Raw genomic sequence first — 57,671 nt, 5'->3', positions numbered from 1 at the left:
TCATCAGCTCAGCCGCATCAGTAGAACTGGTGCTGCCTGTGGCGTACATCATAGTGAACTGCAGCTTCTGGTTTCCTTTGGTCATCACACCGTTGACTTCTTTCCAACCATGGGATTCGAGAAGTTGCTTGCCTTTATTGATATTGAATGGATATGGATTCTGAAGATTTGGATCCAAAAACTGCGTCTTCGGCACGGGTGGAATTGGGCCAAACAGTGGGACAGCGTATCCTTTATAGATATCTTGCGCCGCCGACTGGTTATCGAGGCCCATCTGCAATGCCTGTCGAACGTATAACTGGTCAAAAATGCTCTTCGTTGGCGAGCCCGGCCACATATTCATCTCTGTCCAGAAAATCCCGAAAGGATATCCTGGTGTAATTTTGTCCCCCTGGGATGTCAATGATCCTTTTTCACCGAGCTGAGACTGATCGAGATATCCAACATTCAGGGATCCCGATTTCAGCGCGGCAAGTTCTGAAGCAGTTGAGCCTTCATAGGTAAATACAATCTGATTCACAACACTCTTATGACCAGCGTAACTTGGATTCGGCTTGATCACCCAAGATTGGGATGATGTTGCACTGACGGGTTCAAAAGGTCCGTCGACCACTTTATCAAACATAAGGTTTGTCGCGTTGGCACCGAGGTATTTAATTTCACTCGTAATGTTTGATTTAACATCCCAAGCGTGCGCGGGCATCGGTGTGAGCTGAATGATACCGTTGTAGATGAACCACTGTTGGTTGGCTGGCTTTTTCAGCGTAATAGTGACCTCAGTCGGGCTGGTTGGCACAACGCTCTGAATGCCGTTCGGGATGTCACCTGTTCCTGCGCCGACAAACGGCCACGGCGAAGGTGCATTCTGTGCGGAAGCCGCTTTAATGACGTTCCAGGTAAATAACACGTCTTTCGATGTGACTGGCTGTCCATCTGACCACTTCCATTTGGGATTAAGGAAGACGTGATAGACCGTGCCAGCCTTGTTATACGTGATCTTGTTTGCAATCGAAGACTGCCAGTTGATGGTGTAGTCGTTGTTGACCCAGATGAGCGGCTTATACAGCTGGTCGACAATCTGTGAATTGTAGACGCTGTCAGATGCGGCGTTCATCAAGGGCAAGAACCAGTTGAGATTCGTCTGCGGAGGCAACGCAAGGTTGATGGTACCTCCTGGTGTCGGCGCTTGAGAGCTCTGGTTACCGGTCGAGTTGCTCGTTGTGTTGCTTGAGGTGTTTCCTGTGCTGTTGTTGGCAGGGGCTGCCGAACCACAGCCTGCCACTAGCATCGTTGTGCCTGCAGCCATTGCTATCGCAGTTAGTGCTGATTTTTTTAACTTCATGACATTAACCCCCTCCTTTTTCCCTTGAATTCAGTTTAAATAACAAGCAAATTCAGTGAAACATTGATGTGCCAGTATCCCATGTTTGAACGCTGTTGCTGCGAGGTATCAAATGGGTCTGCGATGCCTTGCAGCATTTGTGACAGCCTGACTAGGGACATCCCCCCTTTCACCGCTCCTGTAAGGCAGAGACGGTATCACTGAGGTCATGCCGCTTATCTCCTGCCGAGCGGCAACGAGTTCGTCTCTACATCGACATCCTCCGCGAAGTGACACGCTACGAAATGCTCGCGTCGAAGCTCCCGCCACTCTGGCACCTGCTGACGACATACGTCTTTAGCGATGGGACACCTTGTGTGAAAGACGCATCCAGACGGCGGATTGACAGGGCTTGGAATATCACCTGACAGGATGATCCGTTCGCGTTTGACTCTCGGATTTGGGATGGGTACCGCGGACAGCAATGCCCGTGTATAGGGATGGAGCGGCCGGAAAAACAGGTCATCAGATGAAGCAAGTTCCGCCATCTTTCCGAGATACATGACAAGTACTCGGTTACTGATGTGTTTGACGACCGACAAGTCGTGTGCGACAAAGATGTAAGTCAGTCCGAAATCGGCCTGAAGGTCTTCGAGCAGATTGATGACCTGTGATTGAACCGAGACATCCAAAGCGGCAACAGGCTCGTCGAGAATAATTAACTTGGGATTCAACACTAACGCCCTGGCAATACCGATCCGCTGCCGCTGCCCGCCGGAAAACTCGTGTGGAAACCGACTAGCGTAACTCGGATCGAGTCCGACACGTTCCAGAATCGACTGGACCCGTTGTTTGCGTGAAGCATGGTTGTACAATTGATGGATTTCCATCGGTTCCATCAGCGTTTGAGAAATAGTGTAGCGAGGATTCAGCGAAGCGTAGGGATCTTGGAAAACGATTTGCATTTCTTTCCGCATGTCCCGCATCGCCGATTTACGGAGCTTAAGGATGTCAGTACCATGGAAGGTGACACGACCGCTTGTCGGCTCTATGAGTCGCAGAATACTCCGACCGAGCGTCGACTTTCCGCATCCTGATTCACCCACGATCCCGAGAGTCTCCCCTTCGTAGACCTTGAGTGAAATACCGTCGACAGCCCTGACAGAGCCTGTGCTGCGCTCCAGAAAACCGCCTCCGGACGGGAAGTATTTCTTGAGTTCTTCAACTTCCAGTAAGACTGAAGCCATTGCCTACGCCTCCCCCTCAACGCTTAACCAGCAACGTGACTGATGCCCGTTCTCGACCTCAAACAGGTCAGGATGCTGTTCTACACACTGCTTCATCACATGGGGACAACGAGGTGCAAATCGACAACCTTTCGGCATTCGCGCAATGGATGGGACATTTCCCTCAATCGGCTGCAGCCGTTCTTTTGATGTGGCGTCAAATTTTGGAATCGCATTCATAAGCCCGACGGTATAAGGGTGCTTCGCGTTGAAGAAAACCTCATCAACCGATCCCTGCTCCACAATTTCGCCAGCATACATGACAGCGACACGGTTGCACATCTCAGCCACCACACCGAGATCGTGCGTAATCAGCAAGAGCGATGTGCCGAAGTCTCGAGTAATCCCTTTCATCAGCTCGAGTATCTGAGCTTGGATGGTGACGTCGAGGGCAGTCGTGGGCTCATCAGCGATCAAAAGCCTAGGGTTGCATGCCATAGCGATTGCAATCATCACACGTTGCCGCATCCCGCCGGACAATTGATGCGGGTATTGATGCATAATTTGCTCTGGCCGTGAAATACCGACTTTTTTCAACATCTCGAGAGACTGCGAAAAAGCCTGCCTCGGACTGATATTCTGATGCAGCAACAGCGTCTCTGAAATTTGGCTTCCAATCTTATAGACCGGATTGAGTGAAGTCATTGGCTCCTGAAAAATCATACTGATCTCGTTACCGCGAATGTCTTGCATATCTTTATCCCGAACCGTCAACAATTCGCGTTCACGAACGTTTCTCGCCGAAACCTCTTCTGGGCCTGATGACGGTACAGGATTCCGTTGTGCAGGGTCTGGCCCTGAAAACAAGACTTTGCCATTCACACGCGCCGTTTTTGATAGCAGGCGAGTTATCGCAAGAGAAGTCACGCTCTTTCCACAACCAGACTCCCCTACCAAACCGAGCGTTTCTCCTTGTTCAATGGTTAGTGAAACGTTGGTTACAGCTGGAAGGTAGCGACCATTTACTTGGAACTCCACAGATAAGGACTGTACATCGAGTACGCTCGCCAACCTTCGAACCCCCTCTCCCTCTAGCCATGATGTTTACTGCAATTTTCATCCATACCAATTGGTGTGGAACGGGGCTCTACGTTTTCTGAGTTACTCCATAAACAAAACTCAAAGAAAGGTCCATAAATTCCTACAACAACTAACTTAACAAATAGATTGGTGATCATTCAAATTTTTAAGCAAATTCTAATCTATCCCGAGAATGTAAACAATAGCTTGGTGATAAAGTCTCTGAAAAAACCATGAGTGTTGGTTTTGCACGTGTAAACACTATTAAACTTCGTGAAGCGCGCGACATGCGAAGCGACATGCGAAGCGACATGCGAAGCGACATGCGAAGCGACAAAGAGGGCTGCCGTCGGCAGCCCTGTATGGTTGGAGTTTGGAGTTTAGAAGCCTAAGTTAGGACTTGTTAGTTTGCGACGGTGTGGAGCCACTTTTGCCGCCAAACAGTTTGGCGTGCTTCTGTGCGGCTGCTCAGCCTTGGAGTGATACGGTTTGAGACACAGATCCAGCGCGTGGACCAGAGAATTTTACAGTGACCTGCGTTCCCTTCTCACCACGTACCACCCACTCGGCATAGGCACGCTGGTTCTTCGGCGGCGTCCAACTACTCTGGCTCCCATAACCAGACAAGTGTCCAATCGGAGTCGGTGATTCACCTGCCACAACCTCGACATCACCTTCGACGAAAGCACGGATCCCTTCAAGCAGCAGACTCTTCCCTTTGTCAGTGCTTGACGTCGGGAGGAAGCCGGCGTTGCTGACTTCTGCCACAATCCGATACAATCCTTCTCCCTCTTCGACGACAGAAATCGACGGAATAAAGAGTTTCGCCGTAGATAGACCAAGCTTGGTCAGGAACGCACCTACGTTGCGACACTCTTCTTCAATCATGTGGTGTGGCGGGTTTTGCAGGACAAACTTCGGATCGAGCCCGCCAATTTCAACCGTACCGAAGTCAGGGTGCTCAAACACGGTCCAGGGGAAGACGCCCTTCGCCCCAACTTCCTTGTCAGCCCAAGCGTAGATCTTGCGCTCATCTTCGGTATCTTGCTCCGGCGTCAATTCCATCATCCGGCGCATGCCGATTTCGCCGTACCCGTGTGCCCCCGCGCGCTTGCTCAAGTCCCAGATCTCCAGTGTAAAGCTGAGCACGCCAAAGTGATCGTACATCCAGTCATCGGCAGCCCCTGGCATCAGGATTTTCTCGTGTCCAGTCGCGAAGATTTTGTAGTTCGATCCGGTGTGGTAACCACTCGCTTTCGCCCCCATCTCCGCGACGCGGGTAAACAAATTGCGATCGGTTGGCGACAAAATGGTATCATCACCCGTCGACGGCTGGCGCAGAATCACGCCACCTGTTGTATGGAGTGCCACGTAGGCTGCAATGTTCGGATGTGCAAGGATAAACTCGGCCAGGCTCCGAAGCTCCGGTTCTGACAGTGGGAACGGTCCTGCTCCCGGTTGGCCTGATTCGCCAGCCCATCGGATCGGAAAATTCCGGTTAAAGTCCATCCCCGTACGTCTCGCATCTCGAGCTTTCGCGTACGCTGGCAGGGATCCGGTTTGAGACAGCCGGTCAATGCGGCCCTCTGGAAACACGTGGTAATAGGTGCCGCCGATTTCGCCTGGTCGGCGAGGCCTCATCACACGCGGGTCCACGTCGTCGATGACAAATCCTCCATCCTCCGCAGGAACCCTCATCTGCAGAATATGGCCGTCACCATTGACATCGTCTTGGATGAAACCTTCAGGTGCTTCGGAATACGGGTATGTGTGCGGGCTGGAGCGAAAACGCGCCGGCGTTGTCATGTACAGCTCGGCACCGTCAACAGCGATCCGCGGTACCACGTACGCCGTGTGCGCATCGAGCAGTTCAGTGGCTTCCGGGTCTTTTCCGTAGCTGCTCAGACACCAGTCCATCCAGTACATAGCGACCGCATTGCCGGAGACCTCCCCTGCGTGGATGTTTGCATCGACAAATACGGCAGACTTCCCAGACGGATCACCCGTCTTTCGGTTCGTCAGGGTTACACCAGCGATATCACGCCCTTGCCTGCTCTTGCCGATTACCTCAACCTGAACGAAGTCAGGGTACTGCTCTTCAAGCCTATGTAACTCGTCCCACATTTCTTGATAGGTGTAGTATTTTGCGGTCATCGTCTAGCATAGCCTCCCATTTCATCCTGGCTTTCTGAGCTCTTCACTCTGAGCTTCTTCACTCTGAGCTTCTTCACTCTGAGCTCTTCACTCTGAGCTCTTCACTCTGAGCTCTTCACTCTGAGCTCTTCACTCTGAGCTGTTTGTTTGCCACTGTTGTCTCTATTTTCTGTACGCGCGGGAGACCGCGCGTTCCTTACTTCTGTTGCCCTTATATTTGTTCTCCTATATACGAAAATCCCCTGCTTATAGCTTAGGAGGCGCTCATGATTCGATGACGATCTCCCCATCGAAATCACCCTTCCTATCTGGCTGGCCAAACTATAGGTCTGTTTGGCACGAGCCAGCCTACCTGAGCTTACCCCTCCACGTCGTGCAGTATAAAGCCCAGAACTTCCCCTATCTGCTGATTTCTATGTCGAGACGTGCAAAGAGAGGAAAAAAGGTGTGTTATCCGACGAAAATGGAGTGAATGGGTAGTGGCATCCGGATACAAAGGAAAATTTGTCCTCTGTTGGCCCAAGGGCAGGTTCAAAATCAGCAACAAGGGAAGGAAAGTTCGCTGTTGGGGTATGGGGTCGCGGGGTCACGGGGGTCATAGCCAAAAAAGGTGGGGAGCCGCCAAAAGGGGCGGCTCCCAAAACCTTATTGCGGGTTCGTCGTCCAGAGCCCAGCCTGGTTGATGAATGCCCGCGGGTGGAGTGACAACATGCCATGTACCAGTTCCGCGACATCCTCCGGCTGCAACATCCTGTCTTCATCACCGATCTTCAGGCCGACATTGGCAGCGAGCTCCGTGTTCACGGTGCTCAGGGTGAGCGCGGTCACACGAATGTTGAATTTTCGTGCTTCCTGCATCAACGACTCAGTGAAGCCTTGGACGGCGAATTTCGATGCGGAGTACGCAGACGTTGTGGCTGAACCGCGCAATCCGGCCGTCGAGCTCACATTGATGATCGCTCCTTTTTTTCGCTCCATCATGTCTGGTAGAACTGCTCTTGTCACGTAATAGGTACCAAACAGGTTCACCCGGACAATGCGCTCCCACTCTTCAGGATCCATCTCCATCACCGATCCAAACGCGGCGATCCCTGCGTTGTTAATCAGGATATCGACAGGGCCGAGTTCCTGCTTGAGTTTCGCTACGGCTGCTTCGACATCGGATCGACTGGATACGTCCGCCGTCGCATAGGCGGTACGTACGTCATGAGATCCTGAAATCTCTGATTGGACTGCCTTTAAGTCACCCTCCGTGCGGGCGAGCAGACCGACGTGCACACCCTCCGCCGCCAGTCGCTTTGCAACTGCCTTGCCGATACCTTTACCTGCTCCTGTAATCAGAGCCACTTGACCTTGTAGACTCATGTTGTGATCACCTCAGATGAATTTGGGTTTTCCTTCATGCACAACTATCGGGGCCCAGTACGGTACACTTTAACCCGTACCGTTAACAGGGCCCCACTTCACACTGACCTCTAACCCCTGACTACCCATGGAAAATCATGCGGCTTAGTCGCTGTGACCGACTTAACTTAACAAAATCACGCAGCTTAGTCGCTACGACCGACTTATTCGCCACGTGGCACATGATGTTCGGTGCGTTTAGTCGGTTTCACCGACTAAACTCCGAAAAATCCGCACGCTAAGTCGGCGTAACCGACCTAACTCAACAAAATCACGCGGCTTAGTCGCTACGACCGACTTATTCGCCACGTGGCGCCATGTGTTCGGTGCGTTTAGTCGGTTTCACCGACTAAACTCCGAAAAACACGCACGCTAAGTCGGCGTAACCGACTTAATTCCACAAAATCACACGGCTTAGTCGCTGCCGCCGACTTATTCGCCACGTGGCGCCATGTGTTCGGTGCGTTTAGTCGGTTTCACCGACTAAACTCCGAAAAACACGCACGCTAAGTCGGCGTAACCGACTTAACTCCACAAAATCACGCGGCTTAGTCGCTACGACCGACTTATTCGCCACATTCCATTCGCCACATTCCATTCGCCACATTGCACCCGCCCACGGCACCTCGCTTAAAAAGCACGGGCGTACTGTTTCGGGATATCCTCCAGTTTTACGCCAAGTGCCTGGGCAGCGTGGATGGTCCAATACGGATCGCGCAGGAGACCCCTCGCAATCGCAATCAGATCTGCATCCCCATTCCCGAGCACAGACTCTGCTAGCTGAGGGTCCTCCAACATACCAACCGCAATCACGGGGATGTCGAGCTCAGACTTAATAGCGCGCGCAAACGGCACCTGGTATCCTGGGTAATTTCCAGGGCGTTGTGCACCAGGTCTGCCTTCGCCGCCGGAGCTCACGTGGAACATGTCCACACCTGCGCCATGGTATTTTCTCGCGATCTCGATGATATGCTCCAGCCCATACCCGCCGTCCACGTATTCCACTGCCGATACGCGCATCAGAAGCGGCATATCACTCGGCATCTCCGACTTCACCGCTTGAACGACTTCGACGCCAAACCTCGCGAGGTCCTGTCCGTATTCGTCTGTCCGATGGTTTGTATAAGGAGACTGGAACTGGTGTACGAGATACCCGTGCGCACCGTGAATCTCAAGTGTATCCACGCCCGCTTTCACAGCACGCCGTGTTCCCGCCGCAAAACTCTCGACGATCCGTTTAACCTCATCTGTAGTGAGTTCCTTGGGTTCTTTGTACTGCGAGCCTTCAAACCGAATGGCCGACGGCGCCACTGGGACAGCAGCATCCTCCGCCTTACGCCCTGCATGAGCAATCTGAATTCCAACCTTTGCCCCGTAACCGTGGCAGGCCTCAACAATCCGAGCGAAGGCGGGAACCTGATCGTCGGACCAGATACCCAGATCGTAATCCGTGATCCGACCGTCCGGCTCCACATCCGTCATTTCTGTGATAATCAGCCCCGCTCCCCCAACGGCACGGCTTGTGTAGTGGGTGAAGTGCCAGTCATTGGGGATCCCGTCCTTGGCAGTCACTGAGTACTGACACATCGGTGCCATCACAACGCGGTTTTTTAACTTTAAGCCCTTGATCTCATACGGCGAAAATAAGTGTGTCATGTGATTCCACTCCCTCAATTTTCGTGCTCTATCTTTCTCACACTCCAGCGATAGCTCCCTGCGCTCGGAGATGCACGGTACTTTCTGCCGATCCGATTCGTGGAACGCTTCCTACGATCCGTTGCTGACGATGTTCGCGCCGACCCAAGTCCCGGGACGCTCCCGCAGCCCCGCCGAGCGCACTGTTCCCGCTGACCCGTTACACGCATACCTTGTCCGATCCGGTTATCGGAAGCCCATCACCTGGTGCGGCACATACGGTTCCTCGAGGGCCTGAATTTCCTCGGGGGTCAGTTGCAGCGATACAGCCGCCACCGCGTCTTCCAAGTGGTGCATCTTTGTAGCGCCAATGATCGGTGCGCTCACTGGTTTCTTCTGCAACACCCAAGCCAGTGCGACCTGAGCCCTCGATACCCCTCGTTTTGCAGCCACTTCAGCAACGCGCTCCACAACCTTCTTATCGGCCTCAGCGGTCTCCCTGTACAGGCTCTTGCCGAACTCATCGGTTTCTGACCTTGCCGTTTGCTCGTCCCAATCTCTTGTCAAGCGGCCGCGTGCCAACGGACTCCATGGAATAAGTCCGATTTTCTCTTCCTCGCACAGAGGGAGCATCTCCCGCTCTTCTTCGCGGTATAACAGGTTCAAGTAATTTTGCATGGTAACAAAGCGTGTCCATCCGTGTTTCTCCGCGACATTGAGGGCTTTTAAAAACTGCCAAGCGTACATGGAAGACGCTCCTATGTACCTTGCCTTGCCGGCCTTAACTACATCGTGCAGGGCCTCCATGGTTTCTTCAATTGGTGTATTGTAATCCCAACGGTGAATTTGATACAAGTCAACATAGTCCATGCCAAGACGCATCAAACTATTATCAATCTCGGCCATAATCGCCTTTCGCGACAATCCAGCACCATTCGGGCCGCTGTGCATTCTGCCATTGACCTTAGTGGCAACCACAATCTCGTCACGATTCGCGTACTCCCGAAGTGCTCGGCCAACAATCTCTTCACTTGTTCCGTCCGAGTATACGTTGGCGGTGTCGAAAAAGTTGATCCCGAGGTCGAGGGCTCTGCGAATAAACGGGCGGCTCTGCTCTTCGTCCAGCACCCACTGATGGTTGCCGCGCTCGGGCACCCCGTAGCTCATGCAACCCAAGCAAATGCGAGATACGTCCATACCTGTGTTCCCAAGTTTTACGTACTCCACCATAATCCCCTCTTCCGATTCCATTGTTCTGGCCGCGAATAGCAGTCACAATCGGATTTCACCCGATCCCTTCTATTTTACAGCCAAATGGCCCAACCTCAAATTTGCAAGTCCACAATTTGCAAGTCCACAATTTGCAACTTCCAAGCGGCAACTTCCAAGCGGCAACTTCCAAGCGGCAACTTCCAAGCGGCAACCTTGCAACTTCCAACTGAACTCCGAAAGTCGGAAAAGGCGTGCCAGAAGGCACGCCTTGCATCGAGCATTTCGCCAATCTTACAGCAGTGTCTCACCGTTGTAATACGTAACTTGTGCCTGCCCGCCCATTTGACTGCTGCCTGCGCCACCGTGGTGTGCCCGGAACATATCACTGCTGATGTAAGCATCGAAGTCTTCTTTGGTGTCCCACTTCGAGACCGCCAGCAACTTGCCGTCTTCTTCCGTCCAAATCTCAAACCCCGCAAAGCCTTTCATTTCTCTCAAACTTGGAGCGTTGCGCTTAAATGCGTCAACCATGTGCCCTCTCGCCTGAGCCGGTACGTTGATAGTGTTTACTGCGATAAACATTCAATCTCCTCCTTCGATTTCCCAAACTCGCTGACAGCAGCAGTGATTGTCTACTCGAAGTGACTCCCCACTCCCATGTTACCGAGTCCGGGCGGCAGATTGCAATGCTTCTTGCAGCGTCTGCCAGTCCTCCGATATGGCCGGAAAACCGGGAATCTCAAGCCATTGCTTGGTTGACGGCCTTTGATCGCGTTCAATTGCCGTTGCGAGATCTGCGAACATCTTTGTAATGTCCAACTTTGGTTCAGGAGTGTCTTGCGCCCTTCCCTCCTGCGCCCTTCCCTCCTGCGCATTTTCTTCCTGTGCCTTTCCTCTGGAGTCGAACGCATCTCCCCATGGATGCTCTGAGATGCTCACGATAGAATACCCAAGTCTCGTAACCGCGATCATAATCGGCCAGAAACCTTCCAGCACGGGCTTGGCTCGTGGAATCTCACTGACTGCAGCGTCATAGGTAGTGCGTAGATGGAGCAACAGCCCCTGCAGAGCATTTTTCTGCTTCACCAAGTCGTTCCTCACCGCGGCCTCGTTCCTCACCGCGGCCTCGCGCCTCAACGCTGCCTCGTGTCTCACCGTGGCCTCGTGCCTCAACGGTGCCTCGTGCTGCCTTACCAAAGCGGCAGACAGCAAAAGTGCCCCTTCCAAACGGAGGGCTTCTGCCGCGAGATGGGGCAGCCGTTGGGACGACGCTCTCCGCCAGAGCACCAAAACGCCAATCACACCGATCACACAGCCAAGCAGCGTATCTTCCAACCTTGAGTGCACCAGAAAAGCCGGCTGCAGCCCCGGCAATCCTGCCTCTGCCAGGATGAGCGGCAGAGGTGTAATAACCACCATTGCTAGGCCATAGTTCCGAACAATCAGGAGTTCTGCGAGCCACTGGAATCCCATCAGTGCGACAATCATCACGGCGACAGGTGGATGGGCGGCCAAAATCAAGCTGCCCAGAATAACACCGATTGTCGTTCCCAGAGCTCTTTGAATCGTGCGTTGCAAGGTACCGGCCTGCGTTACGCCTTGAAGCACCGACGCACAGGTCAGTGGTACCCAATACGGTCGGGGATTCCCCAACAGGTGGGCGATCACGGTCGCCAAAACTACCACAAGGCCCATCCGGAGCACGTTTTCGATGACACCGGATCGCCGGTCGAGTGCTCCAGACAGAACATCTTTTACACTGCGTCGAGACGGTTGGAACTTCGGCGAAAACTCACTCGGCGGTGTCGCGGCGATCCTTTGCGCCTGCTCAAGTTCCCGGTGGGCCCGCCAACGAGCCGGTGTATTTAACCCTGGTTGTGGGACGACGAGCCCTTCGGCCCTAGTTGAATCGGTTATCGCCCGAGAGATCCCAATGACGGCACCGGAGAGCCCTGGATGAATCGGCCCTTTGCCTTCCGCCGCGATGGAGATTCCAGCCATGAACAATGCCTTGAGACGTTCATGCAACATGTACAAGCGATACGAGGTGCCAGGTTGCCGCCAGTGTACCTGACGCGCACCCGTCACAGCGGCTTCGGATGCACGAAGTGCTAGAGCCGCATTATGTTGTGCTTTATCGGCGTGATCCGATGCGCCAAGAAACGCAGCCACTTCACGAAACGCAGCCATCACAGCCGACGTCTCGGGCCGATGAGGGTGACGGATCCAACCAACCATGCTGATGACCCAAGCGACTGCGACGCCGATCAGTGCGAGGCCGAAGCGTAGAGGTGCGGAACCGGGATCGACAGGCAGGCCTGTTCCAAGTGCACAGACAAGGATGAAAAAGTAACCGGATGGAGGTGGGATGCGATAGGCACCGGCAAAGAAGGTCGCTGCCATGCTCACCACACCAAGTGTGAGCGCCATACTCCAGGTATAAGGCGCCGATAGAGTACCGAGTGCAAGACTTGCCGCCAGCGCGAGTCCAACGACGACAAGTTTGACAGCTCTTTGGGCATAGGGTTCGTTATGCACGTAGAGCGACGTAAATCCGCCGACTGTCGCGATCAAGCCCCAGTCGACGTGCCCTGCTATTGCACCAAGCAGGATGCAAATACCCATACTGAGTGACGCTGCTGCCGCTTTACCCCACGGGTAACGTGCAGAACGCAGCTGAAAAGTACCCACGAATCTCTTTGGTTGTTCGGGCGGCAAAATCTCTGCCCGCATTGAGGACTGACGTCGATGTTGTGCCATATCTTCACCTTAGCAGAAAATGAATAGGAGTGATTTTGCAGTGGATCGTGAAGAACACGAGCCAAAGCTTCAGTCTAACTCTATCTTGGCAGTAACACAAACAAAGAGCGTGACCGCAAGTTAGGCAGTAACACAAACAGAGACCCGACCGCCATCTGGGCAGCCGGGCCTCTTCAACGTGTACATGGGGTTAGACTATGCTCTCTTGAAAGCGAAAATACCATTTGGCTGGATCATATCCCCACCCGTGCACTCGCCGGTGTCGGAGACATGAAATTGAACAGCAAACCCACTTAAACCTTTCAGCGCAAAACGGTGATTGGCCTCAGGGAGCAAGGTATAAGGAGGTTGTCCTGCCACAATCAAGGCAAGCACACTGTCTCCAACGAGATCGACGGTCAGGGTCTGCACGTCAAGCAGAGTGTAGTCACCGGCGTACCCCTCAAGTTCCGTTGCAGACAGGTCAACCGATACAGCCTTCCGTTTGAACACGATCGGTGCAGTCAGGTCTTCAAACTGGATCTCCAATTCGTCAATGGCGCCGTTGAGGCCTGCACGAAAGGGTACGCGCCAAGTCATGGGAATGGTCTCCATCTCTGCCCGCATGATGAACACGTCGTAGTGGTAGTGCTCCATTGGAACCTCTTCAGGCCAAGTGTGATAGGTCAGGAACAGTTGCCCGTCGTGCATCAAAATTCGAGCTGTTCCGTAAGCTGGATGCTCAAAATCCCCACAATAGTCCTCCAGGTTGTGGCTCGGAGCGGTGCCCTCCTTGCGCTCTGCATCGTAGTTTCCGGCCTGCTGAATGGCAGCAAACTGTTTTTGCAGTTGATCCGCCAGATACGGCGTCCATTCAAAGTCAGGTAAGCCGAGCACCTTGTCCACAACGGAATACGCGACGCTGGCCGGGAAGACGCTGACTTCCTGGTTACAAAGGACCACGATCCCAAGCTGTCTTGACGGGACGAGCATCACCATTGCGGAAAACCCGTCGATGTTTCCGCCGTGGTGCAAGATGAAGTTCCCCTGATAGACTTCTGTAAACCATCCTAAGCCATAAGCGGTGCCAAGGCGGCGCTCATCCTTGACGGGCGGCTTAATGATCATCTGCGGTTGATGCATCTCTGCGAGTCCCGTTTCACTTATGATGCGGTTCTCACCAAGCTTACCCCCTGCCAGGTGCAGACGGATCCATTTGGCCATGTCCTTGACTGAGGAGTTGATGGTTCCCGCTGGGCCGAGCGCATCAATGTCGGCAAAGGGTACAGCCCGGTTGACCCCATCCTTTGTGACGTAAGGGGTCGCGTGGTTCTCGTCCTTCCTCGAGTCCTTCACGGAGAAGTTCGTCCGGTGCATGCCAAGCGGCGCCAGAATGCGACTGGCCGTAAACTGCTCCCAGGTGAGTCCAGACACACGCTCGACGAGATAACCAAGCGTCGTGAACATCATGTTTTGGTATTGAAAGGTCGTTCGGAATGGTCGGCTGAGGGGCAGATAACGCAGCCGATCGATCAGTTCCTTTCTCGACAACTCAGCCTTGTACCAGGAAAATTCATGTCGTGGTAAGCCCACCCGATGACTGCCTAGGTCTCGAGGGGTAGCTTCATGTGTTGCAATCGGATCGGACAGCTGAAACTCAGGCAGATAACTTTGAACCGGCTTGTCCCAGTCCATGTCACCACTCTCTGCGAGCAGGGCTGCAGACATTGTTGTAAATGCCTTTGTGGCCGATCCGATAGCAAACAGCGTATCCTCATCCGCAGGGGCTTTGGAGTCAATATTCCGATAGCCGAATCCTTCGGACATCACAACGTTGTCATTTGAGACCACAGCAACTGCAGCACCTGCCACGTGTAAACGGTCCATCGCACTTTGAATCAGCGCGCGAATATCGTCCGACCATTGTTCCTGCCACTCGATCCCACCCACGCTCATGCCAATCCTGCCTCCAATTCGTCGATCAGACGGCCAACGTATCCGACTGCTTCCTGATAGGGAGCATCCGAGTCCATTTCAATACCAGCGTCGCGGAACAGCTCAAGGGCATGTTTCGAACCGCCGGCTTTCAGGGCCGAAATCCAGGTCTCGGCGATGTCCTCCCCTTGTTCCATCCTTACAGCAAGCGCTGTAGAAGCGGTGAGCCCAACCGAATACGTGTAAGGATACAAACCTGAGTAGTAATGGGCTTGTCTCATCCAAACGAGCTCCGCCCCGTCATCAAACTCCACAGAATCACCCCAGAACTCCTGCAGGATCTCGAGTTGAGTCTTGTCGAGCACAGACGTCGTGACAGGCTCGCCAGCATCTGCAAGCAGATAGAGTCGACGCAGCAGTTCCCCTTCAATCAGGTGTGTCACGAAGTTGTGGTGGAAGGTAAACAACTGCGCACATGCTGTGCGCAAACGCGTTTCCGGACTGCCGGACTGGCGCAGATAACGGCCGAGCAGGTGTTCGTTGAATGTTGACGGGGCTTCCACAAACAGGCGGCTCGACATACGGTTTTGTTGAACCTGCCCGCTCATAAACACGCCGTGGGCAGCGTGGCCTAGTTCGTGCACCAGTGTAAACATGTCATAGAGAATACCGTGGTACGGATCGAAAACATAGGGATGGACTCCTGGTACGGGATTGCAATACGCCCCTTGGAGTGCCCCAATATTGTCGCCGCGGTAGATCCACTTGTCCTGAAAGGCCCGTTCTGTCAGGGCACGGTATTCTTCGCCCATCACAGAGACTGCTTCCGGGATAATCCTCTGAACCTCTGCGAACGGGATCTTCTCCGAGCTGGTGTCCACAACTGGAGCCTTGACGTCGCAAAAGTGGATCTTTTGCACACCCCAAACTTTCGCTCGAAGACGAGCGTATCGCTGCATATGCGGTGCCAGTTCCTTCAGGATGATGCCGGGAACACGTTCAAAGAAGGATACGGGAATGTTATCACTCGGGAACCCAGACACATCACTTTGATGAAGCAGCATCTCGGCGGTTGAGGAATACCCGCGGAGTTTCGCCAAGGCTACATTCTTTTTGATCTCGGTCGTCAGTGACACGCCAAGGGTATTGTGATACGGTTTCAGACCGTTGTTTAACGCATCGTAAGCGCGTCTTCGAAACGCCCCGTCGTGAGATGTCTCGGATCGAACCATGACTGAAAACGGCGTCACCATAAACTCGTTGCCTTCTTCATCAGGTACAGTGCCACAACGTAAATCCGCACCGGTCGCATTGCGGTAGAGGTTTGACGGGGCATTCAAAACCTCGGAAACCGCAGCCAAGGCGGACTCGGCTTGAGGGGCAAGTTTGTGCGCCTTCATCTGAACGAGTTCCGACAGGTATTGCTTGTACAACGCGAGCGGACCTGTGCTCTCTGCGTACGACTGCAACGTTGCCTCTGGCAGACTAAGGTATGTATTGATGAGCTTCGTGAAAGTCGCTTGAACCCGATGAGCAGCCGATTGTGCTTTGCCCATCAAGGCTTGATGGCGAGGATCGCTCCCGTCTTCGCTAAACTTCAGCATTGCGTAAGAGGTAATACGTGCGGACTGACTCAAAACTTCGTCGCGTGCCTGCAAGAACTTAAAAAGCCCCTCATCACTCGTGCCAAGGGTCGACTCATGAGCTCCCAGGCCCTCAACCACCTGTTTTAAGTTGACAATGGCAGCGTCAAACGCTGCTTCATCTTGGAAAATATCTAACAAATTCCATACTTGTTCTTCCGGCACATCACTCCGCTTTAACGGTGCCACGTAAACTCCTCCTCTTGTTGAAGCGCGAAAGATAGAAATAAGGTAAAAACCAGGTGGAAACGGGGTGGAAACAAGGTGAAAAACAAAGTGAAAAACAAAGTGAAAAACAAAGTGAAAAACAAAGTGAAAAACAAAGTGAAAAACAAAGTGAAAAACAAAGTGAAAAACAAAGTGAAAAACAAAGTGAAAAACAAAGTGAAAAACAAAGTGAAAAACAAAGTAACACGAAAAGAAGAAACACAAACGGTGAAAACACGAAAGGCACCCGAGACAGGTGCCTAAATTGTCTGTCGATTCTATTATACACGAAACAGTAGATGTTTCACTTGGCAGCATAAGCCATGCGCCACCGGGGTTTCGGCGTTTCGGCTTTTGGGGCAATGGAACCACGTGGTTAGTGGCTGGGAGCGACTTATTAGACTGGGCGACCCGAACCTCAGCCACCTTAAGTCGGTGTGACCGACTTAACTTCAAAAAGTGACGAGGCTAAGTCGCTCTGACCGACTCAGCTCTGGAAAATCATACGGTTAAGTCGCTCTCAGCGACTTATTAGACTGGCCGACCCAGACTTCGGCCACCTTAAGTCGGTGCGGCCGACTTAACTTCAAAAAATGACGAGGCTAAGTCGCTCTGGCCGACTTAAATCTGGAAAATCATAAGGTTAAGTCGCTCTCAGCGACTTATTAGACTGGCCGACCCAGACTTCGGCCACCTTAAGTCGGTGCGGCCGACTTAACTTCAAAAAATGCCGAGGCTAAGTCGCTCCGGCCGACTTAGCTCCGAAAAATCATAAGGTTAAGTCGCTCTCAGCGACTTATTAGACTGGGCGACCCGAACCTCAGCCATCTTAAGTCGGTGTGACCGACTTAACTTCAAAAAGTGACGAGGCTAAGTCGCTCTGGCCGACTTAAATCTGGAAAATCATAAGGTTAAGTCGCTCTCAGCGACTTATTAGACTCAGTGCACCAGACTTCGGCCACCTTAAGTCGGTGCGGCCGACTTAACTTCAAAAAATGCCGAGGCTAAGTCGCTCCGGCCGACTTAGCTCCGAAAAATCATAAGGTTAAGTCGCTCTCAGCGACTTACTTATTAGACTGAGTACACCGAACTTCGGCCACCTTAAGTCGTTCTTAGCGACTCCACCGGTGCTTATCCTTTGCAGCCCACCCTTACGCCATTCCAACAGCAGTCAAGTCAAGCAGGCCCAAGTTTTGCTGCCACGAGAGCGCGGTCATCAAGTTGGCAAACAACTGCATGGTTGTAACCGTGCCAACTCCCCCTGGCGTCGGAGACATAGCACGTACCTTGCCTGCTACAAGTGGATCGACATCTCCAACGATTTCGTTGCCGCTAATTTGGTTGATGCCTGCATCTACAATGACATGTCGATCGTGAACCATCTCTTCTGTAATCAGCCCAGCTTTACCAACTGCCACAAAAATGATGTCTGAAGCGAGGGTATGACGGGAAATGTCCGGCGTACCTGCGTGGCATACGGTAACAGTCGCATTCTCACGGACCAATACGTGGAACAAAGGCTGCCCGACCGTCTGGCCGAAACCAACCAGCGCCACATGCTTACCAGAGGGAGAGAAGCCATAGTGTTTCAACAGTCGAACGGCAGCAAGCGGTGTAGCCGGATAGATGCCCTGCTCCCCTGTAATGTTTGCATGCCGATTTGCCCGTGTTAAACCGTCTACATCCTTGTGCGGCTCAATCATCTCCGTCACCGACAAGGTGTTGATATGAGAAGGCAGGGGAAGTTCAATCATAATGCCGTGTACAGAATCGTCGCGGTTGAGCTTTTGAACAGTTGATCGCAAGGCTTCCTCAGAAACCTTCCGACTGAAGTGGAGAATTTCATATTCAATGCCAAGTTGTCTTGCAACGCGGCCTTTGGACTTTGCGTAGTATTCAGAAGCGGGATCGCCTTCAACCAGAATTGTCACCACTCTCGGTTCAACATCCTGATTTTTCCAACCAATTACTTCAGCTTGAATCGATGATTTCAATTGTTCAGCGACATCCCGACCACGCAGCGAAAGACTCATCAGCTGTCACTCCTTTGGAATGCCCGAACAGCATAAAGACCGCCCGGGACCATTGTTATGGGTGCCCAGGCGGTCGGCTGAATCGAACGATTGTACTCCCTCGTGGTTGTCCACGTTTCCGCCAGTTATACAATCGGTTTAGTTTAGGTAATATCACTGGTCAATGAAAGACTTCGCGTTCATTTATTTCGATCGCGTATTTCGATCGCGATTGACTCCATCCACAATTTACTCATGCGTTAACTCACGTCCTCAACTATAACAACCTATCTGTAATCGCGCAAGGACCATATCCTTCATATGTTCCTCACCAATGGAGCAACGTCTCCGTCTTCTAATCAAATGCCCTTGGAGTCTACCAATGCACTTGGAGTCTACCAAAATTCAAATATGAGTGATAGACGCCCATTTACCGTCATGCCATAATAACTCCGACAACACAAAACCTGTCGAACCACGTTGAAAACATTAAATCGGTAGACAGCAGTTGCGACACAACAAACAGAGATAAACGGCGTAAGCAGAGATATGCAGACGATACACTGACTGACTGATACACAGCAAGAAACGCGCTGAATCAGCTGAATCATAGAAAGTCGAAAAGCTTTGAGACGAGACGAACGGGGATGGCACACACGTATGTGGCTGGCGGCAGCACTGATAACGGGACTCTTTTTTGGTATGAACAACTCTCTGTTTAAGTGGAGTTCAACGAGAGGATTATCCAAAATCAACATTCAGTTTTTCTTTTACCTGGGAGCATTTGTTCTTACCGCTATCTATGTACTCGCAACGCACTCGTTTCACTTTACCATCTGGTCGGTGGTTCTCGGCGCCCTCATCGGCATTTTGAATACCAACGGCAATCTCGAGATGACCCGCGCCTTCGAGTCAGGGCCTGCCAGTCTGACCTCTCCTGTCATTGCCTCCAACGCAGTATTTCCCGTCCTAGCTGCAGGCCTTATCTTCCATGAGCACATCCTGCTCGTAAACTGGCTTGGTATTCTGTTCATGATGGTTTCCGTTATCGTCATCCAATATTCCCCGAACAGCCAGCATAACGGCCATCACTGGCAGTGGTTGTTACACGTAACCCTCGCAGTCCTTTCGTTCGGAATACTCGGCATCTTAATGAAGACATCTTCCTTTCTACATGTCAGTTCAAGCGATATGCTGGTCGCCATGTACGGCGGTGGAACAGTATACCTCGCGTTTAAACTCGGGCGTGACAAGCCGAACCGACATGAAATCCGCGTCGGGCTGGTTGTTGCTGTGCTTAGCACAGTCGCGTACAGTTGCTATTTCTACGCCCTCCAAACAGGTATCGCAAGCATCATCTTTCCTGTGGTCAGCCTCAACTGCGTGATTGTCGTGCTCAGCGGACGTTACCTTTTTCAGGAGCGGATCCGGTTACACCAAATGTGGGGCATCTTTACAGCACTTGTGGGCCTTGTGCTTACGAAGCTTTAGTCAGACCCACCGACACCGACACCGACCGGTGCCATTCTGGCGAAACAGCCAACGTATCATTCACACATCAATAGGTGTCGAGACCACGCCGAACATGATCAACAACAAGGCTGGGAATCTCCCCAGCCTGCTTTATGACGTCAACCAGGTGCTACGCTGCAGCAGCCAGCTTTTTCTTGAACATCAACCCAAGTAACCATCCCAGCAGCGGAAGGCCAATGGCAATCGGCAGCGCGATCACTGGCCAGTTGTTCGTTAACAGTGACATTGCCCGATTGTGGTTCAAGACGACAAAGTAACCGCTCCCCCCAAGAATCAGGGATACAGGGATAACGACACCTCGGTAGTCTTTCATCCCCATCACATGGGAACCAGCGAGAGACGCGCAAAAGATGAGTAACATCAACTGGACCAACAGCGATATGCCAAAAAACGCGATCATAATCATCTCGTAGCGGTGCAGAAAGAGGCCGACCTGAGCACTTCTCGCCATTTGCATACATGCGACGATGTAGTGTCCAGTCTGTGGGGCGGACAGCACACCACACTCAAGGATCGGCCATAACAATACCAATATTCCGCCATAGAGCACCCCTCCAACAGCGCCCTTGGCCCAGCTTTTGGTGTCGTTGACGAGTGGCAAGATCATCCCGGCAGTCATCGTTGCCATAGCCCAGTCTGTGTCATAATGCCTGGTTGTGGCGACGGTGTTCCAAAACCCGGTCTCGAACACAGGCAACAATCGGTCTAATTCGACGTCTTTCAGACTTCCAACCATAATCAGCAAGTTGAGGGCCACGATGGAAAAGACACCAAGCACAGCGATGCGAGCTGTCACCTCAAGTCCATGGAAAACGGCATAGACAGGAATCGCGACAGCTGCGAGGACGAACATCCAGACAGGGAACTCCGGCAGAAAGTAATCCATAAAGTGGTAAACAAACGTAATGAGGATCGCGATGTACGCGCCGAGAAAAAAAACAAATGCGAGTAGGGCCATCACCTTGCCGATCCATTTCCCAACGATCGCGTCAAATTGTTCGAGTATGGTCATGTCCGGCCTTCTCCGAATGACCCAAACGGTGATGAGCATCAGCACCGCACCTTGTAAAACAGAGAGAATCGTCGCTATCCAGATGTCGTTTTCACTTTCCCGCGCCATAATACCTTGGGTCAGTCCAATCCCTTTCGCGAAACCCAAGTTGATGACAAGTGCCATAAACATCGCTGTGGTGATCTTGGTTGTCATATCATCTATCCCCTGCTGAATCCGGAACTGTGGGCGTGCTGAGAAGCACCGGACTTCGGATATGTGCGGACACGTCAATGTTCACTTTCGCGGTCGATAGCAGTTCAGGCCAGTTTGATTTGATCCGCTGCCACTCTGCTGGGTACCGATCCTGAAACCTGCTTCCAAGCCCTAAAAAGTCTACCTTGTTCGTTTTCGAAGCCTCGATTGCGTCCGAGATTTCCTTTTTAAGATTTGCCTCTACTGACGCTTCAAGCGCCTTCATAACCTGTTGGTGACTCTGTTTTGTCGGGCAATCCAGTTCAACCAGGTTGCACTCGACATTCAGTTGAATACGAAATGCCGGTCGTCCTTGCACATACTGTGGAACGACCTTGAACTTGTAGTGCCGTATCTCGAGTGTTGCCGTTTGATTTGGGTTTGAGCTCGAGCAGGGAATCACCACCACCCTCGTTTTCGGCGGGTCCACGAACCACATAAGCCCTTCTGTATCATCTGGATTGAGCGTTCCCTTCAGCTTGTCCTTTTCAAAGTAGGCCGTCCCTGACAATTCAACTTGAGGAGTCGATCCGAACTCCTTTGGGTTATCAGTCGAAACACCCCGAAGCCTGGTCTGAACAACGGGTAAGACCACTTCACTGCCATCACTCAGGTAACTGGCCTGCATCGTCCGCAAGTCAATTTTCGGAGCCTCTGCGACGAGGTCACTGAAGTGAAACAGCTTATCAATCGAGTTACCAGGAACCACCTCGAGACCCGTCTTTGTCGCGACAATTTGACTGGCCTTGTCTGGCGTCACCACGACCCAGGTACGCATTCGGAGCTCGTGATTACGCGAAAAGAAGTCCACGACATCGTTGATACCTTCATCCCGTGCCAAATCTTCGCCGATGACAATGACTTTGTTATGACCCCAGTACACCCGTCTTGACGAGTATCTGCCCAGGTTACGGATGGCCTCAAAGATGGAACGTCCTGTTGCCGTGGCCGTCCAGATGGGCTCACCGGTACCTGCTGCTGGTGCTCCTGTTTGGCCAACCACATCCGATGGGCGCGCAATCTGCGCCGTGACCGTCACAGTGCCAGGAGTATCCCCTTTATCGAGACCGACCGCCATGACCATCGCCAGGTCGTTGATATCCACTGCCCCCGTGCAACCACTGAGCCCAAATACACACAGGATGAGCAAAAACGGGATCGTCCACTGCTTATGCACCGCCGAGAATCTTCTTTGGCTTTCTTGAACGGCGAGTTTTGTCTTTCTGTTCTCCTGTGCCGGCTGGTTGTGCCCGCTTCTGTTGGCCCGATGAAGCAGATGATTTTGAGTCCCCATGGTCACTCCCTGGCTTTCCTTGGGCAGATTTGTGCGACTGTCCGTCCGAAGCTTTTTCGTCAGGCGCCAGATCTGCCTTGCCACTGCCGTTGTTCTTTGGCGCCTTAGGCATCTGATCATTCCCTTGCCGGGTTACGTCCTTGGCGATCCAGGGTCTTGACTTCAACATCCACCAAGGCGACCGGACAAGAGCATCTTTCTGATCCGATGGTTGAAACGGGATCATGGGCGCCAGGAACGGCTCTCCGAATGACCGCAGGGACAGTGCATGGACGGTAATGACAAACATGGCACCGACAAAACCGAGCAGCCCCAGCGTGCCTGAAGCGATGATAATCGGAAAGCGAAGCAGGCGGATGGTAAACGACGTGCTGTAACTCGGGATGGCAAATGACGAGATTCCCGTAACCGCTACAACAATGACCATGATGGGCGAGACCAGCCCCGCCTGCACCGCCGCTTGCCCGATGATGAGAGATCCGACGATACTCACGGCCTGACCAATCGGCCGAGGCATTCGGAGTCCTGCTTCGCGCATGAGTTCAAATGCCGTCTCCATGCCTAGGACCTCGACCAAGACAGGAAAAGGCACTGTCTCACGACCCGCTGCAACACTTAAGGCGAGCTCCGTTGGGATCATTTCTTGGTGAAAGCTCACCAACATGACGTAAATGGATGACAAAGTGAGACTCACAATGAAGGCAATGTAACGGATAATGCGAGAGAAAGTTCCGAGATAGAAATGGGAGTAGTAATCGTCACTGGCCATCAGGCCTTCCCAAAAGGAGGTCGGTGCAACCAGGACAAACGGTGTACTGTCAGTGAGAATAGCCACGCGCCCTTCAAGGATAGCTGCTGCCACAACATCCGGGCGTTCCGTCAGTTTGACGGTTCGAAAGGGAGACCACGGCGCGTCGCTGATGAGTTCTTCTAGGTAGCCGCTCTCAAGTACCGAGTCAACTTGGATGGATTCGAGACGTGTCATGACCTCGTCCACCAGTTCTTGCTTCGCAATTCCTTCTATATAAACCACGTTTACAAACGTCTTGGTTCGTGTGCCGATTTGCAAGGATTCGAGACGAAACATAGGGTCTTTGATACGACGCCGGATGAGACTGGTATTGGTTCGAATGTTCTCCGTAAACCCGTCTCTCGGTCCGCGAATGACAACTTCTGTCGCCGTCTCACCAGGACTTCTTGACTCCCAGCCTTTGGTTCCCACCAACAGCGCCTCATCCACGCCGTCAATGAATAGAAGACTTTCTCCTGCCAGGAGACCGTCAATGGCTTTTTGATATGTATCTGCAAATTTCACCTCAGGATTGATGAGAAGCCTCTCTGCTGTCTGGTGTGGTCCAGCAGGGCGATGCTCACGTCCGGAGTCCGTTGAACCAGCAATTCTGTCCCGAAGTACGCTGTCGATGATAAGCGGGCGAAGAACCCCTGCATCAATCAACATGTTGTTTGACAATCCATCAATATAAAACAGCGTACAGGCCGGTCCTGCCGCCTCCCTCACGGAGAAATCCCGCTGGACCAGATCTGCATTCTTGACAAGAATTGTCTTTACTCTGCCAACATTTTCTCCTAGGTCATGGAAAATATGATGATCAAGCAGTTCCTGTACATCAACCACATTGCTCCCCCCGTTAGAGAACCACCCACCCACACGTAACGAAAAATGCAACAAAAATGCACCGAAAAACGTAACGATAAACATAACGAAATACGTAACGATAAACGTAACGAAACAAAACGGTCGGCGACTCCCGTCGTAGCATCTCACCAGCGACAACCGATTATGCAGGTACATCAAGGACAGAGCGGAACCTGTTGGCATGCCGGTACAGGGATTCGGGCATTATATGCAGACGAGGGGTGAGCCATTTTGGACCTGTATCACACTTGGTTCTATCAATCTGTGCTGAATACCAGTTGGTTTGTGAAGACGATTGTCGTTGTGACCGTCACACTAAACATCACTAGTCCAATTATTCTATGGTTTATCTTTCGCGGTCGCACCGTCTTCGGCAAGGGTGGTATTGTCTCAGATATGTTTACGGGGATGGGCGCATTGTATCAACGAAGCAGAGGAAAAAGCCCACAGAAAAACCGCGGCCGATCGTCGGCGAAGACCGGATCGAAAAGGGGTTGAAGCATGTGGTTTGTGTCCGCCCGCGGTAAGGCGGACATCCGAACCATAAGGCCAGAAAGCCAACACCGATAGGACAGCCACCAAGCCGGCCCGCGGTGACCATCCGAAGGTGACCATCCGACCCTGAAGGCCACAAAGCAGCCACCGACAGGACAGGCGCCAAGCCGGCCCGCGGTGACCACCCGACCCTGAAGGCTACAAAGCAGCCACCGACAGGACAGGCGCCAAGCCGGCCCGCGGTGACCACCCGAAGGTCTCCCGAGCGAGGCGTACCTATCGTCCATCAGTTCTTCAGATGGTATGGAACCGTCGTAATCACGACAACCATCTGAACATCGGCGTAGTGTTGGCAAAACCCTTGAAAACATGCCACCAGCGACCACAAAGGTCGCTGGTTCAGACTGTGCTGTGGGTTATAAGACAGAAACTCAGTTCCTCTCTCAGGCTCGCCAGCGCTTCCCGTCGGTCGATAGCGGAACTCAGTTCCTCTCTCAGCCTCGCCGGCGCTTCCCGCCACGTGATAGCGGAACTCAGTTCCTCTCTCAGGCTCGTCGGCGGCTTCACGCCACGCGATAGCGGAACTCAGTTCCTCTCTCAGCCTCGCCGGCGCTTCCCGCCAGGCGATAGCGGAACTCAGTTCCTCTCTCAGGCTCGTCGGCGGCTTCACGCCACGCGATAGCGGAACTCAGTTCCTCTCTCAGCCTAGCCAGCGCTTCCCGACACGCGATAGCGGAACTCAGTTCCTCTCTCAGGCTCGTCGGCGGCTTCACGCCACGCGATAGCGGAACTCAGTTCCTCTCTCTTCCCTGGCTGTTGAAACCCCTCCACGCCAACACAGAATTCTATCGGTCTGCCGTGTCAGCTTTGGTAATAAAGACAGACAGTACCATCGCCGCCACATACAGAATCATGACGAGACCGATAATTCCAGACCACCCGAGCGATACCCACAACGTACCCCCAAATGCTCCTACCAAGCTCGAGCCCGCATAGTAAAACAACAGATACAGAGACGATGCCTGAGCACGCGTGTGCGGAGCCAACCTCCCGACCCAACCGCTTGCGACAGCGTGGCAACCAAAAAATCCAAAGGTAAAGAGCGCTAGCCCAAGTATTTTCAAGATAAGGTTGGGAGACCAAGTCACAGCGATGCCGACGATGGAGATAGTGCTCGAAAGTTGGATCGACCGCCCGCGGCCGACTTTATCAGCCCTACGTCCAATCCAAGCTGAGCTGAGGGTCCCAGTGAGGTATACGACAAAAATCATACCGACCCACGTCTGGCTGAGATGATACCTCGGTCCCATCAGCAAGTAACTGATGTAGTTATAAGTGGTCACGAATCCACCCATGAGCAGAAAGCCCAAGGTGTACACGCCAACTAACTGAGGTTTTCCAAGTGCCTCCCGAAGTCTTTGAAACTGTTCACGAACGCTCACACGCCGTGGTGAAAAGTGCCTTGGACGTGGCAAAGTAAACCAAAACAAAGCCGCTATTGAAAGACTAAGGAAGCCAAGAATGAGGATTGCGTAACGCCACGAAAGAGCATCCGTCAATGCGCCGGTTACCATCCGTCCTACCATCCCACCCACGGATGTACCGCTCACGTACAGTCCCATCGCACTGCCTGCACTCGACGGGTGGAACTCTTCGTTTACATACGCCATGGCGATGGACGGAAATCCTGCAAGCACAATACCCTGTAAGGCTCGCAGTGCGATTAAGAGAGGCAATGACGGTGAAAAGGAAACAACAATCGCAAGCAGTGCAGAAGCGACCAATGAAGCGCTCATCAGCCGCTTTCTGCCCCAGATATCCGATATTCCCGATACCCACAGCATCGAAATGGCAAGCGCTCCGGTAGCAGCAGAAACGGAAAGGCTCGCTTCTGTCGGACTGACGTGAAACTGCTTAGACAACTCCGGCAAGATAGGCTGCGTTGTATAAAGAATCGCAAACGTCACAAAAGCACCAGCAAACAGAGACAGAGTCGCTCGTAGGTACTCCGGTCGTCCACGTTCCAGATAACTCACACTCAACTGAAAAACCCCTTCTAGATGCGATAGAAACAATGATACCAAAAACGAGTTCGGTACATAAATGTGTCTCCTTTCCTCCTTTCCTCCTTTCCTCCTTTCCTCCTTTCCTCCCGAAACAAATGAAGTGCCCGGGGATACCGCAGATGCGGAACCTCGGACACTTCATTTGGACACTTCATTTGGTATGACTACTCCTTGTGTCTAAAACAAGCAGTGAGCCTCTTATCAAGCAATGAGCCCTTCAGGCACTATCGGCACTATCGGCACTATCGGCACCATCGGCACCATCGGCACCATCGGCACCATCGGCACCATCGGCACCATCGGCAGCGGACAAATCAAATCAAATCTTACAGGTCGTAGTACATCTGGAACTCGAGCGGATGCGGGCGCAGGTTCAGTGCTGCAACCTCGTTGGTCCGTTTGAAGTCGATCCAGTTGTAAATGAAGTCCTTTGTGAACACGCCGCCTTCAAGCAGGAACTCAAAGTCGGATTCGAGTGCAACCAGAGCCTCTTCCAAGGAGCCTGGAACACTCTTAATCTGTGCCTTTTCGGGCGCCGGCAGCTCATAGATGTTCTTATCGAGCGGGCCGTAGCCAAGTTGACGTGGGTCAAGTTTGCGCTTGATACCGTCGAGACCTGCCATCAACATCGCTGCAAAGGCGAGGTACGGGTTCGCTGTGCAGTCCGGCGTACGGAACTCGATGCGAGCTGTCTTCGGTGAAACGGCAGCAACCGGTACGCGGATAGCGGCACTGCGGTTACCCTTTGAAAAGACCAGGTTAACAGGTGCTTCGAAACCTGGGACAAGACGCTTGAATGAGTTCGTGCTCGGTGTTGCAAACGCGAGCAACGCAGGTGCGTGTTCGAGAATACCGCCGATGTAGTAGAGCGCCATTTCGCTGAGGTTGGCGTACTTGCCTTCCTCAAAGAACAGCGGTTTGTCACCATCGAACAAGCTCTGGTGAACATGCATGCCCGATCCGTTGTCGCCGTACACCGGTTTCGGCATGAAGGTGACAGTCTTGCCGTATTTATGAGCAACATTGCGGATGATGTATTTGTAAGTCATGACGTTGTCAGCTGTGCGAGTGAGCGTGCCGAAACGGAAGTTGATTTCAGCCTGTCCAGCCGTGGCAACCTCATGGTGATGGCGTTCCACGCGAATCCCTGCGTTCATCAGCTCACGAACCATCTCAGTTCGGATGTCTTGTTGCGAGTCGACTGGCGGAACCGGGAAGTAACCACCCTTGTTCTTGACCTTGTAGCCGAGGTTTTTCTCGCCGTTTCCTGTGTTCCACATGGCTTCCTCGGAATCCACTTGGTAGAACGCCCCGCGGTTGCTGGCATCAAAACGAACATCGTCAAAGATGAAGAATTCGAGCTCAGGACCAAAATACGCTGCGCTTGCAATCCCGCTGTCCTGAAGGTACGATTCCGCCTTCTCAGCGATAAAGCGTGGGTCGCGCTCATAGCGGGTGCCGCTTGGCTCGTACACGCTGCAGGAAAGAGCTAGGGTTGGTACAGCCATGAACGGATCGACAAACGCAGTCTCGAGGACCGGACGCATCACCATGTCGCTTTCTTCAATACCGCGGAATCCCTGAATACTCGATCCATCGAAAGCAATGCCGTTTTCCAGTACTTCCTCATCGACTTCCACTGCGGGAATCGTTACATGATGTTGACGTCCTGGGACATCGACAATCCGAAAGTCTACCATTTCGACGTTGTTTTGTTTCATCAGTTCCAACACTTCGCGTGCTGTCGTCACTCTCTGTTCACTCCCTAGGAACTATGGTCACTAGTAATATAAAAAGAGTGCACACATGCGTCAACACCATATGTCAGAAAACCTAACATCAAATTCCCCGGATCGACAAAAAATCACCTTTGTTTCTTTCCCCGAAGGGCAGATGCCACGATACCCATTACAGTGGCAATCAGAAGAACACCAAACGCCCAGCGAAACGCTGTATTCACCAGGTTCACATCGGCGCTCGTAACCGTTCCGCTGGCGCCTTGATAGACAACATCTTGAAGACGGGGCGGCAACAAAGCAGTGACAACGGTCAACGAGACAGCCGTGCTAAACACCTGGCCCATATTCTGCAGCATGGATCGAAGTCCATTTGCGAAGCCTCTGCGGCTTGGTGGCACAGTGGTCATGATGTAACGGGTATTTGGCGTGAGAAACACGCCGGATCCAAACCCGACCAACCCCATACCGAGGCTGTTCAAAAGGTGATTCGGGTGCAGCGAAACTCCTGGAATGAGCAGCGCCAGCCCAATGGCACTCACAGAGAGTCCGACTGTGGACAGGATACGGACGCTGATGCGGTTGCTCAAGGCCCCGGTGACTGGCGTTGCAAGGAGCAGTCCAATTGTTACCGGGAGCACCGCGATACCCGCCCAAAACACACTCAGGTGAGCCAGAGATTGCAGGTATAAGCTAAACAGAAGGACAACCGAGATACGGGCGAACGCGTTCAGGAACGCTGCGAAGTTCGCCATTGTGTAACCGCGGTCGCCAAACAAAGAGAAGTCTATCATCGGTGCAACCGACCGCCGTTGCTGCCAAAGTATGATTGGCATTAACACAACAAATAACGCAAAGCCGATGAGGACGAAGGCGCTTCCCCAACCAAGCGTGCTTCCCTCTGACAAGGAGAAGATAACGCCGCTAAGGGCAAGGAAGATGAGTGCGCCGCCAGTCCAGTCCACACGGCCCCCGGAAGCGCGGCTTGGCACTCGGCGCAGGACAAAATACCCCCATACGACGCCAACGATCCCGATTGGAACCCCGGCCCAAAACACCCACTCCCAGCCAAGGCGTGCAGTGACTGCCCCACCGATAACGGGTCCAACGAGCTGGGCGACCGAACTGATGAGGACGTTAACGGACAAGCCTTGTCCCAACTGCTCACTCGGAAATGAGTCCGTGATGAGCGCCGTGTTGTTCGTAATGATGAGCGCGCCACCGGCTGCTTGCAGTGCCCGCAACGCAATAAACCACCAAATGTTCGGCGCAAGTCCAACAAACAGACTGACGACCGTAAACACAGCCATACCCAAGAGGTACAGCTGCTTGCGGCCAAACGCGTCTGAGAGCGGGCCGAATATGAGAATCAGAATCGTGTTCACCAACATGTAAGAGAGAAGAATCCAGTTGGCGATCACGGCTTTGGCGTGAAAATGCAATGCGATGGCGGGCAAAGCCACATTCAGCGCGCCCAAATTGACCATCACAAGCAGAACCCCTAAGCCAGTGACAGTCATCACAAGCCAGGGGTTAACGGCGGCAGGCCGTGACGCGGAAATCTGTGTTGTGCTGTTCATAAACTGCCCTCGCTACAATTTATTTCGATACCCGATATATCATTGTAGCACACACGCAGACAGATGCCTTGTCTGGGAACTCTGTCCAATCAGTTCAGTCCGGACAGAGTGCGCCCCACCTGCCGACCCGAGAATAGACATCCGCCGAGAAATGTTCCTTCGAGGGAACGGTAGCCGTGCACCCCACCTCCGCCAAATCCAGAGACCTCCCCCGCAGCATACAAACCAGGTACCGGCTTGCCTCCCGCATCGAGGACCTGCCCAGACAGGTTTGTCTGTAGTCCGCCGAGTGTCTTTCTGCTGACAATCCGCAGTCGAACCGCAATTAGGGGGCCGTTCGCCGGATCGAGAAAACTGTGCGGCCTTGCGACGCGAATCAACTTGTCACCGAGATACTGCCTCGCACCGCGAAGCGCCGTGATCTGCAGATCCTTAGTAAATCGGTTTTCCATCTCGCGGTCTCTAGCGATCATTTGCCGCTCAAGATCGGCGAGCGAGATGAGGTTCTCTCCACTCAGCCGATTCATCCCATCGACAAGCTTTGGCAGTGTCTGTGCGATAATAAAGTCCTCACCTTGATTCATAAAGGCCTGCACCGGCCCAGGAGCACCGGACCGGATCCGCGTCAGTAACTGCCTGATACTCTTGTTCGTCAGATCGGGATTTTGCTCAGACCCCGAGAGTGCAAATTCCTTTTCGATGACCTTTTGTGTGAGAACGAACCAGGAATAATCATATCCCGTATCCAAAATCGCTTTGAGTGTGCCGAGTGTATCGAAACCAGGGAAGTTTGGTGCCGGAAATCTTTGACCTCGCGCATCCAGCCAGAGCGAAGAAGGACCCGGAAGAATTCGAATGCCGTGCTTTGGCCAGACTGGGTTCCAGTTTTGAATGCCCTCCGTGTAATGCCACATCCTGTCGCGATTGACGATCCGTCCTCCCGCTTGTTCTGTAATGGCGAGCATACGTCCGTCAACATGGGCTGGAACCCCGGACAGCATTCGCTTCGGCGGAGTGCCTAGGCGGGCTGGCCAGTTTTGCCGGATAAGTTCATGGTTTCCACCGATCCCGCCGCTCGCAACGACCACGGCACCAGACTCGTACTCAAACTCCCCGACGACCTCCCGTGAGCTCTCTTCCCCCCGTCCAACCGTGCTCGGCGCAAGGACTGCCCCGCGCGCACCGACCACAGCCCCATTTCTTGTGATGAGTTCATCGACGCGATGGCGATCACGGTAGATGACATGCCCGTCCGCAATCCCCTGCCGCACCCTGTTTGCAAAGGGCTCCACGATCGATGGGCCGGTTCCCCACACAATATGAAAGCGAGGGACAGAGTTTCCGTGTCCCTCGGCGAGGTAACCCCCTCGTTCAGCCCAGCCGACCACAGGGAAGAAACGCACACCCAGGCTGTGCAGCCATGAGCGTTTCTCACCCGCTGCAAAGTCGACATAGGCGCGAGCCCAGCGTACGGCCCAATAGTCCTCATCCGCTTCCCGGTCAAAACCAGCCGCCCCAAGCCAGTCCTGCCAGGCCAATTCGCGTGAATCCTTGATCCCCATCCGCCTTTGCTCGGGCGAATCCACGAGGAACAGTCCGCCAAACGACCACCACGCTTGGCCGCCAAAGGAAGACTCAGGTTCCTGGTCGAGCAGCAGTACCTTCTTCCGTGCTGCCGCCAGCTCTGCTGTCGCCACAAGTCCAGCTAATCCTGCGCCTACGACAATCACATCAAAATCCATCAAGTTGCGAACCCCACCTCATGCTGTCATCGCGAACGCTGAACGCGTGAACTGATTCATTTACTTTTCCGTTTACTTTGCTGTTTACTTTACTGCGAAACTTTGGCCAGGTCTGTCCACGTTGGTTAGTTTGCCGTCGGGACCTTGGTCAGGTCTGTCCACTCCGGCCTTTGCTCCAGTTCAGCGGCCAATTGATACAACAGGTCTTCTCTCCCGCGGGCTGCAATCACGTGCACGCCGAGTGGAAGACCATCTGCCGTCTGGTACATCGGTACAGACATGGCTGGCTGTCCCGTCAGATTAGCGAGTTGCGTAAACGGAGTACGTCTCAAGCTGGTTTCCACCAGGGTGTCAACCACCCCTGTCTTTTGCAGGATCTTCGCGATACCGAACTTATCCACCATCGATACCAGCGCTTTCTCGGCAAATTTCAGTTCCAACTCGCCAATCTTTGCCTGCCGCATGGCGGTGGTTGGTGTGATGTACAAGTCATAGGTCTCATGGAAGGTTTCCATTTGCATCGCCGCTTTGTCCCACTCGTTCAGGCTCATCACAAAATCAGCCGCAGAAGTCGCTTTTCCGAGCGTGCCGAGCAGCCATGTCGTCGGCTCGACATCGTGCCGATTGGCCTTCCGCCCGAGGATCCGTTCCAAACCTTGCAGCTCAGCGCCAATTTCTCCGAAATACATCGTGATATAACTCTTCGCAATCTGCCTTCCGTCTACGGGTGCCGTCTGTTCCACAACGTCATGACCCATGGACTCCAGCACCCGCGCTGTTTGAAGGACAGCTTGACGACAGTCTTCGTCCACTTCCGTATCGAGCGGCGACTGAATACTGTAAGCGATACGCAATCGCTTGTTTAGCCCACGTCCCACCACATCGCTGTACTGTCCTGCAAAAGACGGTGAAAGAAACGCTCGAGTCGTATCACGGGCGGAGGCGAGGCAATCGAGGATGGCAGCGCTGTCACGAACCGTTCTCGACAATACGTGACTCACGGATGCCCCCTGCCAATGACGGCCTGCTTGCGGGCCAACGGGAGTTCGACCTCGAGTCGGCTTCAGTCCAAACAATCCGCAATACGACGCAGGAATGCGAATCGATCCACCGCCATCGCTCGCACCAGCGACAGGCACCATGCCGGAAGCTACAGCCGCTGCCGACCCGCCGCTTGACCCCCCGGGCGTTACATTGGTGTTCCACGGGTTTCTTGCTGGTCCGTACTGCTTGGGCTCAGTGACAGCCATCAAAGCGAATTCAGGGACATTCGTATAGCCGACGAACACCATGCCGGCTTTGCGCAGCTCGGCCGCGTAAATCGAGTCCTGTTCCGCCCTGTGGCCCCGGTAGGCTCCCGACCCGTATGTCATGGGTTCTCCCTTGACGTCTTGATACATATCCTTGAGCAGCATCGGTACCCCGGCAAACGGCCCTTCGAGAGAATGATGATCCGCTTGCTCCAGTGCTTGCTCATACATCTTGTGCGTGACCGCACCAAGGACTGGATTCAGCCGCTCGATTTCGGAAACGGACAATTCCACCAGTTCCCGGGGTTTTAACTCCCTCTTTCGGACCAGTTCACCGAGACCCGTTGCATCGTAATCGCGAAACAATGACCCCACTTAGAATCACGCTCTCCATTCGTCATCTAGTAAAGCGCTTCCATAAATTTGATAGTTGGAATTATATCACGGATTCAGAGGTTATAGACGATTAGGAGGGGATGAACGTAAGGGGCCCTTGTGATAGCGCTTCATTCGTGCTAGCACAAAATACGAACACACGTTCGCATTTGATGGTCTGGATATCACCAGAAACAAGCTGACCGAAAACAATTGAACGATGAAGAAGGTATAAACGATGCCCGTTAAGTCCATGCAACCGCCTACGTTTGAGACCATCCGCTCCAAACAGGTGATGAACAAAGTGTCCGCACCCACGATGCCATTTCAGTGGTCGTTGAATCCATATCGGGGGTGCTCGCACGGATGCAGCTTCTGCTACGCCCGAACGACCCATGCGTACATGGGTATGGCTGCCGATGACACCTTTCGCCAGCACGTATTTGTAAAGGAAGATGCTCCTGCACTTCTGGAAGCGCAGTTATCACACAAGCTCCACAAATTGCACGGGGATTATCAACAACTCCAACAGGAGATTGGACTTCTGGCGATTGGAACCGCAACAGATCCGTATCAACCCATCGAAGCCCGGCAGCAGATTACGCGTGGTTGCTTGGAGGTCCTTGCTGCGTTTGGCATTCAAACATCCATCACCACCCGTTCACCGCTGATTTTGAACGATCTCGATATCCTTCTGAAGATGAATCTTCACTCTGTCAATATCAGCATTCATACATTGGATAAAATGGTTTGGCGCAATCTCGAACCCGCCACACCAGCCCCTGCCAAACGGCTTGAAACAGTCCATGCCCTAGCTGAAGAAGGTTTAAATGCAGGTGTCTTTGTCGCACCCATTATCCCGCTCTTGACCGACTCCGCACTCGCACTCGCTGAAGTGATTCACGGCGCCAGGGAACACAAGGCAAACTTCGTAATGCCTTCCGTGCTTCGCCTTACTCCTGAGGTCAAGATGTGGTTTTTGAACGTGTTGAAGGAACATTACCCAGACTTGTTACCGCAGTACGCCAGGCTATACAAAACGGCCTATCCACCAAAGTCCTATGTTCAGCCGTTAATGGACACCGTCAAACTGCTGATGCAGGAAGCCGGATTGAATTCCTACAGCCAGGTATGCCAAACGACTGAAATGTCGGGAACCACTGTGGAACAAACGTCAACTGTATCACGCCCCGCCAACCCCTACATAGCGGATTCAGTCTTAAACCGGGGGCAACGTCAGGATGACCGCGGACGATACGAACAGATGGTACTCCCCATCTAATTCACGACACTTTTCTGGTATTAACACCTGTATACTGGTACCCTATATCTCGTATCAAAAATTGTGTACGGTGACGATATATCCTGTATTCAATCCACGGTTGCGAAGTGAATGGGGGAAATCAGTTGTCAAGTGAAGCCCTAGTTCTGGTCCTCGTTGTGTTGGCATTTGCTTGGAGTATCGGCGCACATTACACCGGTGCTTGCATGGGTATGCCATATGGTTCAGGTTCCATCAAGCTGGTGCCAGCGCTTGTGTTAATGGCCGTATTGGCACTATTCGGTGCGGTGTTCGCCAGTCACCGTGTGGAATCCACCGTTGGGCTTCAAATTGTTGACGCGAGCAAAGTTACGGTTGCAGCAGCACTCGTTATCATCATTTCAGCGTTTCTCCTCACAACCGTATATACGGCTCGAAAGATCCCCACCTCGACCATTCAAATTCTCGTCTTTTGCGTAGTTGGAATGGCGCTCGGTTCAGGCATTGCGGTTCATTGGTTGACCATTTTAAAACTTGCAATCATCTGGGTCATTGCCCCTCCAGCAGCTTTGGTATTAGGCTACGTATTTACCCATGGACTTGACCGCATTGTGGGATTTAATCCGAAGGTACAACAATCCGGGGTACTTCGGACATTAAGCGTAATCCTCGTCGTCGTCGGTGCCGCTGCTTCCTTCACGATGGGTGCGAATGACGTATCCAACGCTACCGGTGTATTCATTATGACTCACTTATTTAGCGTGTGGACTGCTGGGCTCATCGGTGGAGTCGGTCTGCTGATCGGGGTATTGACATGGGGCAAACCACTATTGAAGAAAGTTGCATTCGATATCGTTCATGTGGATCTCTCAATGGCCAGTGCCGCTCAACTGGTTCAAGCGGTCGTCGTACTGTTGGCAGTCGCATTTGGCTTCTTTACGTCCATGAACCAAGCACTGGTTGGCGCAATGATGGGGGCAGGACTGGCTCGAGGCACAGGGACAATCGAATGGAAAGCCATATCGAACATCGTAAAGGGATGGATTATCGCTCCCATTTCCGGTATTGTCATTGCCTTCTTGCTCGCCAAACTTGCGGGAATTTGGTTTACGCTTTAACCATGCTCATCCTCCTCCCGCCGCCATTACTCCCTTACCGCGAATCAGCACGAGGAGAACCGTAATTAGCGGTAAGACAAGTCCGACAAAAAGCGCAATCAACAGATATTGACTGTATAGGAACTGATGGATGTCCTCACGCGAGTTCGGCAGTACGCTCAAACTTAAGCCCGCGACAAAGACCGTCACAGGCAACGTATACAGGGTCTCCCTCTGCTCGTTGAAGAGATGAGCAACCGCACGGGTCGCACCAAGTACATACACGGACGCCCTGACATATGCACCCATCGTCCACAGCAACACGGCAGCAATATCCATGCGCTCAAAAACACCGGAGATATGAATGTACTTAATCTCTGCAAATGTCGGGTAGGGGAGCGCAGCTGCCAGCTTTTGCCCAAACACCATGATGGGTCCTGTTGTCGGACCAATAAACATCAGAACCGCGATAACGCTGATGATCCACCCCTTTTTGACGAGCTTGTCGATGTCAACGACATCTGAGTAGTACATGCCAAATACAATCAGGTCACACACCATGACTACGTATATCAGCGTTCCGTGTACGAAGTTCATAAACGAATGGTCAAACAGGGGTAACAATTCTGATGGATCCTTGTCTCTCATACTGAACAGTGCAGCAGCGAGTCCGACGATGACCAGGATCGGAAGTATCAGCTGAATCACTCGCGTGACTACTTCCCCACCTCCTCGCACAACCCAGGCAATCAGGAGAAATTCAAAAATCAAAAAAAATCGTGCTGGCGTTTCAGGATAGATGACACCCATGAAAAGAGATAGTTCTTGGATCGTCAGACCTGCGACAAAACAGAAAAAAAGGATGTAGATCCAGGAAACAATCGACCCAGCCCACCTTCCAAACAGGGACATGGTGTATTGGATGAGTGATGCCCGTCCAAAAAACTGAGCGAGCTTGGTCTGCATATACAAGATACCCGTACCGATAACCACACCCAAAAGCAAACAAAACCAAGCATCCCGACCAACGGCACGAAAAACGAGTCCAGTATAGACAAAATGCCCGTATGCGGCAGTCGTTCCAAAGATGGCCGTGATAATTTGGACGTTCGAAACTCGTACCCGATTCATGTGGACAACCATCCTGTCAGTGGAGTTAACCATGACCTCAGCAAGATAAGAGGACTTGGCGGCGCGTTAAATGCGGTACCATACAGACCCAAGAGTACTAACCCAATACCTGTGATGCCGATGTAAACCGTCCATACCTTTGGACTTCGTGCCGTCCGCAATGCGCTCAAATCAAACAGAGCCATCAGAACGACAATACATAGGCCCGTAAGCACAACCATGCCATCACTCCTCAAACATTGGGTGTAATAAGTCCCGACCTCCGGATATGAACCTCAACTTGGACCTGAACCGGTACCTTGGTGTATTCCTCTCTCCAGTGGTTTTGAATGGAATGCCACCAACGGGGATTGCTTCGATAAATCTCATCCATTAACCCGATGGGATCCGCTTGATACTCCTGCTGTAGCTTGGTCAGTGCTGATTTCATGTTGTCTTCAATCTGTTTGGAAGCTGCCGCTTCCACCAATTGAATATCGCTGCCTTTCCGCAAGTTCAGGTCCGTATCATTTTCAACGATATTTTCGTTGGCTTCTGCGCGAATCGTGACTTGTGGTTTACCGCCTGCCCACGTTACCTTTCGAATTGTTCTTGAGGTCAACATGCGAGTATCAACGAATCCCGGGTGCCCGGGAACTTGGTTAGAAGAATATCGACTTGTAATGATGCCGCGCAGCCACAAGAAACCGTCTACGTCGTCCCCGTCCAACCACCCCGTCAGCTTTTCGTTTTGAAAAACAGCGATATGTTGAAGCACGAATCCGTTATCTTCCGAAGGCTCCGGGAAGCCCATGGGTTCAATGCCGAAGGTAAATGGGTCTCCATGTTCACTTTCTTCAACAAAATCTTTCACAGTGAACTCCATTTTGCTCGATTCCCTGACAAACCCAACCACAGCTTCCTGCGGTATTCTTTCAAGTGGGTATGGCAGCTTCATGATAGTTGAGGCCGGGTTATGATACGTAATCAGCAGAATTGTTCGCATGCGAGAACCAGGGTTTCTGACAATTTCATCAATGATGTTGCCAACCCCGTTTTTTGCGAAGTCTTCTCCGAGAACCATCACTCTACGGTGACTCAATATGATTTTTCGAGAAACCTTGGACATCGCGGCTTGGAGTGCCTCGACGACGTCATTTCCAGTACCTTGTGAAACCGAAAACGTGCCTGTCGTTCCGGTGGTGCTGCTTGGCGTTCCACCGCTCGTTGTGCCGAGCGCGCTCGGGATTGCGATTTGAAGATAAGCCGTCATACCTGATGGGTCATTTTGCGTCTTCGCAAGATCCAACCCTGAAGCTGTGACGATGGCGAGTTCGTCAATCTCAGCAGCATCCCAGCAACCCGTCATGAACAAACAAATCACGATGAGAAAAACAATTCGCCCCCACTGAATACGCATAACGGATGACCCCTTTTAGGTCTGGTTTTGCTTCGGAAGTCTTCGCTTTGGTGTCATTCCGTCCCCAAGTCGGCGGCGGTTTGCTTTGCTGTATTCCATAGGACGTTTGCCCATTGCCCATCGGGGAGAGCGGACAAAGGTATCTAAAAATCCTGAGCCGTTAAATGGCGTTACCGGTGACAGGTACGGCTTACCAAACGAGCGAAGACTGCATAAATGAATGGCAATGGCAAGCACCCCCACCACAACGCCGAACAAACCAATGGTTCCTGCAAGAATGATTAATGGAAAGCGCAACATGCGGATGGAAATGGCAAAGTTAAAACGCGGAATGCAAAATGATGCTATCCCCGTAATGGATACAATAATCACCATGGGGGCAGAGGCAATGCCCGCTGCCACCGCTGCTTGTCCAATCACTAACGCCCCAACGATACTGATGGCCGAGCCAACCGTCTTGGGCAAGCGAACCCCTGCTTCACGCAGCGCCTCAAATGTGATTTCCATGATGAGTGCCTCTGCAACAGCAGGCAGAGGTGTGACTTCTCTTGCTGCAGCTACCGACAGGAGTAACTTGGTTGGCAACATCTCTTGATGAAACGTCGTAATGGCCACATACAAGGCAGGAAGCAATAGAGCAAAATTTAAGAAGAGATAACGAAGCAACCGCAACGAACTTACAATCAGGTACCGCTCGTAATAGTCTTCCGCTGCCTGTAACGACATCCACAGATTAATCGGTGCCAGGAGTGCAAATGGGGAGCCATCCGTTAAGATGGCAAATTTCCCTTCGAGTAAGCTCGCAGCTACGACGTCAGGTCTTTCGGTGTTTTGAATTTGCGGGAATGGAGAAAATGGATTGTCTTCGATTAGCTCTTCGAGGTATCCTGAATCAATGACGGAATCCATTTCGAGACGCTCCAACCGTTTGTGCAATTCTTCTATAACCTCAGGGTCTGCAATACCCTCGATATACAAAATTGCCACACTCGTTTTGGTGTAAAGTCCAATCTCTTGCGATTCAACAATCAAATCGGGTGTTGGCAGCCGCCTGCGCACGAGTGAAATGGATGTCCCAATGTTCTCATTGAAGCCTTCTCTCGGTCCACGGATGACGGCTTCTGTATTCGGTTCTTCAATTCCCCGTTCTTTGCGTTTTACGATACTGGATCCAATCGCAGTTGAGTCCCCGTTGACAAGAAGCAGCACATACCCGCGCATGATGGCGTCAATGCCTTCCGGGATAGTCTTCACCTCCATGCTTTCGGAGATGGCAAGGTAGACTTTCTGTAATTCTTTCGTCGGCAGGTTCCGTTCTGAATCCTGAATCTTGGTGATTTTCGCCCTTGTGAGCGGCTGCAAAATGTACGCGTCGATGTGTTGGGAGTCTGCCATACCCTCACAATAGATGAGACAGGCATCTCGATTGTCGTACAGCGTGAACTGATAAAACACGATATCTGATGCCTTGTGGAACACCGTTCGAAATGAATCAATATTCACCCCAAGTCTTTTGGACAGCGGGGCTTTGTTATAAAATCTGTCGCTGCTTAGTCCGTGACGGATTGTCTCCAGTGCATAACGGTCTTTCGCTTTTCGCCGACGAAACACAGACAATCCGTATCCCTCCCTAAACGCTCTCTTCCTTAATTTGAGCGCACGGAAGGAAAATCATGTACGAGTTTGAATTCGTTTCATTTGGCTTACTGGCACGTGAAATAAGTCGATAAGAAGGACGGTAACTATAAAAGAAGACAAGTCCATCCCAAGAGAGCGATATGCGCCTGGGCATCTCGCCATGGTTAAAGCATGAGCATTTCATTAATCCTGGTTTCGGAGAACAATGCCGGTTTCGGACAACGCAAGGATACGATAGAATTTGAAATATAACCAAACTAGACGGGAGTATCTATGACGACACTACTGATTCTTGGGGTAGTTTTCGTGGTCTTCCTCGGGGCTCTTACACGAACCACCTTTGGGTTTGGGGAAGCCGTGGTAAGTATGCCACTTTTGACATTGCTTCCTGTCCATTTACATACTGCGATTGCATTGATGGGACTTGTCGGGCTCACCGTAGCCTTGCTTGCTGTATCAACGGGGTGGCGGCATATCAATCAGAGAGCCCTGATCCCGCTCGTTTGTGCTGCTCTTGTCGGAATCCCAGTTGGGCTTCTTCTGGTGAGCAGGGTTCCAACCCAAATCATGACTGGCTTGCTCAGCCTCGCATTGATGGCGTATGGAATATACTCCTTGACTCGGCATTTGTTCATCTCTACTGACCAAGGAGACAAACTGCAGCATACACTGTGGGGCTTGTTGTTTGGTCTTGCCTCTGGTGTGTTTGGCAGTGCCTATAACCTCAATGGTGTCCCGGTAGCGGTGTATGGGTCCTTACGAGGATGGAACCCTCAAGCATTTCGCAGTACCATGCAAGCCTACTTTTTCATATCGGGTGCACTCATTGTGACGGGTCAGGGCATCAATGGAATGTGGAATGCAAACCTATTCACACTTTACCTCTTTTCTCTGCCAGCAATGTTTGCAGGCATCCTCATTGGTACCGCACTTCATCGAAAGATTCCAACGGCGAAATTTCAGCGTTATGTATTTGTGCTGATAGCGGTTCTCGGATCTGTATTATTTATCAAATCTGTAGTCTGATCTTTGGCTCCACGCCCTGTCCTCCCCCTGTTCTCCTTGACTCGGATACAGTGGTGCAACATGGACATACTCATGAAAAACAGGGTTGTGGAGTCAAAGGATGCCCAATACTTATTCGAAGAAAGTCCGGCGGCCATATGTTCATATGTCCTCGTTCAATCTAAATCAGTTTCACTTGCGAAATCCCTGGATAGTCGTATGGTGGTCCTTCTCGTTTCCGGGCGCAGGTCACATGATGCTGTGTAAGTACTTTACAGGCTCAATGCTTATGCTCTGGGAGTTTGTCGTTAACGCCCAATCAAATATCAACTTAGCCATCATGCTGTCTATGACAGGACAGTTTGAAAAAGCGAAATCGGTACTGGAGCCGCGATGGTTCTTTCTTTATATGGGTGTCTATCTGTTTACTGCGTGGGACAGCTATCGGCTCAGCATCGATCTGAACAAACTCTATTTGGTGGCAGACCGCGAAGACGCATCCATTCTGCCTGCCTCAATCTCCACTCTGGAAAGCAATTACCTCGATGTCCGCAAACCATGGACAGGTGTCATTTGGTCTTGTATTACACCTGGGCTGGGACAGCTCTATTTCAACCGTCTTCCATCCGGATTTTACCTCTTGATTTGCTTCATTGTATCCATTTATGAATCGCATGTGGGGAATGCCCTGCTCGCAACCATGACGGGACACTTTGACTACGCTCGCTCAGTTTTGAACCCTGAGTGGCTCCTGTTTCTGCCTTCGATCTACGGAATTGCCTCATATGACGCGTTCGTCCTCATTAAGGAATTAAATAAACTGTTTAAAATTGAGCAGTCGCGCTTTTTATCAGATCACTACCAAAGCCCGAAATTCAAAATGCCAAAAGTAAATGTTGACAGGGAGATGTGAACGATGCACCTCGTGTCTGTATTTCAGCATTCCATTTATTTAGAGTTGGCCATTATTGATTTGGAACAGATGGGCATTGCGAAAGAAAACATCTTGGCGCTGCCGCTCGACAAGAACGGTCCAAACCCGCCTTCGTTCCAGGCCGCTCACGAAGACGCCGTCAGTTATGTTGATTTGGCTTTTATTCTAGCGATGGTGTTCATGTTGCTCGGTGGAATCTACGGCTTCATTTTGGCCTGGGGTCCGATTATCTGGGCACTCATCGGAATGGTGGTGGGTGCACTGTTGGGTTTATTCATCGACGTGTTCATCCTTAAGAAACGGAAACCGAAAAACATTCCAGCCGATGTGGTGATGATGGTGAATTGTCTAGACAACCAAGCAGAAGTTGTAGAAAAAATACTTTGGAGTCACCAAGCGCTTGGTGTGGCGAAGCAACCGGATTTGTAAGGATCATATAAAGTTGCCGCTTGTCCAGCCGCCACTTGGTGTCAAACATACAGCAACAGCAACAGCAGAAGGCCCCACTCGCCAGGCTCAATAGAACCTGTTCAGAGCGGGACCGCTATGGATCCATACGTATTGGCTTTGGCGCTTGACGGCAAACTCCCGGACGGGTGTCTCTCCTTCATTCACCGGCAGTTTGTTTATTTTTAACCGGTACGGAATTGATTCAACCATCACCTTCAGTTTACTATCTCTACGCGTACTTTTAACGCGGTAAACGGTATGGTACGGCAATCACTTTGACAGAACCACTCAGCAGCAGCCAGGCCATGAGGATGCTTCCAGTTTTGTTGTGAAGCAGTTTGTGCCACCATCGCTTCGTAATAAACTGTGGAACCACAACGGTGATATTTTCGTTATCGTACAAGTCCAATTCCAGTTCGATAAATCGCTGTATTCGTTTCGCCACAGCACGGTATTGGGAATGGATCACAATGAGCCGTACCCCTGAATGGAGTCGTTCCCACTCCGCACGGAACTTTCTCTCTTTCGCTTCCGCCACATCAACTGAATCCTGAGCAATGACCGTAACGGCAATCACGTTTTTGAAGTTGGCTATCGCATACTCCAGTGCATTCACCGAGGACTTGTTGACGGATGCAATGGGGACAATGGTGACACTGTGTTCCGCCACATGTAGTGGGCGGGTGAAGTCGTATTTCAAATCGTCTTTGACATGTTCGTAATGAACCCGAATCTTGCTAAAGGCGAATACCATCAGAGGCACGCATACAAATACGAGCCATGCTCCATTGGTGAACCGGGTGATTCCGAATATGAGGCATGCCGCTGCAGTCAGCGTAAAACCGATGATACTCATGGCCGCACGGCTCACCCAACGTGTGTCTTTTTCACGCAGCGTCCGAACGACCATACCGAGTTGCGAGACACTAAACGTGTAAAATACAGAGACACCGTAGAGGGGCATCAACTCGTTCACCTTAGCGTCAAACCCGATGGTGAGTACCAGAGAAATAAGAGTTAAAAATACGATGCCGTTGCTGTAGACGAGCCGGTCTCCTTTGTGTAATACCCACCTTGGCATGTATCCGTCTCTTGCCATCGAGGACCAGAGTGCAGGGCACCCAGTAAACGCTGTATTTGCCGCAATACCCAAGATACACATTGTCGCAAACGAGATGATAACAGTGACAACATACCCAAAGCCATGCGTCCCAAAAACCAACATGGACTCCTGGTTGATCAGCGGAATGTCGGGATTGTATGTCAGGCCGTGGAGCATCGCCACGCTTGAGACAATCAAAAACAAGAGACTCAATGTAACGACAAGTGTCAGTAACAGTCTCTGTGCTCGTTTAGAAGACGGGTCCTTAAACACAGGCACAGAATTAGAAACAGCTTCTACACCCGTAAGTGCACTGCATCCATTTGCAAACATCCGAAGGAACAAGAACAGACCCATGCCTTGTACAGCGTGCATTCCAACTGACGTCGGCATGTGAATGGACTGTGGGTGCGTCATTGCCTCAATCCCCGCTCCGACACCAAGCAGAAGAATACAGCCGATAAATACGTAGGTAAACGGTACAAATACGTTTGCAGATTCGCTTGTGCCCCGAAGGTTAATCAACATGATGATGAGTGTGAGGATGACATTAGCCAACATTTTATGAGAGCCAATAAACGGGACAACCGGACCGATGGCGTCAATGCCCGCTGCCACAGAGACAGCCACAGTCAATGTGTATCCGACGATCAGCGTCGATGCTGCCGACAATCCCCAGAACTTACCCAGGTCGTTTAGCCCGATAGCGTAAGCTCCGCCACCTTGCGGATAACTGTGAATGATATTTCGATAAGCAAGGTAGAGCAAAAAGGCCAATCCAATGATGATCAACGTTCCAATCATGGAGAACCCGAGGACGTTGGATATGTAGGCCTTGCTTGCGCTCGCCCCGATGACCACAACAAGAATGGACTCCATTTGATCTGTAGCATAAGCCACACTAGACAAGGCATCCGGTGTCATCACCGCCATGCCTTTCAACACGCCAATCTTCGCGTGACTTGTCTCTCTCGTTTTTAACGGACGACCAATGAGAATACGTTTGACTGCGGATACCAGGCTAATCACCCAATCCTACGTGATGTGAAGAACGGAAGTAGTATAGATCACAATTCGGAGATTAGCACCAGAAAAATTTTTGAACGAATTTGGCATGAAACATATGTGGGGTTATTCATACCGGAGTCACGCAGTGTACTAGGGATTACCCGGCCCATCAGGGTTAGGCAACCCCATCTAATCCGTTCGGTCATCCGGGCCGGGACAAACATGAACGCCGCCATGCTTCGCCGGTTGAGAGTGACCTAGAGCAGAACGGACACGTTCCATCACCCACTCGGTAAAGGCACGGTATTTGGGTATGGGTGTTGGTTCGGAATTGGACGGATGAGGCTCAAGATAACTGCTCACGCCTCTTTCAATGGCTGAAGCCATTCGCTTTTGGTACAACGGGTCGGTTAGCAACCCCGCCTCCTTGTTGTTACTCATGAACCCAAGTTCAACCAACACACACGGTTCTTTGGTACGTTTCAGGAGGTAGATAGAACTGGCACTCGGAAACGCACTCGCTTTTATGTTTGCCTGATGAAGGGATCTGTAAATTTGTTCCGCGAGTCGTGCACCCTCATCATTGCCGGGTTGAAATAACACAATCGCTCCTTCCGCTGATGGGTTTCGTGACCAATTGCAATGGACGCTGATGACCGCATCTCCATCCGCATGTTGAATCACGGCCAATCTGTTTACGAGGTCGGTTCGATGACGACGACCGCGCTTCTCATCCTGTGGGTCTGCAAAATCGTGATCGCCCATCCTTGTCATACAGACTTGGAACCCTCGTTTGGCGAGCAACTCGGCGAGTTCGGTCGAAACCTTCAAATTAATGTCCTTTTCGTACACGTTCGCACGGACTGCTCCCGGGTCTGGCGTACCGTGACCCGGATCAACCACCACCAGAGGCTCCTTGGTATTTTCCACTGGGGCTGCAAAAGCCATCTGTGTACGTAAGACAGACAACAAAACACATGTGCACACCGTTAAACCAGTGCGTACCCTGTTCTTTCCAGTAAGTATACGGTTGTTCGGAAACGCCCCAAGCAGTCCCATGCTGACATACCCCTCGACGGATGCTGAGCATAAGCATACCCGGTCATTTCAAACTCGATGCATCTGGAACAGAAGATGGAAAATGTTTAAGATTGCAGGGGTTATGAGATGGTGTTACGCTAGGTCTACAACAGAACCCTGCGATGTTCGTGAAGCGTATTGTGTTTTAACCGATGCGCACGATAAGGGAACTTGCGTTCAGCCTTCAAACAAATGCCGCCTTAGCTTGCGGACTTGTGAAAATGCGGACAGAGTACCCACCTGCTTAGAGCAGGTTTAAAACCGTGGGCTTTACGGCAAAGCGGGACAGTTGTGATACATAGTCCATAAACTTGATAACGATGACGAAAGCCCCTCTTGCGTACGCGAGAGGGGCTTGTTGCAACATTCATATCGGCTCTGACTTCTTTAAGCAGGATGGCTGAAAGACGAGACAGCGGTCGATCCGACGGCTTAGTGTGCACTCTGCAACTTTCTCGGACTGCCGCGCAGAGACGACGTAATTGCCCCTACAATACAGACGAAAGCCGCTGCCCAAAAGACCACATGTAAGGCGGACATCATGGCGGATAAAGGGACGTTCGTGAGGGCGCCTGAAGCACGCGTCCCGGTTGCCGCAAACAGCCGATTTGAAAACAAAGAGACCGAAAGCGCAATCCCCAGCACCATACCGATGTTCCGAACGAGCGCGTTCAACCCCCCCACAAGACCTGCCTTCGCTCGAGGCGCAGTACTCATCAGACTGGAGTTGTTTGGAGACTGGAACATCCCCTGGCCAATACCGAAGATGGCCAGATGAAGTCCAACCAGCCAGACCGGGGCAGTCTGTGAGAGAAGCGTCAGCAGAAGAAATCCAGCTGCGTTTAATGCCAGGCCAGCGGTCGTAAGAACATACGGTCCGATTTTGTCTGACAACCAACCTGACAAGGGCGCAATGACCGCCATTGCCACTGGATTGGCCATCATTACGGTACCTGTAACTTGAGGACTTGCGTGCAGCACATCTTCCAAGTAAAACGGCATCATGGTGTTGATACAAAACAGCGAAACAAACGAGAGCATTGCTGCAATACTTCCTGTTGCAAACAAGCGGTGTTTGTAGAGTCCGAAGTCGATGATGGGGTTTTTCGCCATTCTCTCTCGAATCCCGAATCCGGCCAAAACAAGCATGGCAACAACAATCCCAAGCCAACTGCGCGTCGCTGTCCATCCCCACACATCTCCGTTAGAAACGGTATAAAGGAGAAGGACAATGCCAACGACAAATAACACAGAACCCGGGTAATCAAAACGGGACACCGTGGCCGATTCTGGTTTTCCTTTCGGCAAGAGGAATAAGCCTAGGACAAAGCCAATGATGCCAATGGGAACATTGACCCAGAAAATTGACGGCCACCCGAAATAGCCAATCAGTAATCCCCCAACGGCAGGACCCGTCAGTGAGCCGAGCGATACCATCGTACCGGTGATACCAAACGCTCGCCCCCTCTGATGCAAAGGAAACGTCATCACAACCAACGCTTGACTATTTGCCATCAACAGTGACGCACCGATGGCCTGCAGAATGCGGGATACAATCAGCATCGAAATGTTCGGAGATAGTCCGCAGAGAGCGGATCCTCCGGCAAATACCAGGAACCCGATATTGTAGAGGCGCCCCCGGCCAAACCTGTCCGCAAGGTTTCCAACCAGCGGCAGCATGGCACAAATCGTCAATAGATATGCTGATACCACCCATTGCACCACATGGAGTGGAATATGCATGGAGGAGGCAATGGTCGGAAGGCCGACGTTCGCGATGCTCCCATCCAAAGTCGCCATAAATGTCCCCACAGAGACATTCGCCAGAATCAACCATTTTTTCGAAACCCTGTCCGCAGATTCCGCTTCCATTGGCCCTTTTTGCGTCATGTCCGTCCCTCCATGCTGTCCATCCACGCTGCCCCTCCATGCTGTCCATCCACGTGTTCGGTCTGCTTGTTGGTCAGCCTTCCTTTGTAAGAGCGCGGAACTGAGCATTGACATTATCGTCGCAAAGTCCGCCGTGATAGCAGATAACCTTTTCAATGTCGAGCGCGTTGAACTTTTTCAGAGATTCCTGTGCTAGAGGTAAATCTGGTGTAGCTTGAACGTTTAAGCCGAGGAGTTTGCCGTTCTCACTGACAGTCGCATCGCCGGCAATCAATGTTTTTGATGGGATGTGGTACAAACTGATGTGACCAGGTGTATGACCTGGTGTAAACACCACTTGCACACCGCCAAAGAAAGGCAGAACATCGCCGTCGGCGACAACCTTTGTCACTTTGGCACTCGGCGGATTCGAGAAGATGGCTGAAGCTTGAGCACGCATTTCCTCCGGCAGGCTCTCCAGCATCTTTGCAACACGCTCGCGGTTCATCTTGATGGGTTCTTTGTCGCCTTCAATGTACGGCTGGTCTTCAACGTGTGCGTAAACTTCAACCGGCCCTTCCAAGGCTGTGAGTACATCCTGGATGCTCCCGATGTGATCAATGTCTTGGTGCGTCAAAATAACCCCGTCGATCCGCTGAAAAGGAACCCCCGCCTGCTCAACTGCGCTTTGGATCGCTGCGAGTTGTCCTGGCATGCCGGTATCCACCAAGATGGCATGTTCGTCGTCATAAAGGAGTGTGGGACAAATGGTGCTGCTTCGGCCCATCATATTCATTTCAAGTTCAAGCATTTCAACGCCGTTTGCGATTTTCATCTGTTCTCTGCCTCCTCATCAAATTGGCTCTCGTTACGTCCGAATAACAACACAAGACTGGCTTTCTGTTACATCCGTCCGAATAATATTCCAGACGACTCGAGACGATTTGAGACGATTTGGGCGAGTTGGTGGTCGCTATGTACTAGGTAAGTCGTACCCCGCCCCTATGTATACTATCGCTATCGGCATTCAAATCCAAATACTGAGCGGTACGTTTGGGCACCCATGAATCAGAAAGACCATCTCCTAGGCGCAGGCCTAAAAGATGGTCTAGATTCTCTCACACGATTCGGATTCCAAGTTCAATCACGCTCCTAAAGCCAGCTGAACCACCTTTGTTACAAGCATCACGACTGCAACAACCAGATACCCCCGCAGGGCAAGCATGCCGACCTTTTGCAATGATGACCACACAGGCTTTGGCAGTTCCGACAGCGGCGGCATCCGCCAGTTTGCACGTTCTTCCTGCGATGCGACATTCGGTACACCGGCCACGTTACGTACTACCAACCTCGTTGTTTCCACTTGTTCTATCGAATGAACTTGTGCTGGATGAACTGGTGCTGAGCCTCTTGCCGCCCTGCGTTTGATCATGATCCACCAGAACCCCGCGACGACCAGGGCCGCGACTAAGACAGCGGCTGTACTAACCGTTAAGACATGGACGTTCATATTCGGGAAGAAGGTTGTCGCCGCTAAGATCAAGGACAACATAATGAGAACACCCACAATAACACTGCTGACTGCGTTCAACCAAGGTTTGTTCACCCAAGGGCCTAGGACATGCTTGTCATTGCAGAGAAGCAGCAAAAACACTGTTGCGCTTGGCAGCAAGATGCCGGCCAGTGCCTGAACCCCCGTCGTGATGAGCCCAAGCGGTGCATGGGGAATCACAACTACCCCAGCAGAGATGAGGATAATGCAGCCATAGGCGACGTAAAAGCTCAATCCATCTTTTACCTTTCGATGGAGAGAGTGCTTGATGCCAAAGACATCACCGAATGCATAGGAGGTGGAGAGTGTTACCGCAGCAGCCCCAATCAACGATGCGTTCAAGAGCACAATGGCAAACAGGTCTCCTGCGGCTTTCGAGATGTGTACGGACAAGCCGTTCATGACTGTGCCAGAGTCAACAAAGTGCCCTGCCAAGCCCGTCTTCCCAAACGCAAATGCTGTGGTTGCAATGATCGCTGCGGCCCCGACCACAACGACGATTGACCCAATCACTGTGTCTGCACGCTCGTAGGACATCCAACGCGGAGTGAGCCGCTTGTCGATCACGTTTGACTGCTGAAAGAACAACTGCCACGGCGCTACGGTCGTACCAACCATCCCGATAATGAGCAGCAGCGCGTTTGATGTCAGTCCTCCCTGTACGCCGGGAACCAAGCCTTTCGCTACCACCGGCAGTGCCGGGTGACTCATGATAACTAAGGGAATGACAAGAAAGTTTGCCGCAATCATCAGGTACATGAATCGTTCCCATTTGCGGAAGCTTCCAGTGACCGTCATGGCAATCAGAAACACAGCTGCAAGCGCAACAGCCACGATGGGATGAATGCCGAAATGCTGCAACGCCATCCGAATTCCGATGAACTCCGTCACAATCGTCAGGAGATTAAGGATAAAGAGGTCGCCAACGGAGAAGGCACCCCAAAACTTTCCGAACCGTTCGAAGATCAACCTGGCATGGCCAACACCGGTTACCAAACCAAGCCGAACAACCATTTCTTGATTGACAATGAGTACCGGAACGAGCAACAGGAGAACCCACATCAAGCTCGTGCCAAAATTCTGACCCGCTTGAGCATAAGTGGCGACGCCGCCTGCGTCGTTATCACCGACCATGACGATGAGTCCTGGTCCCATAATCGCCAGCAGCGTCAAGATGCGGGCTTTCCATCCCTTGCGAGGGTTCGTGTCACTGACCCGAACTGTACCAAAAGCACCTTGAATGTCACCAACGTGAGCACTGTCGAGGACAGCACTGTTCTGCACAGCAAGATTCTTGCTCATGTTTATATACCTCCTTGAAGAAGAGATAGGAGGGACAGATTTGTCCAGCCTTCATGAATGGTCTAAGGGTTCCGCTTGTTGCACGATGAGAATCGATTCTGCATCGCTGATGACTAGGGCCGCCGTCCACACCTACCACCTCCTTCAAGGCAATTAAAAACCCCCTGGCAAATGCTCAGGGGGTCAGATCTGCATCAGAAAAAATCAGCAAATCATCGATATCCCCCCAAGTTGAGCTTTGGCACTATACGACCAGAGGAACCCCTCAACCACATTAAGTAAAGCCTTAAGCCGGCAGTACCTGTTCAAACCCGTTGGCGTCTTTCGACGTTTCTGGGCAGTGGCGTATGTTCGCATAGACGCCTCGCCTAACGAGGACTCGTTTTGGACTTTCATATTGTATGGGGATGAAAGACAGGTTGTCAGAGACACCCGACTATATTCTCCCCTGAAATCCGTGTTAATTGTGCGCCGATTTTTGACCGTTGTCAATCACAAAAAATGTCGGAAACGATCTCATAAGACCGAACGCGGGCAGCGTGATCGTAAATTTGTGAACTGATAATCATCTCATCGGCTTCTGTCTCCCGCAGGAACCGTTCCAGACCGGCACGCACCGTCTCCTTGCTGCCGACAATGGTGAACCGACTCCGTTCCTCAAGTGCGGCCTTCTCAAAGTCCGTGCAGATATCATCAATATTATCCACCGGAGGCTTCAATTGGGAAGGACGCCCACGCAAGAGGCTCAATACCGTCTGTTGCATCGATGTGGCAAGGCGGCGAGCTTCTTCATCCGTTTCTGCAGCAACCACATTGATACCAACCATGGCATATGGCTTTTCAAGGTCTGCCGACGGGCGGAAATTGCGACGATACAGTCCGAGAGCGGGCAAGGTGTAACTTGGCGAGAAGTGACTGGCAAAGCCGAATGGCAGCCCGAGATGACTGGCCAATCTGGCACTGAAGTCACTTGATCCGAGCAGCCAAATTGGGATGTTTAGTCCTTCGCCAGGAATCGCGCGTACCGCCCGCGTCGGCCCATCTCCAAGTGGCGCCAGGTAACCCCGAAGCTCCTCGAGCAGCTCTGGGAAGTCTTCGCCATTCCGATCCGGTGTCCTCCGCAGTGCCCGTGCCGTCAGATGGTCAGTGCCTGGGGCGCGCCCGAGACCGAGATCGATCCGGCCCGGATACAAAGACTCCAGTGTGCCAAACTGTTCCGCAATCACCAGCGGTGAGTGGTTCGGCAGCATAATGCCGCCCGATCCGACGCGAATGGTCGACGTCCCGCCGGCGATGTACCCTATCACCACAGCTGTTGCCGAACTTGCAATCCCAGGCATGCCGTGATGTTCGGCTACCCAGTACCGTGTATAACGAAATTGTTCGGCATGCCTGGCCAAGTCAAGGCTCCGGCTCAGTGCATCGCGAGCATCGCTTCCGACCACAATCGGAGCGAGATCCAAAACGGAAAAGGATATATCCCGCAGGGACTTGTTGTTTGATGGTTTATTTGAGGAACTGCTGTCTGATGTATGGGATGAATGTTCTGACATAATGAGCCTCCTTCAATACTGCGCCTTGTTACCAACCACCCGTCAGCATACTGCTTACGAGCGCGTTTACGCAAACTTGAGAGGGAGGCTCGTTACCCCGTGCACAATGAATCCGCGGGCAGGCTCAAGCGGATCGTCATTGATTCGAGACAGGTTCGGCAGTCTATCCAGAATGGTTTCAAGCGCAACACGCGCCTCCAGGCGGGCAAGTGGTGCACCAAGGCAGAAGTGCACACCATGTCCAAAAGCGATGTGTGGATTCGGGTTTCGTGTGATGTCAAATCTGTCAGCCTGCGCAAACCTTTCTTCGTCACGATTGGCCGATCCGATCCAAGCAATCACCCGCTCCCCTGCCGGGATTGTCCTGTCGGCGAGTGTCACGTCCTCTGTCGTCACTCGAAACATAGCCTGCACCGGAGAACGATACCGCAGCGTTTCTTCAAGCGCCCCCGGAATGAGGCTTCTATCCTCGGTCAACATCGCGTATTGGTCCGGGTGCTCGAGCAGGGTTCTCACTGCATTGCCGATGAGATTGGTGGTCGTTTCATTCCCCGCAACAAGCAAAAGCCAACAAAAAGAGAGGATATCCGCTTCACTAAGATGCTCGTTATCCTCCTCTGCTGCGAGGAGGGCTGAGATCAAGTCATCTTTGGGTTCTTGGCGCCTCTCTGCCATGATGTGATGGAAATACTCCGCCATCTCTTGATGCACGCGCCCTGAATCCGGGTTGCTTCCACCAATCATGTTGTCTGCCGACGCAACAACGACATCGGACCATTCCTTAAACTGCTTCCGATGCGAGCTTGGCACACCCAACAACTCGGCGATGACGATGACCGGCAGTGGGTACGAGAAATCCTCGACCAGATCAAAGGTGCCGTGTACGCTGTTATGGCCAGGTGCTCCGTGAGACCCATGTGGTCCATCAAGGCTACGCGCGCCGCGCTCGACAATCTGGTCAATCAGCTCATGCGCAATCTCCTTGATTCGTGGCTCGAGCGCTTCCACAGCACGCGGAGTAAAGGCCCGATTGACAAGCGACCGCAGTTTCGTGTGCCGCGGCGGATCGGTCGTAATCAAGCTCGAACCGTGTCTTGCCTCCGCAGACGCACTTTTGTCCGGAACACCGGATTGTCCGTATTGAGATGAAAAGCGAGCGTAATCGGACAAGACCGTCCGCACATCTGCATAGCGAAACACGGACCAGATATGCATCTGCTCCATATACATCACGGGCTGAGCTTGTCTCATGAGATGGTACACCGGGTATGGGTTCATCCGTAACTGTGGCGAAAACATGTCCATGCGTGAATCATCACCTTTCGATTGCGTTGGTGGCTCAGAGGGACTTAACCGCGATCGCGCTGGCCTCTTGTCTGTGTGAGCGACTTAAGAGAGCCGAAAGTGGCCCGAAGGCGGTCGCCGCCGACTGACCTGAGACCCCAACACGCTAACACCTGCTTTCCATTGTATATGACCACAATTGAAATCTAAATCGAAACCTGCATCACCCGTCTGCACGTTCCTCAAAAAGCCGACTTCCCGTCAGGGGTCCAGGAACATGCTTTGCGTACGGAGCCGGACGTCGATGATTGAGGACCTGACGGAGGCCCTGTTGTACGTCAAGGGATACCGAAACAACGCCGTGATGGCTGAGGTCCAAGCCAAGCTCCTCCTCCGTCTCGGTGACACGCAGCGGAACCAGCAATCCGATACCTTTCAGCGCAGCAAAGGTCACGCCAGAACCCCATACGCTGATAACGAGGGTACCAAGAAGTTGAACCAGAAACAGGTGCCAATGACCAGTCGTGATGAGTCCGCCCTTTGTGGCAAATAAACCGACCATTAAAGTCCCAAATACGCCGTTTAAGCCGTGGACGGGGACTGCCCCGACCGGATCGTCGATCCGAACACGCTCAAGCCACTTTGTTCCGAAGATCATCAGCACTCCTGCACCCGCACCCGTCAACAGCGCGGGCCAAGGCCCCATGTATGCACAACCTGCGGTGATGGCAACGAGTCCTGCGAGGATTCCGTTGATGGTTGCCCCAACGTCTGCTCGGTTATCGCGGAAGAGGGTGTAGAGCATCGCCGTTCCACCGCCTGCGATGGATGCCAGAAGGGTATTCACTGCAATCTGGGATATGTCGGAGGCCTGTGCGTTTAGTGTGCTTCCTGCGTTAAACCCAAACCAACCAAACCACAGGACGAACGTTCCGATGGCAGCGAGCGGCAGGTTGCTTGGAGCAAACGCCGTTGACTTCCCGTTCGGGCCAAACTTGCCCAGACGCGGGCCAACTAAAATCGCTCCAACCAAAGCCGAAAAGCCAGCCATGGCGTGGATCACGGTCGATCCGGCGAAGTCTTCCATACCGAGCCTTGCCAACCATCCACCCTGACCCCAGACCCAGTGACCCGAAATCGGGTAAATGAGTGCTGTCATGACGACAATGTAAACGAGATAGGCCTTAAAATTCATCCGTTCCGTCACCGCACCGCTCACAATACTGATTGCAGCAACAGCGAACGCAGCCTGAAAAAGCCAAAACGCAGTATGAGGAATGGTCGTTGGCAGCTGTGCCAAATGACCGGACAAAGCGAATCCCGAGCTGCCGACAATGCCATGAATGTCTTTTCCGAACATGAGACCAAACCCAACAACGAAAAATGCAAAGACACCAAAAACCAGGTCAGCAAGTACCTTCATGATAATGGACACATGGTTTTTGGAGCGAATGAACCCTGCTTCAAGCAGAGCAAATCCACCTTCCATAAAAAAGATCATCGATGCAGTTAGGACAACCCAAACCGTATTTAAGCCGAGTGTCAGTGTCGTGTTGGACATTTCAATCCCCACCGATAATGTTTTTTTCCATTATTCAACGAGGTGTATATTCAAACAACCGGATATGTCAAGATAGCTCACATCCACGATCGATGTAATCGATTTCATTTTCCGAATCCACAGTCTTTTTGATTTTGGCTGAATCCTACTGGCATGCAACGGGTTCACCTAGCTCCTCGACCAGCTTCTCGCCTAGCTTCTCGACCAGCTTCTCGACCAACACATCAGTCGACTTTTAGGGCCCGTTTCAGACCCTGGCCTGAGCTTAAAGTATGGTTGTGTCCAGTTCTGCGTATTACTGTAGAGAGACTGTACAAGAGATCTAAATTCAATTGGCATCACCCGTATTCGTGACATACCGGTTCTACATCCCACGTCACATGCAGCTTACACCCGTGCATTGCATAGCAGTCGTTCCAAACAAAGTCAGACAAAGGTAGGTCTTAATGGACTATACAAACTTGAACAATGTCGCGCTCATCAACATAGGTCTTCTTATTATCCGTTTGGTCATCGGCGTAACCTTTATTGGTCACGGAAGTCAAAAGCTGTTTGGTTGGTTTGGTGGATATGGTCCAGTGGGGTTTAGCCAGTGGCTCGAGTCTCTCGGGATGGGCTTTCACGGGAAGTTTTGGAGCATCGCTGCCGGGCTCTTTGAGTTTGTTGGAGGGCTTCTATTTGCGCTTGGTTTCCTGACCGGGGTCGGAGCCGGACTGATTATCATCGTGATGTTGGACGCCATTCTGATTGTGCATCGAAAGAAAGGATATTGGATCGACAACGGAGGATGGGAATACAATTTCGTCCTGATGGCAGTGGTACTCAGCGTGTCACTAATCGGGCCAGGTTCCTATGTACTGTTTAATCTGTGATGTACTGTTTAATCTGTGATGTTCGTCTCTTCAAGGGGACTGTGTCCAGGCGAGCCATATCTCGACGGTCCCCAATACGACAGTCGCCTTGAAGACGGTAGATTAGATACAGGTCCCTCTCTGTCGAATCAAGGGTTTACATCTCCCGCGAACATTTCCACATACCGCAAAGCAGTTGCTCTTCTCTGGTTCATCGGATCACCCTCTTTCAAGTGGATACCGCTCGAATATCCCCACGCACCGTCAATATATAATATTCGTTTTGATTTATTCGTTTTATATTGGTCATAATGATTGATGAGAAGAATGCACTTTTGATACAGTACATTCAAGGTATTTTTCTTTGAACGGAGGACTGCATAATGGAAGAGTTCAAGGAGAATTGTGAGTATCCGACACTCGCCGGTTTACCTGTCGATATCTGCATCTTTACAGTGATAACGGATCGGTTGCCTCAACCTGCGGATGTTGTGGATAAAAGATCGCTCAAGTCGTACCCTGCTAAGTGGCTGGAAATGGTCTTGGTCCAAAGACAGGGGAGTCCTTTTCAAGGAAAGTGGGCACTACCGGGAGGCTTTACCGACATTGAACACGAGAGCCTAGATAAAGCCGCAATCCGGGAACTCAAGGAAGAGACAAACCTCAAAGCCAGTGTCGCAGGTGGTGACTCTGCGAATCTGGATATCCACCTCGAACAATTGAAGGCCTATTATCATCCTGATCGCGATCCAAGAGGTTATATCCCGACAGTTGCGTATGTGGCCCTGGTCCATGAACGACTGCTTACAGACCTGCAAGCGGGCGGCGATGCCATGAAAGCTTCACTGTTCCGCGTACAGGCGGACAGTCATGAGGGACTGAGATTGATTTCGCAAGATGAAGCCACCATCCTCACGGATGACGACTTGGCCTTCGATCACGCAAACATTATCCGTGATGCACTACGGTTCCTCGAGAACAAGATGATGACGACAACCGTTGCTGCCACGTTGCTCCCACCAGAATTCACCATTGCTGAACTTCACCAGGTGATTCGGGCGGTAGTGCCGAGCTTCCGTGTATCGACGACCAACTTTGCACGCGATCTCGTGAAGACCAAGTCTAGAGACGGAATGTTAGAGGAAGTTCGGCACATCGATGGAACACCCAAAAAATCAAATCGGTATTCCGCTCGGCCTGCGCAGTTGTACAAGTTTAACGCAGCCTTTGAGGCGCACGTCTCCCTCTACCCGCGCTTTTGAGGCTATTCGATGCGAATGTTTTTGGTTTCTCGGTTCATTTCAGCGTGGCACATGGGACAGTGTGGCTTCTCTTCGTGGATAAATTCGTCACGAGACCAGCAGTTGCATTCCGTACACTGCCAGATCATTGTGTTGGCATAAACAGGTTCCACAGCAGGCTTTCTACGGCTGCCAAAGGGACTCATTCAACTACCTCCTCCAGATGATTGGGGTACTTGTTTGTCGGCACTTGCCCCTGTCATGTTCCGTGTTGCAGTGAAACGTAAAAGGGGACCGTTCCCGTGGTATCGCAGCGGATGCCCAAGGGAACAGTCCCATCAATTACTTAAACTCAAACAACATTTGCTGCTTGTGGACCCTTTGGACCTTGAACGATGTCAAACGTTACACGTTGACCTTCTTCAAGGGACTTGTATCCATCACGCTGAATAGCGCTGAAATGCACGAATACGTCTTCTCCACCCTCAACTTCGATAAAACCAAAACCTTTTTCTGCGTTAAACCACTTCACGATACCTTGATGCAATGCGATTCCTCCTTGTGTATTTCTACACACAGTATTTGTTCAAATGCGAAAAATATAAGCCGTTCTTTTGCACCCATATGAGGCGCAAAAATGAACGGCTCAACATGTTTACACAATAAGCACTATGGCCCTTGAACACCAATATCATACATCAAATCGTTGAAAAAATCCATCCACGCATTTTTTAAGCCCCCGAAGCACTCTCAAAATACCCCCATGAATATATCACCATGAAACCCATGTGTTTCCGGACGACAAAATAAT

General features: G+C 51.9%; 45 protein-coding genes, 1 other RNA gene and 2 riboswitches (1 of these 48 running past the window's edge). Of the genes, 11 read left to right on the top strand and 35 right to left on the bottom strand.

Annotated elements, in window-relative coordinates; genetic code table 11:
- The 11 genes from AN477_RS20550 to AN477_RS20500 all read right to left on the bottom strand — a co-directional run.
- Window positions 1–1,342: the 5' portion of a peptide ABC transporter substrate-binding protein gene (locus AN477_RS20550; RefSeq protein ID WP_054971059.1), read on the bottom strand. The gene continues 437 nt to the left of window position 1, outside the view; only the first 1,342 of its 1,779 coding nucleotides appear in the window; it begins with the start codon at window positions 1,340–1,342; its stop codon lies beyond the left edge, outside the window.
- Window positions 1,343–1,557: 215 nt separating this feature from the next.
- On the bottom strand, window positions 1,558–2,568 hold the full coding sequence (locus tag AN477_RS20545; protein WP_054971058.1) for an ABC transporter ATP-binding protein: 1,011 nt from the start codon (window positions 2,566–2,568) through the stop codon (window positions 1,558–1,560).
- A 3-nt stretch (window positions 2,569–2,571) separates the two neighbouring features.
- Window positions 2,572–3,618 (bottom strand): ABC transporter ATP-binding protein, encoded by a 1,047-nt coding sequence (locus AN477_RS20540; RefSeq protein ID WP_054971057.1) that lies wholly within the window; start codon window positions 3,616–3,618, stop codon window positions 2,572–2,574.
- 477 nt (window positions 3,619–4,095) lie between these two features.
- Window positions 4,096–5,781, bottom strand: coding sequence for a M14 family metallopeptidase (locus AN477_RS20535; protein ID WP_054971056.1), 1,686 nt, complete (start codon window positions 5,779–5,781; stop codon window positions 4,096–4,098).
- 645 nt (window positions 5,782–6,426) lie between these two features.
- Window positions 6,427–7,146 carry a 3-ketoacyl-ACP reductase gene (locus AN477_RS20530; RefSeq protein ID WP_054971055.1) on the bottom strand — a complete coding sequence of 240 codons (720 nt, stop codon included), beginning with the start codon at window positions 7,144–7,146 and terminating at the stop codon, window positions 6,427–6,429.
- 669 nt (window positions 7,147–7,815) lie between these two features.
- Window positions 7,816–8,841 carry an NADH:flavin oxidoreductase/NADH oxidase gene (locus AN477_RS20525; RefSeq protein ID WP_054971054.1) on the bottom strand — a complete coding sequence of 342 codons (1,026 nt, stop codon included), beginning with the start codon at window positions 8,839–8,841 and terminating at the stop codon, window positions 7,816–7,818.
- A 225-nt stretch (window positions 8,842–9,066) separates the two neighbouring features.
- Window positions 9,067–10,047 carry an aldo/keto reductase gene (locus AN477_RS20520; protein WP_054971053.1) on the bottom strand — a complete coding sequence of 327 codons (981 nt, stop codon included), beginning with the start codon at window positions 10,045–10,047 and terminating at the stop codon, window positions 9,067–9,069.
- Between the two features lie 276 nt (window positions 10,048–10,323).
- A complete protein-coding gene (locus AN477_RS20515) occupies window positions 10,324–10,614 on the bottom strand; it encodes an antibiotic biosynthesis monooxygenase family protein (protein WP_054971052.1) in 291 nt (96 codons plus the stop codon).
- Window positions 10,615–10,692: 78 nt separating this feature from the next.
- Window positions 10,693–12,792, bottom strand: a complete 2,100-nt coding sequence (locus AN477_RS20510; RefSeq protein ID WP_054971051.1) for an FUSC family protein — start codon at window positions 12,790–12,792, stop codon at window positions 10,693–10,695.
- 195 nt (window positions 12,793–12,987) lie between these two features.
- The gene (locus tag AN477_RS20505) at window positions 12,988–14,727 is read right to left on the bottom strand and encodes a serine hydrolase (RefSeq protein ID WP_054971050.1); all 1,740 of its coding nucleotides are present in this window, start codon (window positions 14,725–14,727) and stop codon (window positions 12,988–12,990) included.
- Window positions 14,724–16,538, bottom strand: a complete 1,815-nt coding sequence (locus tag AN477_RS20500) for a M3 family oligoendopeptidase (RefSeq protein WP_054971049.1) — start codon at window positions 16,536–16,538, stop codon at window positions 14,724–14,726. Before AN477_RS20500 ends, AN477_RS20505 begins: the two co-directional genes overlap by 4 nt.
- Before the next feature lie 75 nt (window positions 16,539–16,613).
- On the opposite strand from AN477_RS20500, the gene AN477_RS24820 reads away from it, so the two are divergent.
- Window positions 16,614–16,820, top strand: coding sequence for a hypothetical protein (locus tag AN477_RS24820; protein WP_054971048.1), 207 nt, complete (start codon window positions 16,614–16,616; stop codon window positions 16,818–16,820).
- Window positions 16,821–17,707: 887 nt separating this feature from the next.
- Here the strand turns inward: AN477_RS24820 and AN477_RS20490 are convergent.
- A complete protein-coding gene (locus AN477_RS20490; RefSeq protein WP_054971047.1) occupies window positions 17,708–18,589 on the bottom strand; it encodes a bifunctional 5,10-methylenetetrahydrofolate dehydrogenase/5,10-methenyltetrahydrofolate cyclohydrolase in 882 nt (293 codons plus the stop codon).
- A gap of 56 nt (window positions 18,590–18,645) precedes the next feature.
- Window positions 18,646–18,728, bottom strand: a riboswitch (ZMP/ZTP riboswitch).
- 500 nt (window positions 18,729–19,228) lie between these two features.
- Here AN477_RS20490 and AN477_RS20485 point away from each other — a divergent pair.
- On the top strand, window positions 19,229–20,059 hold the full coding sequence (locus tag AN477_RS20485; RefSeq protein WP_054971046.1) for an EamA family transporter: 831 nt from the start codon (window positions 19,229–19,231) through the stop codon (window positions 20,057–20,059).
- Between the two features lie 151 nt (window positions 20,060–20,210).
- Here the strand turns inward: AN477_RS20485 and AN477_RS20480 are convergent, their stop codons facing one another.
- The 3 genes from AN477_RS20480 to AN477_RS20470 are packed head-to-tail and all read right to left on the bottom strand — an operon-like array spanning window position 20,211 to window position 24,277.
- Window positions 20,211–21,308, bottom strand: a complete 1,098-nt coding sequence (locus tag AN477_RS20480) for a GerAB/ArcD/ProY family transporter (RefSeq protein WP_054971045.1) — start codon at window positions 21,306–21,308, stop codon at window positions 20,211–20,213.
- Window position 21,309: 1 nt separating this feature from the next.
- Window positions 21,310–22,524, bottom strand: coding sequence for a Ger(x)C family spore germination protein (locus AN477_RS20475; RefSeq protein WP_054971044.1), 1,215 nt, complete (start codon window positions 22,522–22,524; stop codon window positions 21,310–21,312).
- On the bottom strand, window positions 22,517–24,277 hold the full coding sequence (locus AN477_RS20470; protein WP_245631912.1) for a spore germination protein: 1,761 nt from the start codon (window positions 24,275–24,277) through the stop codon (window positions 22,517–22,519). The genes AN477_RS20475 and AN477_RS20470 overlap by 8 nt, the downstream gene beginning before the upstream one ends.
- Window positions 24,278–24,529: 252 nt before the next feature.
- Between AN477_RS20470 and AN477_RS20465 the strand changes: the two genes are divergently transcribed.
- Window positions 24,530–24,796: a hypothetical protein gene (locus AN477_RS20465; protein ID WP_054971043.1), complete on the top strand. Its 267-nt coding sequence runs from the start codon at window positions 24,530–24,532 to the stop codon at window positions 24,794–24,796.
- A gap of 283 nt (window positions 24,797–25,079) precedes the next feature.
- On the opposite strand, the gene AN477_RS20460 is transcribed toward AN477_RS20465, so the two are convergent.
- The 6 genes from AN477_RS20460 to AN477_RS20435 form a co-directional block, all read right to left on the bottom strand.
- Entirely contained in the window at window positions 25,080–25,463 is a 384-nt protein-coding gene (locus AN477_RS20460) for a hypothetical protein (RefSeq protein WP_054971042.1), read from the bottom strand.
- Between the two features lie 175 nt (window positions 25,464–25,638).
- Window positions 25,639–26,829, bottom strand: a complete 1,191-nt coding sequence (locus AN477_RS20455) for an MFS transporter (RefSeq protein WP_054971073.1) — start codon at window positions 26,827–26,829, stop codon at window positions 25,639–25,641.
- 356 nt (window positions 26,830–27,185) lie between these two features.
- Window positions 27,186–28,610 carry a type I glutamate--ammonia ligase gene (gene glnA, locus AN477_RS20450; protein WP_281176394.1) on the bottom strand — a complete coding sequence of 475 codons (1,425 nt, stop codon included), beginning with the start codon at window positions 28,608–28,610 and terminating at the stop codon, window positions 27,186–27,188.
- A gap of 113 nt (window positions 28,611–28,723) precedes the next feature.
- The gene (locus AN477_RS20445; RefSeq protein WP_054971041.1) at window positions 28,724–30,175 is read right to left on the bottom strand and encodes an MFS transporter; all 1,452 of its coding nucleotides are present in this window, start codon (window positions 30,173–30,175) and stop codon (window positions 28,724–28,726) included.
- Between the two features lie 89 nt (window positions 30,176–30,264).
- The gene (locus AN477_RS20440) at window positions 30,265–31,917 is read right to left on the bottom strand and encodes an FAD-binding dehydrogenase (protein WP_054971071.1); all 1,653 of its coding nucleotides are present in this window, start codon (window positions 31,915–31,917) and stop codon (window positions 30,265–30,267) included.
- A 125-nt stretch (window positions 31,918–32,042) separates the two neighbouring features.
- Window positions 32,043–33,542, bottom strand: a complete 1,500-nt coding sequence (locus AN477_RS20435; protein WP_054971040.1) for an amidase — start codon at window positions 33,540–33,542, stop codon at window positions 32,043–32,045.
- Between the two features lie 238 nt (window positions 33,543–33,780).
- On the opposite strand from AN477_RS20435, the gene AN477_RS20430 reads away from it, so the two are divergent.
- Together AN477_RS20430 and AN477_RS20425 are read left to right on the top strand one after the other, a co-directional pair.
- Entirely contained in the window at window positions 33,781–34,824 is a 1,044-nt protein-coding gene (locus AN477_RS20430) for an SPL family radical SAM protein (protein WP_054971039.1), read from the top strand.
- Between the two features lie 125 nt (window positions 34,825–34,949).
- Window positions 34,950–35,921, top strand: a complete 972-nt coding sequence (locus AN477_RS20425; protein WP_054971038.1) for an inorganic phosphate transporter — start codon at window positions 34,950–34,952, stop codon at window positions 35,919–35,921.
- 6 nt (window positions 35,922–35,927) lie between these two features.
- Here AN477_RS20425 and AN477_RS20420 read toward each other — a convergent pair whose 3' ends face one another.
- From AN477_RS20420 to AN477_RS20405, 4 genes are read right to left on the bottom strand one after another with little or no spacing between them, the layout of a single operon-like run.
- Window positions 35,928–37,031 carry a GerAB/ArcD/ProY family transporter gene (locus tag AN477_RS20420; protein WP_054971037.1) on the bottom strand — a complete coding sequence of 368 codons (1,104 nt, stop codon included), beginning with the start codon at window positions 37,029–37,031 and terminating at the stop codon, window positions 35,928–35,930.
- Window positions 37,028–37,252, bottom strand: a complete 225-nt coding sequence (locus AN477_RS24815) for a hypothetical protein (protein WP_054971036.1) — start codon at window positions 37,250–37,252, stop codon at window positions 37,028–37,030. The genes AN477_RS20420 and AN477_RS24815 overlap by 4 nt, the downstream gene beginning before the upstream one ends.
- Window positions 37,253–37,263: 11 nt before the next feature.
- Window positions 37,264–38,430 carry a Ger(x)C family spore germination protein gene (locus tag AN477_RS20410; protein ID WP_054971035.1) on the bottom strand — a complete coding sequence of 389 codons (1,167 nt, stop codon included), beginning with the start codon at window positions 38,428–38,430 and terminating at the stop codon, window positions 37,264–37,266.
- A gap of 15 nt (window positions 38,431–38,445) precedes the next feature.
- Entirely contained in the window at window positions 38,446–40,041 is a 1,596-nt protein-coding gene (locus AN477_RS20405; RefSeq protein WP_245631914.1) for a spore germination protein, read from the bottom strand.
- Window positions 40,042–40,341: 300 nt separating this feature from the next.
- Here AN477_RS20405 and AN477_RS20400 point away from each other — a divergent pair, with 300 nt between their 5' ends.
- The 3 genes from AN477_RS20400 to AN477_RS20390 all read left to right on the top strand — a co-directional run bounded on the left by AN477_RS20400 (window position 40,342) and on the right by AN477_RS20390 (window position 42,436).
- Complete coding sequence (locus tag AN477_RS20400; protein ID WP_054971034.1) at window positions 40,342–41,094, top strand: sulfite exporter TauE/SafE family protein; 753 nt, start codon at window positions 40,342–40,344, stop codon at window positions 41,092–41,094.
- A gap of 232 nt (window positions 41,095–41,326) precedes the next feature.
- Window positions 41,327–41,986, top strand: coding sequence for a hypothetical protein (locus AN477_RS20395; protein WP_157062095.1), 660 nt, complete (start codon window positions 41,327–41,329; stop codon window positions 41,984–41,986).
- A 3-nt stretch (window positions 41,987–41,989) separates the two neighbouring features.
- Window positions 41,990–42,436 (top strand): hypothetical protein, encoded by a 447-nt coding sequence (locus AN477_RS20390; protein ID WP_054971032.1) that lies wholly within the window; start codon window positions 41,990–41,992, stop codon window positions 42,434–42,436.
- A 262-nt stretch (window positions 42,437–42,698) separates the two neighbouring features.
- On the opposite strand, the gene AN477_RS20385 is transcribed toward AN477_RS20390, so the two are convergent.
- On the bottom strand, window positions 42,699–44,588 hold the full coding sequence (locus AN477_RS20385; protein WP_054971031.1) for an APC family permease: 1,890 nt from the start codon (window positions 44,586–44,588) through the stop codon (window positions 42,699–42,701).
- 168 nt (window positions 44,589–44,756) lie between these two features.
- Window positions 44,757–45,626, bottom strand: coding sequence for an N-acetylmuramoyl-L-alanine amidase family protein (locus AN477_RS20380; RefSeq protein WP_054971030.1), 870 nt, complete (start codon window positions 45,624–45,626; stop codon window positions 44,757–44,759).
- Between the two features lie 132 nt (window positions 45,627–45,758).
- On the opposite strand from AN477_RS20380, the gene ssrS reads away from it, so the two are divergent.
- Window positions 45,759–45,938: non-coding RNA, 6S RNA (gene ssrS, locus AN477_RS24005), on the top strand.
- Between the two features lie 141 nt (window positions 45,939–46,079).
- Here the strand turns inward: ssrS and AN477_RS20375 are convergent.
- From AN477_RS20375 to AN477_RS20350, 6 genes are all read right to left on the bottom strand, one after another.
- Window positions 46,080–47,564: an MFS transporter gene (locus AN477_RS20375; protein ID WP_245631911.1), complete on the bottom strand. Its 1,485-nt coding sequence runs from the start codon at window positions 47,562–47,564 to the stop codon at window positions 46,080–46,082.
- A 46-nt stretch (window positions 47,565–47,610) separates the two neighbouring features.
- The gene (locus AN477_RS20370) at window positions 47,611–48,351 is read right to left on the bottom strand and encodes an MBL fold metallo-hydrolase (protein ID WP_054971029.1); all 741 of its coding nucleotides are present in this window, start codon (window positions 48,349–48,351) and stop codon (window positions 47,611–47,613) included.
- A gap of 309 nt (window positions 48,352–48,660) precedes the next feature.
- Complete coding sequence (locus AN477_RS20365; RefSeq protein ID WP_054971028.1) at window positions 48,661–50,370, bottom strand: NRAMP family divalent metal transporter; 1,710 nt, start codon at window positions 50,368–50,370, stop codon at window positions 48,661–48,663.
- Window positions 50,371–50,586: 216 nt separating this feature from the next.
- Window positions 50,587–50,753: riboswitch (M-box (ykoK) riboswitch) on the bottom strand.
- 105 nt (window positions 50,754–50,858) lie between these two features.
- Complete coding sequence (locus AN477_RS20360; protein ID WP_054971027.1) at window positions 50,859–51,923, bottom strand: LLM class flavin-dependent oxidoreductase; 1,065 nt, start codon at window positions 51,921–51,923, stop codon at window positions 50,859–50,861.
- A gap of 66 nt (window positions 51,924–51,989) precedes the next feature.
- Complete coding sequence (locus AN477_RS20355) at window positions 51,990–53,228, bottom strand: cytochrome P450 (protein ID WP_054971026.1); 1,239 nt, start codon at window positions 53,226–53,228, stop codon at window positions 51,990–51,992.
- A gap of 202 nt (window positions 53,229–53,430) precedes the next feature.
- Window positions 53,431–54,768, bottom strand: a complete 1,338-nt coding sequence (locus tag AN477_RS20350; protein WP_083486522.1) for an ammonium transporter — start codon at window positions 54,766–54,768, stop codon at window positions 53,431–53,433.
- Between the two features lie 446 nt (window positions 54,769–55,214).
- On the opposite strand from AN477_RS20350, the gene AN477_RS20345 reads away from it, so the two are divergent.
- A complete protein-coding gene (locus tag AN477_RS20345; RefSeq protein ID WP_054971025.1) occupies window positions 55,215–55,640 on the top strand; it encodes a DoxX family protein in 426 nt (141 codons plus the stop codon).
- Between the two features lie 362 nt (window positions 55,641–56,002).
- On the top strand, window positions 56,003–56,881 hold the full coding sequence (locus tag AN477_RS20340; RefSeq protein WP_054971024.1) for an NUDIX hydrolase: 879 nt from the start codon (window positions 56,003–56,005) through the stop codon (window positions 56,879–56,881).
- 2 nt (window positions 56,882–56,883) lie between these two features.
- On the opposite strand, the gene AN477_RS20335 is transcribed toward AN477_RS20340, so the two are convergent.
- Window positions 56,884–57,066: a cold-inducible protein YdjO-related protein gene (locus AN477_RS20335; RefSeq protein WP_054971023.1), complete on the bottom strand. Its 183-nt coding sequence runs from the start codon at window positions 57,064–57,066 to the stop codon at window positions 56,884–56,886.
- Window positions 57,067–57,212: 146 nt separating this feature from the next.
- Window positions 57,213–57,407, bottom strand: a complete 195-nt coding sequence (locus tag AN477_RS20330; RefSeq protein WP_054971022.1) for a cold-shock protein — start codon at window positions 57,405–57,407, stop codon at window positions 57,213–57,215.
- Window positions 57,408–57,671 lie beyond the last annotated feature (264 nt).

Origin of the sequence: Paenalicyclobacillus ferrooxydans (assembly GCF_001399675.1) — a bacterium.
Classification (GTDB): Bacteria; Bacillota; Bacilli; order Alicyclobacillales; family Alicyclobacillaceae; genus Alicyclobacillus_B; species Alicyclobacillus_B ferrooxydans.
This window is presented reverse-complemented; position numbering and strand designations above follow the sequence as displayed.

What these genes read in the sequence shown, in the direction of transcription:
- AN477_RS20430 (WP_054971039.1), top strand. Translation starts at nt 33,781, where the DNA reads ATGCCCGTTAAGTCCATGCAACCGCCTACGTTTGAGACCATCCGCTCC.
- AN477_RS20545 (WP_054971058.1), bottom strand. Translation starts at nt 2,568, where the DNA reads ATGGCTTCAGTCTTACTGGAAGTTGAAGAACTCAAGAAATACTTCCCG.
- AN477_RS20505 (WP_054971050.1), bottom strand. Translation starts at nt 14,727, where the DNA reads ATGAGCGTGGGTGGGATCGAGTGGCAGGAACAATGGTCGGACGATATT.
- AN477_RS20440 (WP_054971071.1), bottom strand. Translation starts at nt 31,917, where the DNA reads ATGGATTTTGATGTGATTGTCGTAGGCGCAGGATTAGCTGGACTTGTG.
- AN477_RS20515 (WP_054971052.1), bottom strand. Translation starts at nt 10,614, where the DNA reads ATGTTTATCGCAGTAAACACTATCAACGTACCGGCTCAGGCGAGAGGG.
- AN477_RS20420 (WP_054971037.1), bottom strand. Translation starts at nt 37,031, where the DNA reads ATGAATCGGGTACGAGTTTCGAACGTCCAAATTATCACGGCCATCTTT.
- AN477_RS20365 (WP_054971028.1), bottom strand. Translation starts at nt 50,370, where the DNA reads ATGAGCAAGAATCTTGCTGTGCAGAACAGTGCTGTCCTCGACAGTGCT.
- AN477_RS20395 (WP_157062095.1), top strand. Translation starts at nt 41,327, where the DNA reads ATGATGCTGTGTAAGTACTTTACAGGCTCAATGCTTATGCTCTGGGAG.
- AN477_RS20485 (WP_054971046.1), top strand. Translation starts at nt 19,229, where the DNA reads ATGTGGCTGGCGGCAGCACTGATAACGGGACTCTTTTTTGGTATGAAC.
- AN477_RS20445 (WP_054971041.1), bottom strand. Translation starts at nt 30,175, where the DNA reads ATGAACAGCACAACACAGATTTCCGCGTCACGGCCTGCCGCCGTTAAC.
- AN477_RS20390 (WP_054971032.1), top strand. Translation starts at nt 41,990, where the DNA reads ATGCACCTCGTGTCTGTATTTCAGCATTCCATTTATTTAGAGTTGGCC.
- AN477_RS20370 (WP_054971029.1), bottom strand. Translation starts at nt 48,351, where the DNA reads ATGAAAATCGCAAACGGCGTTGAAATGCTTGAACTTGAAATGAATATG.
- AN477_RS20350 (WP_083486522.1), bottom strand. Translation starts at nt 54,768, where the DNA reads ATGTCCAACACGACACTGACACTCGGCTTAAATACGGTTTGGGTTGTC.
- AN477_RS20355 (WP_054971026.1), bottom strand. Translation starts at nt 53,228, where the DNA reads ATGGACATGTTTTCGCCACAGTTACGGATGAACCCATACCCGGTGTAC.
- AN477_RS20400 (WP_054971034.1), top strand. Translation starts at nt 40,342, where the DNA reads ATGACGACACTACTGATTCTTGGGGTAGTTTTCGTGGTCTTCCTCGGG.
- AN477_RS20490 (WP_054971047.1), bottom strand. Translation starts at nt 18,589, where the DNA reads ATGAGTCTTTCGCTGCGTGGTCGGGATGTCGCTGAACAATTGAAATCA.
- AN477_RS20530 (WP_054971055.1), bottom strand. Translation starts at nt 7,146, where the DNA reads ATGAGTCTACAAGGTCAAGTGGCTCTGATTACAGGAGCAGGTAAAGGT.
- AN477_RS20525 (WP_054971054.1), bottom strand. Translation starts at nt 8,841, where the DNA reads ATGACACACTTATTTTCGCCGTATGAGATCAAGGGCTTAAAGTTAAAA.
- AN477_RS20380 (WP_054971030.1), bottom strand. Translation starts at nt 45,626, where the DNA reads ATGGGACTGCTTGGGGCGTTTCCGAACAACCGTATACTTACTGGAAAG.
- AN477_RS24815 (WP_054971036.1), bottom strand. Translation starts at nt 37,252, where the DNA reads ATGGTTGTGCTTACGGGCCTATGTATTGTCGTTCTGATGGCTCTGTTT.
- AN477_RS20335 (WP_054971023.1), bottom strand. Translation starts at nt 57,066, where the DNA reads ATGAGTCCCTTTGGCAGCCGTAGAAAGCCTGCTGTGGAACCTGTTTAT.
- AN477_RS20510 (WP_054971051.1), bottom strand. Translation starts at nt 12,792, where the DNA reads ATGGCACAACATCGACGTCAGTCCTCAATGCGGGCAGAGATTTTGCCG.
- AN477_RS20480 (WP_054971045.1), bottom strand. Translation starts at nt 21,308, where the DNA reads ATGACAACCAAGATCACCACAGCGATGTTTATGGCACTTGTCATCAAC.
- AN477_RS20410 (WP_054971035.1), bottom strand. Translation starts at nt 38,430, where the DNA reads ATGCGTATTCAGTGGGGGCGAATTGTTTTTCTCATCGTGATTTGTTTG.
- AN477_RS20340 (WP_054971024.1), top strand. Translation starts at nt 56,003, where the DNA reads ATGGAAGAGTTCAAGGAGAATTGTGAGTATCCGACACTCGCCGGTTTA.
- AN477_RS20360 (WP_054971027.1), bottom strand. Translation starts at nt 51,923, where the DNA reads ATGTCAGAACATTCATCCCATACATCAGACAGCAGTTCCTCAAATAAA.
- AN477_RS20345 (WP_054971025.1), top strand. Translation starts at nt 55,215, where the DNA reads ATGGACTATACAAACTTGAACAATGTCGCGCTCATCAACATAGGTCTT.
- AN477_RS20535 (WP_054971056.1), bottom strand. Translation starts at nt 5,781, where the DNA reads ATGACCGCAAAATACTACACCTATCAAGAAATGTGGGACGAGTTACAT.